Origin of the sequence: Arthrobacter sp. FW306-06-A (genome assembly GCF_021870055.1) — a bacterium.
In the GTDB taxonomy this organism is placed as follows: domain Bacteria; phylum Actinomycetota; class Actinomycetes; order Actinomycetales; family Micrococcaceae; genus Arthrobacter.
This window is the reverse complement of sequence record NZ_CP084552.1, coordinates 674,412-731,090: the sequence shown is the minus strand read 5'-3', so window position 1 is coordinate 731,090 and position 56,679 is coordinate 674,412. Positions and strand designations below refer to the sequence as shown.

The 56,679-nt window shown below is 66.1% G+C and carries 52 protein-coding genes, 1 tRNA gene and 1 other RNA gene (1 of these 54 cut by a window edge); 33 read left to right on the top strand and 21 right to left on the bottom strand.

All coding sequences use genetic code 11. The annotated features are described in order from the left end of the window. Positions 1–38: 38 nt before the first annotated feature. From LFT49_RS03625 to LFT49_RS03610, 4 genes are all read left to right on the top strand, one after another. Positions 39–710: a response regulator transcription factor gene (locus tag LFT49_RS03625; protein WP_237429776.1), complete on the top strand. Its 672-nt coding sequence runs from the start codon at positions 39–41 to the stop codon at positions 708–710. Beyond that, entirely contained in the window at positions 707–2,158 is a 1,452-nt protein-coding gene (locus LFT49_RS03620) for a sensor histidine kinase (protein ID WP_237429775.1), read from the top strand. The genes LFT49_RS03625 and LFT49_RS03620 overlap by 4 nt, the downstream gene beginning before the upstream one ends. A 73-nt stretch (positions 2,159–2,231) precedes the next feature. After that, on the top strand, positions 2,232–3,185 hold the full coding sequence (locus LFT49_RS03615) for a TAXI family TRAP transporter solute-binding subunit (RefSeq protein ID WP_237430464.1): 954 nt from the start codon (positions 2,232–2,234) through the stop codon (positions 3,183–3,185). Positions 3,186–3,661: 476 nt separating this feature from the next. Further along, on the top strand, positions 3,662–5,224 hold the full coding sequence (locus tag LFT49_RS03610) for an alpha/beta hydrolase domain-containing protein (RefSeq protein WP_237429774.1): 1,563 nt from the start codon (positions 3,662–3,664) through the stop codon (positions 5,222–5,224). A 141-nt stretch (positions 5,225–5,365) separates the two neighbouring features. Here LFT49_RS03610 and LFT49_RS03605 read toward each other — a convergent pair whose 3' ends face one another. After that, the gene (locus LFT49_RS03605) at positions 5,366–6,877 is read right to left on the bottom strand and encodes a helix-turn-helix transcriptional regulator (RefSeq protein ID WP_236800970.1); all 1,512 of its coding nucleotides are present in this window, start codon (positions 6,875–6,877) and stop codon (positions 5,366–5,368) included. 149 nt (positions 6,878–7,026) lie between these two features. Between LFT49_RS03605 and aceA the strand changes: the two genes are divergently transcribed. Both aceA and aceB read left to right on the top strand, forming a co-directional pair. Beyond that, a complete protein-coding gene (gene aceA, locus LFT49_RS03600) occupies positions 7,027–8,343 on the top strand; it encodes an isocitrate lyase (protein ID WP_237429773.1) in 1,317 nt (438 codons plus the stop codon). 250 nt (positions 8,344–8,593) lie between these two features. Continuing rightward, complete coding sequence (gene aceB, locus LFT49_RS03595) at positions 8,594–10,246, top strand: malate synthase A (RefSeq protein WP_237429772.1); 1,653 nt, start codon at positions 8,594–8,596, stop codon at positions 10,244–10,246. A 200-nt stretch (positions 10,247–10,446) separates the two neighbouring features. Here aceB and LFT49_RS03590 read toward each other — a convergent pair whose 3' ends face one another. Further along, on the bottom strand, positions 10,447–11,640 hold the full coding sequence (locus tag LFT49_RS03590; protein WP_236800966.1) for an MFS transporter: 1,194 nt from the start codon (positions 11,638–11,640) through the stop codon (positions 10,447–10,449). A 143-nt stretch (positions 11,641–11,783) separates the two neighbouring features. On the opposite strand from LFT49_RS03590, the gene LFT49_RS03585 reads away from it, so the two are divergent. Next, entirely contained in the window at positions 11,784–12,743 is a 960-nt protein-coding gene (locus LFT49_RS03585) for a D-2-hydroxyacid dehydrogenase family protein (protein WP_237429771.1), read from the top strand. Positions 12,744–12,757: 14 nt separating this feature from the next. Next, positions 12,758–13,291 carry a GNAT family N-acetyltransferase gene (locus LFT49_RS03580; protein WP_237429770.1) on the top strand — a complete coding sequence of 178 codons (534 nt, stop codon included), beginning with the start codon at positions 12,758–12,760 and terminating at the stop codon, positions 13,289–13,291. 7 nt (positions 13,292–13,298) lie between these two features. Here LFT49_RS03580 and LFT49_RS03575 read toward each other — a convergent pair whose 3' ends face one another. Both LFT49_RS03575 and LFT49_RS03570 read right to left on the bottom strand, forming a co-directional pair. Next, a complete protein-coding gene (locus tag LFT49_RS03575) occupies positions 13,299–15,479 on the bottom strand; it encodes an amylo-alpha-1,6-glucosidase (RefSeq protein WP_237429769.1) in 2,181 nt (726 codons plus the stop codon). A 58-nt stretch (positions 15,480–15,537) separates the two neighbouring features. Then, on the bottom strand, positions 15,538–16,599 hold the full coding sequence (locus tag LFT49_RS03570) for a glycosyltransferase family 4 protein (RefSeq protein ID WP_237429768.1): 1,062 nt from the start codon (positions 16,597–16,599) through the stop codon (positions 15,538–15,540). 224 nt (positions 16,600–16,823) lie between these two features. Here LFT49_RS03570 and LFT49_RS03565 point away from each other — a divergent pair, with 224 nt between their 5' ends. Together LFT49_RS03565 and LFT49_RS03560 are read left to right on the top strand one after the other, a co-directional pair. Next, positions 16,824–17,522 carry a DsbA family oxidoreductase gene (locus LFT49_RS03565; RefSeq protein ID WP_236800960.1) on the top strand — a complete coding sequence of 233 codons (699 nt, stop codon included), beginning with the start codon at positions 16,824–16,826 and terminating at the stop codon, positions 17,520–17,522. Between the two features lie 35 nt (positions 17,523–17,557). Beyond that, complete coding sequence (locus LFT49_RS03560; RefSeq protein ID WP_237429767.1) at positions 17,558–18,208, top strand: TetR/AcrR family transcriptional regulator; 651 nt, start codon at positions 17,558–17,560, stop codon at positions 18,206–18,208. A 46-nt stretch (positions 18,209–18,254) separates the two neighbouring features. Here the strand turns inward: LFT49_RS03560 and LFT49_RS03555 are convergent, their stop codons facing one another. After that, entirely contained in the window at positions 18,255–18,917 is a 663-nt protein-coding gene (locus LFT49_RS03555) for a LytR C-terminal domain-containing protein (RefSeq protein WP_236800958.1), read from the bottom strand. Beyond that, on the bottom strand, positions 18,910–19,209 hold the full coding sequence (locus LFT49_RS03550; RefSeq protein WP_181422479.1) for a type II toxin-antitoxin system VapB family antitoxin: 300 nt from the start codon (positions 19,207–19,209) through the stop codon (positions 18,910–18,912). The genes LFT49_RS03555 and LFT49_RS03550 overlap by 8 nt, the downstream gene beginning before the upstream one ends. Positions 19,210–19,352: 143 nt before the next feature. On the opposite strand from LFT49_RS03550, the gene LFT49_RS03545 reads away from it, so the two are divergent. Together LFT49_RS03545 and LFT49_RS03540 are read left to right on the top strand one after the other, a co-directional pair. Then, on the top strand, positions 19,353–20,282 hold the full coding sequence (locus LFT49_RS03545; RefSeq protein ID WP_237429766.1) for a hypothetical protein: 930 nt from the start codon (positions 19,353–19,355) through the stop codon (positions 20,280–20,282). A gap of 94 nt (positions 20,283–20,376) precedes the next feature. Next, entirely contained in the window at positions 20,377–22,002 is a 1,626-nt protein-coding gene (locus LFT49_RS03540) for a stealth family protein (protein ID WP_373462145.1), read from the top strand. A gap of 64 nt (positions 22,003–22,066) precedes the next feature. Here the strand turns inward: LFT49_RS03540 and LFT49_RS03535 are convergent, their stop codons facing one another. The 3 genes from LFT49_RS03535 to LFT49_RS03525 all read right to left on the bottom strand — a co-directional run bounded on the left by LFT49_RS03535 (position 22,067) and on the right by LFT49_RS03525 (position 25,406). Further along, positions 22,067–22,996: a phosphodiesterase gene (locus LFT49_RS03535; protein WP_236800956.1), complete on the bottom strand. Its 930-nt coding sequence runs from the start codon at positions 22,994–22,996 to the stop codon at positions 22,067–22,069. Positions 22,997–23,155: 159 nt separating this feature from the next. Next, positions 23,156–23,668 (bottom strand): glutathione peroxidase, encoded by a 513-nt coding sequence (locus tag LFT49_RS03530; RefSeq protein ID WP_237429765.1) that lies wholly within the window; start codon positions 23,666–23,668, stop codon positions 23,156–23,158. Between the two features lie 52 nt (positions 23,669–23,720). Then, complete coding sequence (locus LFT49_RS03525; RefSeq protein ID WP_237429764.1) at positions 23,721–25,406, bottom strand: M23 family metallopeptidase; 1,686 nt, start codon at positions 25,404–25,406, stop codon at positions 23,721–23,723. Between the two features lie 274 nt (positions 25,407–25,680). Between LFT49_RS03525 and LFT49_RS03520 the strand changes: the two genes are divergently transcribed. After that, positions 25,681–26,616 carry an oxygenase MpaB family protein gene (locus tag LFT49_RS03520; protein WP_237429763.1) on the top strand — a complete coding sequence of 312 codons (936 nt, stop codon included), beginning with the start codon at positions 25,681–25,683 and terminating at the stop codon, positions 26,614–26,616. A gap of 114 nt (positions 26,617–26,730) precedes the next feature. On the opposite strand, the gene LFT49_RS03515 is transcribed toward LFT49_RS03520, so the two are convergent. Next, positions 26,731–26,815 (bottom strand) — tRNA-Ser (locus LFT49_RS03515). A gap of 331 nt (positions 26,816–27,146) precedes the next feature. Here LFT49_RS03515 and LFT49_RS03510 point away from each other — a divergent pair. The 5 genes from LFT49_RS03510 (at position 27,147) to LFT49_RS03490 (ending at position 33,410) form a co-directional block, all read left to right on the top strand. After that, positions 27,147–27,470, top strand: a complete 324-nt coding sequence (locus LFT49_RS03510; protein WP_237429762.1) for a hypothetical protein — start codon at positions 27,147–27,149, stop codon at positions 27,468–27,470. 45 nt (positions 27,471–27,515) lie between these two features. Further along, positions 27,516–27,612, top strand: an RNA gene (gene ffs / locus LFT49_RS03505) — signal recognition particle sRNA small type. Between the two features lie 21 nt (positions 27,613–27,633). Next, positions 27,634–31,164, top strand: a complete 3,531-nt coding sequence (locus LFT49_RS03500; RefSeq protein WP_373462152.1) for a DNA polymerase III subunit gamma and tau — start codon at positions 27,634–27,636, stop codon at positions 31,162–31,164. 76 nt (positions 31,165–31,240) lie between these two features. Further along, positions 31,241–31,840 carry a recombination mediator RecR gene (gene recR, locus LFT49_RS03495; protein WP_236800949.1) on the top strand — a complete coding sequence of 200 codons (600 nt, stop codon included), beginning with the start codon at positions 31,241–31,243 and terminating at the stop codon, positions 31,838–31,840. A 211-nt stretch (positions 31,841–32,051) separates the two neighbouring features. Beyond that, complete coding sequence (locus tag LFT49_RS03490) at positions 32,052–33,410, top strand: aspartate kinase (RefSeq protein ID WP_236800948.1); 1,359 nt, start codon at positions 32,052–32,054, stop codon at positions 33,408–33,410. Between the two features lie 111 nt (positions 33,411–33,521). Here LFT49_RS03490 and LFT49_RS03485 read toward each other — a convergent pair whose 3' ends face one another. Beyond that, a complete protein-coding gene (locus LFT49_RS03485; RefSeq protein ID WP_236800947.1) occupies positions 33,522–33,737 on the bottom strand; it encodes a hypothetical protein in 216 nt (71 codons plus the stop codon). 117 nt (positions 33,738–33,854) lie between these two features. After that, positions 33,855–34,097, bottom strand: a complete 243-nt coding sequence (locus LFT49_RS03480; RefSeq protein ID WP_236800946.1) for a hypothetical protein — start codon at positions 34,095–34,097, stop codon at positions 33,855–33,857. Positions 34,098–34,174: 77 nt separating this feature from the next. Here LFT49_RS03480 and LFT49_RS03475 point away from each other — a divergent pair, with 77 nt between their 5' ends. From LFT49_RS03475 to LFT49_RS03460, 4 genes are all read left to right on the top strand, one after another. Then, the gene (locus LFT49_RS03475) at positions 34,175–34,660 is read left to right on the top strand and encodes a MarR family winged helix-turn-helix transcriptional regulator (protein ID WP_236800945.1); all 486 of its coding nucleotides are present in this window, start codon (positions 34,175–34,177) and stop codon (positions 34,658–34,660) included. Positions 34,661–34,747: 87 nt separating this feature from the next. Beyond that, on the top strand, positions 34,748–35,317 hold the full coding sequence (locus tag LFT49_RS03470) for an SSI family serine proteinase inhibitor (RefSeq protein ID WP_237429760.1): 570 nt from the start codon (positions 34,748–34,750) through the stop codon (positions 35,315–35,317). Beyond that, complete coding sequence (locus LFT49_RS03465; RefSeq protein WP_237429759.1) at positions 35,274–36,227, top strand: 3-methyladenine DNA glycosylase; 954 nt, start codon at positions 35,274–35,276, stop codon at positions 36,225–36,227. Before LFT49_RS03470 ends, LFT49_RS03465 begins: the two co-directional genes overlap by 44 nt. Then, complete coding sequence (locus LFT49_RS03460; protein ID WP_237429758.1) at positions 36,224–36,556, top strand: serine protease inhibitor; 333 nt, start codon at positions 36,224–36,226, stop codon at positions 36,554–36,556. Before LFT49_RS03465 ends, LFT49_RS03460 begins: the two co-directional genes overlap by 4 nt. Before the next feature lie 89 nt (positions 36,557–36,645). Here the strand turns inward: LFT49_RS03460 and LFT49_RS03455 are convergent, their stop codons facing one another. Both LFT49_RS03455 and LFT49_RS03450 read right to left on the bottom strand, forming a co-directional pair. After that, a complete protein-coding gene (locus LFT49_RS03455) occupies positions 36,646–39,777 on the bottom strand; it encodes a S8 family serine peptidase (RefSeq protein WP_237429757.1) in 3,132 nt (1,043 codons plus the stop codon). Positions 39,778–40,026: 249 nt separating this feature from the next. Further along, positions 40,027–40,212 carry a hypothetical protein gene (locus tag LFT49_RS03450; protein ID WP_237429756.1) on the bottom strand — a complete coding sequence of 62 codons (186 nt, stop codon included), beginning with the start codon at positions 40,210–40,212 and terminating at the stop codon, positions 40,027–40,029. A gap of 269 nt (positions 40,213–40,481) precedes the next feature. Between LFT49_RS03450 and purS the strand changes: the two genes are divergently transcribed. From purS to purL, 3 genes are read left to right on the top strand one after another with little or no spacing between them, the layout of a single operon-like run. After that, entirely contained in the window at positions 40,482–40,733 is a 252-nt protein-coding gene (purS, locus tag LFT49_RS03445) for a phosphoribosylformylglycinamidine synthase subunit PurS (RefSeq protein ID WP_015935902.1), read from the top strand. Between the two features lies 1 nt (position 40,734). Further along, on the top strand, positions 40,735–41,508 hold the full coding sequence (gene purQ / locus LFT49_RS03440) for a phosphoribosylformylglycinamidine synthase subunit PurQ (protein WP_236821180.1): 774 nt from the start codon (positions 40,735–40,737) through the stop codon (positions 41,506–41,508). After that, complete coding sequence (gene purL / locus LFT49_RS03435; RefSeq protein ID WP_237429755.1) at positions 41,505–43,814, top strand: phosphoribosylformylglycinamidine synthase subunit PurL; 2,310 nt, start codon at positions 41,505–41,507, stop codon at positions 43,812–43,814. The genes purQ and purL overlap by 4 nt, the downstream gene beginning before the upstream one ends. 81 nt (positions 43,815–43,895) lie before the next feature. On the opposite strand, the gene LFT49_RS03430 is transcribed toward purL, so the two are convergent. From LFT49_RS03430 to LFT49_RS03410, 5 genes are all read right to left on the bottom strand, one after another. Further along, positions 43,896–44,837, bottom strand: coding sequence for a hypothetical protein (locus LFT49_RS03430; protein ID WP_237429754.1), 942 nt, complete (start codon positions 44,835–44,837; stop codon positions 43,896–43,898). A 123-nt stretch (positions 44,838–44,960) separates the two neighbouring features. Beyond that, positions 44,961–45,254, bottom strand: a complete 294-nt coding sequence (locus LFT49_RS03425; RefSeq protein ID WP_236800935.1) for a DUF503 domain-containing protein — start codon at positions 45,252–45,254, stop codon at positions 44,961–44,963. A 77-nt stretch (positions 45,255–45,331) separates the two neighbouring features. Then, complete coding sequence (locus tag LFT49_RS03420; protein ID WP_237429753.1) at positions 45,332–45,649, bottom strand: putative quinol monooxygenase; 318 nt, start codon at positions 45,647–45,649, stop codon at positions 45,332–45,334. Beyond that, the gene (locus LFT49_RS03415; protein WP_237429752.1) at positions 45,646–46,200 is read right to left on the bottom strand and encodes a DUF1990 family protein; all 555 of its coding nucleotides are present in this window, start codon (positions 46,198–46,200) and stop codon (positions 45,646–45,648) included. Before LFT49_RS03415 ends, LFT49_RS03420 begins: the two co-directional genes overlap by 4 nt. Continuing rightward, positions 46,193–46,606, bottom strand: a complete 414-nt coding sequence (locus LFT49_RS03410) for an MmcQ/YjbR family DNA-binding protein (protein WP_237429751.1) — start codon at positions 46,604–46,606, stop codon at positions 46,193–46,195. Before LFT49_RS03410 ends, LFT49_RS03415 begins: the two co-directional genes overlap by 8 nt. A 45-nt stretch (positions 46,607–46,651) precedes the next feature. On the opposite strand from LFT49_RS03410, the gene LFT49_RS03405 reads away from it, so the two are divergent. Further along, positions 46,652–47,686, top strand: coding sequence for an isopenicillin N synthase family dioxygenase (locus tag LFT49_RS03405; RefSeq protein ID WP_237429750.1), 1,035 nt, complete (start codon positions 46,652–46,654; stop codon positions 47,684–47,686). Positions 47,687–47,713: 27 nt separating this feature from the next. On the opposite strand, the gene LFT49_RS03400 is transcribed toward LFT49_RS03405, so the two are convergent. Continuing rightward, complete coding sequence (locus LFT49_RS03400; RefSeq protein WP_237429749.1) at positions 47,714–48,139, bottom strand: CoA-binding protein; 426 nt, start codon at positions 48,137–48,139, stop codon at positions 47,714–47,716. Positions 48,140–48,458: 319 nt separating this feature from the next. Here LFT49_RS03400 and LFT49_RS03395 point away from each other — a divergent pair, with 319 nt between their 5' ends. The 7 genes from LFT49_RS03395 to LFT49_RS03365 all read left to right on the top strand — a co-directional run bounded on the left by LFT49_RS03395 (position 48,459) and on the right by LFT49_RS03365 (position 56,406). Next, positions 48,459–49,274, top strand: coding sequence for an ABC transporter ATP-binding protein (locus LFT49_RS03395; protein ID WP_237429748.1), 816 nt, complete (start codon positions 48,459–48,461; stop codon positions 49,272–49,274). A gap of 159 nt (positions 49,275–49,433) precedes the next feature. Next, positions 49,434–50,486, top strand: coding sequence for an aliphatic sulfonate ABC transporter substrate-binding protein (locus LFT49_RS03390; RefSeq protein ID WP_236800924.1), 1,053 nt, complete (start codon positions 49,434–49,436; stop codon positions 50,484–50,486). After that, positions 50,486–51,388 (top strand): ABC transporter permease, encoded by a 903-nt coding sequence (locus LFT49_RS03385; protein ID WP_237429747.1) that lies wholly within the window; start codon positions 50,486–50,488, stop codon positions 51,386–51,388. Before LFT49_RS03390 ends, LFT49_RS03385 begins: the two co-directional genes overlap by 1 nt. Next, the gene (acs, locus tag LFT49_RS03380) at positions 51,379–53,379 is read left to right on the top strand and encodes an acetate--CoA ligase (protein WP_237430463.1); all 2,001 of its coding nucleotides are present in this window, start codon (positions 51,379–51,381) and stop codon (positions 53,377–53,379) included. Before LFT49_RS03385 ends, acs begins: the two co-directional genes overlap by 10 nt. Beyond that, positions 53,376–54,569, top strand: coding sequence for a dimethylsulfone monooxygenase SfnG (sfnG, locus tag LFT49_RS03375; protein ID WP_237429746.1), 1,194 nt, complete (start codon positions 53,376–53,378; stop codon positions 54,567–54,569). Before acs ends, sfnG begins: the two co-directional genes overlap by 4 nt. Beyond that, positions 54,569–55,915, top strand: coding sequence for an O-acetylhomoserine aminocarboxypropyltransferase/cysteine synthase family protein (locus tag LFT49_RS03370; protein WP_237429745.1), 1,347 nt, complete (start codon positions 54,569–54,571; stop codon positions 55,913–55,915). The genes sfnG and LFT49_RS03370 overlap by 1 nt, the downstream gene beginning before the upstream one ends. After that, on the top strand, positions 55,912–56,406 hold the full coding sequence (locus LFT49_RS03365) for a CoA-binding protein (RefSeq protein WP_236800916.1): 495 nt from the start codon (positions 55,912–55,914) through the stop codon (positions 56,404–56,406). The genes LFT49_RS03370 and LFT49_RS03365 overlap by 4 nt, the downstream gene beginning before the upstream one ends. Positions 56,407–56,467: 61 nt before the next feature. Here the strand turns inward: LFT49_RS03365 and LFT49_RS03360 are convergent, their stop codons facing one another. Next, a protein-coding gene (locus LFT49_RS03360; RefSeq protein ID WP_237429744.1) for a hypothetical protein crosses the window boundary here: on the bottom strand, positions 56,468–56,679 show its end. The gene runs 736 nt beyond the window's last position; the window shows 212 of its 948 coding nt (coding positions 737–948); its start codon lies beyond the right edge, outside the window; the stop codon is at positions 56,468–56,470.

Below are 56,679 nucleotides of genomic sequence, written 5' to 3'. Positions count from 1 at the left end.
ATGAACCGGACACTGCACAAACAGCAAGGAAAATGGCTATGGACGTGCTGATCGTCGAGGACGACGACGCCATGGCCGGCGCCCTTACCGCCGCCGTCGAAAGCGCCGGGCACCACCCGCAGCGGCTCGCCCGGGGCGCGGACGCACTGCTGTCGCACCGGAACTTCCAGGTGATTCTCCTGGACCTGGGGCTGCCGGACATGGACGGACTGGAGGTCCTGCGCAAGCTCCGGCAGGTCACCGACGTCCCCATCCTGATCCTGACTGCCCGCGACGACGAACGCAGCGTGGTGCTCGGGCTCCGTTCCGGCGCGGACGACTATCTGGTCAAGCCGGTCAAGCTGGTGGAACTGCTGGCCCGGATCGAGGCGGTGACACGGCGGGCGGGGCGCGCGGGTGGCACCCCGCAGGAAGACATCATCGTGCTGGACGACCTCGCCATCGACTTCAACCGGCGCGCGGCTTCCAAGGGCGGGCTGCCCCTGCCCCTCACCGCCACGGAATTCGAACTCCTGGCCCTGCTGGCACGGCACGCCGGTTCGGTGGTCACCCGCGAACAAATCCTGGACGCACTGTGGGGCGATGCCTTCCTGGCATCATCCCGTTCCCTGGACGTCCACCTCACAGGGCTGCGGGCCAAACTGCAGAAGCCCGGCTTCATCATCAACGTTCGCGGCGTGGGCTACCGGGTAGAGGCGGCCGGCGCATGAGGCTGCGGGTCCTGGGTGTGCTCAGCGTGCTCTGCCTGGTGGTGGTCTTCCTCATTTCGGGCACCATCCTCACGTCGGCATCCCGTGAGTTGACCCAGGAGCTGCAGATCAACCGGGCGGCCTCGCTGAACCGGCTGGCGCAGGTGGCCTTCGATGCGGCGGGCGACGGAGACACTGTGCGGCTGCAGCGGGAAATGGACACGTACTCCGGGCTTTACGGCGAGGGCATTGTGGTCCGGGTGCAGGCGGCGACCCTGGCCTCCGGGGGCCTGTCCGCCGACCGGGCGGACGTGCAGAACGCCTTGTCCCTTGCCCGGCTGAACGTGAGCGGCACGTCCCTGGAACCGCTTGAACCCTTCGCCTCCGGCTCCCGCGTCATCTTCCGGTCCTTCGGCAGTGCCAGCCAAGTCCTGGGCGCCGTGGTCCTGGACGTCCATGCGGACACGGCACAGCAGAAGCTTCGTGAGCGCTGGCTTGGGGTGGGCGTCGCCGCAGTAGCGCTGGCCACCATTCTCCTGGTGGGGGCTGCCCGGGTCACCGGCTGGGTCCTGCGGCCAGTCCTCCGCCTGGATTCGGCAGTGCATGAGCTGGAGCGGACCGGGCGCATGGAACGCCTCCCGGAGGACGGGCCACCGGAGCTGCGGGAATTGAGCCGTTCCTTCACCGCGATGGCCAGGACCGTGAGCGCCAGCATGGCGGCGCAGCGCCAGCTGATCGCGGATACCTCGCACCAGCTCCGGAATCCGGTGGGGGCGCTCCGGCTGCGGCTGGACCTGCTGCAGCTCGAGCTCAAGACGGCCCGCGAACACGATGCTGCCGAGCGTGCCGTGGCGGAGCTGGACCGGGTGGAGGAGATCCTGGACGGGGTCCTGAAGCTTGCGGCCGCGGAGCACCGGGCGTCCGAAGGGTACCTCCGGGCTGCCGGTAGTACGCCGCAGCATCCGCCTGCCCAGCCGGTGGATCCATATCCCGTGCTTCAGGGGGAGATCGAGCGGGCAGCGCCGCTGGCGGAACAGGCAGGCTCCACGTTGGCCCTTTCCGACCCGCCGCAGCCGCCGGTGCTGGTTGCCTGCCATCCGGCGGAGCTGGCCCAGATGGCAGGCGAGCTGCTCAACAACGCCATCAAGTACGCGCCCGGCGCGACGGTTACGGGGGCCGTCCGGCGGGAACAGGACGTGGTGGTTGTGGAAATTTCCGACGACGGTCCGGGGCTTTCCGCCGCAGAGCGCGCCTCTGCTGCCATTCGGTTCTGGCGGTCCCCGCGGCACTCTTCCGTTCCGGGGACGGGGCTGGGCATGACGATCGTGGGCGAGCTTGCCGCAGCCAACGGCGGACGGCTGGTCCTGGCCGAAGGCACTCCGCAGGGGTTGTCAGCGCGGATCGAATTTCCCGTGCTACCGGCTGGGCGGGTGGACCCTTCGTCCGAAGGAAGTGGTACGCGTGCCTGACCCTGGTGCTTCTGGTTCCCCGGGCAAGGCTGGCTCCCCCGGCTTCCCTGGCCCCTTCCCGCCCCGACGGTCCGTGCTGAAGTCAGCCCTCGCCGTCGGACTCGGAGCGTTGCTGCCGCCCTCCCTCGTTGCCTGTACCGGCGGGGACCGGCCCGAGACCCTGGTGGTGGCCGGCGGCGAACCGGGCGGGTTCTACCTGGAGTTCTCAACGTTGCTGGCCGCCGCGCTGGAGCGCCACGGCGTTGCCGCGCACGCGCGGGCGGTGGCCACGGGCGGAAGCCTGGACAATATCGCCGAACTGCAGGCCGGGCGGGCCGCCTTTGCCGTAGCCCTGGCCGACGCCGCCGTCCAGCCGGGCGCTGGAGCGGAGATCGCCGCCATTGGGAAGGTGTACGAAAACTACGTCCACTGCGTGGTGCGGAAGGACAGCGGCATCCGGGACATCTCCGGGTTGGCAGGACGCCGGGTTGCGGTTGGCCAGCCGGGATCGGGCACGTCCCTGACCACTCCCCGGCTGCTCCAGGCAGCAGGCCTGGGCACCTCGGCGGATGCCGCTGCGCCCGCTGCCGGGACTACCGCCGTCGAGAACCTTGGCCTCAATGACGGGATCGCCGCCCTTAAAGCTGGAACGGTTGATGCCCTGTTCTGGTCCGGCGGGGTTCCCACGGCTGCCATCGCGACGGCCCAGCAGGAGGTGGCACTTGGACTGCTGGACTTGTCGGGTCTGCTGCCGGAACTGCGCCGACGATATGGCGGCATGTACGACCGCGTCCTGATCCCGGAAGGCAGCTATCCCGGTGTTCCGGCAGTGTGGACGGTGGGAGCACCCAACTTGCTCCTGTGCCGCCGGGACCTGGACAACGCCACCGTGGAGCGGACGGTGCAGCTGCTGGTGCACAACGCCGGGGAGCTGATTCCGCAGTCAACCCTGGGCGTTCAGTTCCTTAGCGCGGAGAGCCTCATCAACACCGCCGGCGTCCCCCTGCACCCCGCCGCCGCGGACGCGTACCGGACGCTGCACGGCTGACAACGCGCGGCTATACCTCATGGTCCACGTGGTCCCGGACCAGGGCGGTTCTTACCAGCAGGCAGGATGCACGGATGTGCATGAAACGGAACGACCTGCGATCCCAGACAACGGTCGCCGAAGAAAGGCTGCGGGAGAAAACGGGGCGGTGTCGCGCGGAGAAAGACCTGTGACTGGTGTGATTATTGATGATTCCAGAAGGCGCGTCGCTTCCTCTGCCCGGTACAGGTTCACACCCGGCCCACAGCAAAAAACCATGTCCGGTTGGGGACCAAAGCGAGTGGAACTGCACGTCGTTGCAAAATAACTAAGCAGCCTTGCTTGTGCAAAAATGCCCCACCTACGATCAGACGCATTCCCTGACGACGGCGGGTTACACCCGCAATTGACGTTGCGGCAGGAGCGCACGGCACTGCAGCCGTTGCGCCGTGAACCGCGTCGGGCAGAGCTGCCCGATGCCGATAAGGAGCGAACCTATGAGAAGCCGATATCCAGCGTCCGCGCTGCTGACCCTGTCTCTGGTTCTGGCCGGCGTCAGTATGTCAGCCATTCCAGCGACAGGAGCAGCTCCACTCAAGCCGTCACAGGCCGCGGCGGAGGGCACAACACCCATTCCAGCCATAGAAGGTCCCCTGGCTACCACGCCCGGATCACACCCTTTCGGCGCTGCTGATCACCAGGAGGTTCCGCAGGACCTCGGGAAGCTCGGCTATGTGGAGGAGGAATACCTGGCCAGCGGCACCTCTAACGTCTACACCTGGCCCGCGGCAGGCCCGGCCCAGGTTCGGACTCCAGCGGCGCCGTACACCACCCGGGTGCTGGTGCGTAAGCCGGCTTCAGGCCAAAAGTTCAGTGGCAACGTCATTGTTGAGATGCTCAACCCCAGCAACCTTTTTGACCTGAACATTGGCTGGGCCATGGCGCACGAGCAGATCGTGAAGAACGGTGACGCTTGGGTGGGTATTACCGCCAAACCGATCGCTGTCCAGGCACTGAAGAACTTTGATCCGCAACGGTACGCCGCTTTGTCCTTCGCGAACCCGCTTCCGCTGGACGACCCGGCCAACTGCACCGCCGTCGCAGCGGATTCGGCCAGGACCACCGAGAACGGCCTCATCTGGGACATCTACTCACAAGTCGGGGCCTGGCTCAAGAGCGACAGCGCAACAAATCCCCTGAGCTACGGGTCCCCGGCCAGCCGGGTAGAGAAAGCGTACGGCTTCGGCTACTCCCAGACCGGAGGATTCCTGGTCAACTACATCAATGGAATCCACCCACTCGTGGTCCAGTCTGATGGCAAGCCTGTGTACGACGCCTATATCGTCGCAGTCGCCGGCGGCGCCTTCGCCGGTGCCTACCCTATGAACCAGTGTGAGCCGGCGCCTCCAGCCGAGGACGCGCGCCGCCAATTCAAGGACGTTGGCGTCCCCATCATGCGGATCATGTCCCAATCGGACTACCTCCGTGGCATCGGATCACGCCGTGCCGACAGTGATGTACCGGGTGACCAGTACCGGCACTACGAGATGGCCGGGGCCGGCCATGCAACACCGGACGAATTGACCTTCTCGGCGTCTTCCGCCGATATTCTCGCGGCGGGTCGGGCTGTTCCTCCGATGGCCTGCAACGAAGGACCACGCAGCAGGTTCCCCAGCGCCATCTTCTTCAACGCCGCCCTCCGGAACATGGATCTGTGGGTACGGGACGGCATCGCCCCTCCGCGAGCTGAACCCATCCTGGTCCGCGACGGTGCACCGGTGCTGGACGAGTTTGGCAATGTGCAAGGCGGGCTCCGTTCGCCCTTCCTCGACGTCCCGACGAGCACCTGGTACGGCACAGCGACAGGGGCATCTTTCTGCTTCATTGCCGGCTATGAAAAACCGCTGCCCCAGGGAGTAGTCGACGGCCTGTACCCGAACCACGGTGCCTACGTTTCGGCCGTGAAGGACAGCGTGCAGGCACTGAAGCGGCAAGCATTCCTCACGGACTACGACGCCACGGATCTGCTGAAGCAGGCGGCTCAGAGCGACGTCCCCTAAGAACCTTGCAGTAACCACCACCTCGCAAACAATCGACTGAAACGCTGGGCCGTTCTGGAGTTCCTCGACGGCCCAGCGTTTCAGTTTTTTTGGGGAGGACTGACGAGTTCCCAAGAAGTTGGAGCCCGCTGTCCGCGGACCTCAACTCCCCGAGTGGGCCTGCAGGAAGCTGTACACCTCGGTCTCGTCCACGCCGGGAAAGGCTCCGGGAGGCATCGCAGCCAGCAGATGCGAGTGGGCACGTGCCGACGGCCAGGCGTTGCCTGCCCACTGGTTGGTCAGTTCGGCCGGCGGCCGCTTGCAGCAGGTGGGGTCGGGGCAGTTGGAGGTGGCGCGGGCGCTGGTTTCGCGGCCACGGAACCACTTCACGTGCTGGTACGGCACCCCGATGCTGAGCGAGAATTCACCGCTGGGGGAACGCTCAGTGCGCGCGGTGCACCAGTAGGTCCCGGACGGCGTATCGGTGTACTGGCTGTAGGCACTGAACTTGTCCGGCACATCGAAGACTGCCCGTGACGTCCAGGCCTTGCAAGACGGCTGCCCCTCGATGGCGCCGGTGTGGTCCTGGGGGAAGTTCACACCGTCATTCTCGTAGGCCTTGTAGATGATGCCGCTTTGGTGTGTCTTCTGGAAGTGCGTGGTGATGCCCAGGTGCTTCGTGGCCAGGTTGGTGAAGCGGTGCGCCGCGGTCTCGTAGGAAACGGCGAAGGCATCCCGGATGTCTTCCACCGCGATTTCCTTGGCCGCCTTGGCTTTCTGCAGAAATTCGACGGTGGCCTGCTCGGGCAGCAATAGTGCGGCGGCGAAATAGTTGGTGGCCACCCGCTGCGCAAGGAAGTCGCCGTAGTTCTTGGGCGTCTCGTGGCCCAGGACGTAGTGCCCCAGCGCCTGCAGCAACACCGAGCGGGGGTCATGGTCCTGCCGCTGGCTCTGCGTCAGGTAAATTTTGCGGTTCTTCAAATCCGTCACTGAACGGGTGGAATGCGGCAGATCCCCCACGTGGTGCAGGGTGAAACCGAGGTGCGCGGCGATATCCGCAATGACGTGCTGGCTCAGCGGACCGGTGGTGTAGCCCACCTCCTTGAGGACCTTTTGTGCCTCGGCCTCGTACTCAGGAAAGTAGTTGCCCCGTTCCCGCATCATCGCCCGCAGCTCACCATTGGCGCGGCGTGCCTCCTCGGGGGTGGCCACCTGCTCATTCATCTTGCGTTCCAGCTCATGCAGCAGCCCCACTTGGGCCTCCAGGACATCCAGCGGCAGCCGCGAGCTGATGCGGATCTTGGGCAGGTCCAGGGACTCGTACAGCGGCCCCCGCTGGTACCGTTCCAGCTCGATCTCAAGGGCGGCCCGGCGGCTGGGTGGCTCAGCGCCGAGCAGCTGGTCGATGGTGACGTTCAGCGCTGCAGCAAGGTGCTGGAGCAGCGTCAGCTTGGGCTCACGCTTGCCGTTTTCAATCAGGCTTAGCTGGCTGGGCGCGGTGCCGACGGCGGCGCTCAGGTCATCGAGCGTGAGCCCGGCTTGTTTGCGCAGATGGCGGACCCGGCGGCCCAGGGCGATAACGTCCAGTTCCGCTGCGGCGGTGGACGGAGGCTGGGAAACGTCCCTGTTCCAACTTGAAGGCGACATTTCTGAAGAATACGTGAAGAAGTGCATTTCTTTCCACCACTTTCATCTAGAAAGGGGGTTGAAAGTGCTGAAAAGTAGTTGTCACGGAAAGAAACACCGCGCCGGATAAGCCGGTGGGAGCCTCAACGACGCGGCTACCACCTACTCCATCCGGAGCTCAATCAAGGAGATCAACGATGACTGCAGCATTTGAGCCCACCCAGCAGACGCCCGAAGAGCAGGCCGCCGCCCTGGAGCTCGAGTGGGCCGCCAACCCCCGCTGGGAAGGTGTGACCCGGGACTACTCAGCTTCCGACGTCGTCCGCCTCCGCGGCCGCGTCTCCGAAGAGCACACCCTGGCCCGGCGGGGTTCGGAGAAGCTGTGGAAGCAGCTCACCGAAGAGCAGAAGACCGGCGGCTACACCAACGCCCTGGGCGCCCTCACCGGCAACCAGGCCGTGCAGCAGGTCAAGGCCGGCCTCCGCGCCATCTACCTCTCCGGCTGGCAGGTTGCAGCGGACGCCAACAACTCGGGCCACACCTACCCGGACCAGTCCCTCTACCCGGCCAACTCGGTCCCCACCGTGGTCCGTCGCATCAACAACGCTCTGCTCCGTGCCGACCAGATCGAGTTCTCCGAGGGCATCCAGACCGTTGAGGACTGGCTGGTCCCGATCGTTGCAGACGCCGAGGCCGGCTTCGGCGGCCCGCTGAACGCGTACGAGCTCATGAAGTCCATGATCCAGGCCGGCGCCTCAGGTGTTCACTGGGAAGACCAGCTGGCATCCGAAAAGAAGTGCGGCCACTTGGGCGGCAAGGTGCTCATCCCCATCCAGCAACACGTGCGCACCCTGAACGCCGCCCGCCTGGCAGCTGACGTCGCCGGCACCCCCACCGTCGTCATCGCCCGCACCGACGCCGAGGCAGCCACCCTCATCACCTCCGACGTCGACGAGCGGGACCAGGAATTCATCACCGGCGAGCGCACCGCGGAGGGCTTCTACAAGGTCCGCAATGGCATCGAACCCTGCATCGCCCGTGCCAAGGCCTACGCCCCGTACTCCGACCTCATCTGGATGGAAACGGGCACCCCGGACCTGGAACTGGCCCGCAAGTTCGCCGAATCGGTCAAGGCCGAGTTCCCGGACCAGATGCTTTCCTACAACTGCTCGCCGTCCTTCAACTGGCGCAAGCACCTGGACGACGACACCATCGCCAAGTTCCAGCGCGAGCTCGGCGCCATGGGCTTCACGTTCCAGTTCATCACCCTGGCCGGCTTCCACGCCCTGAACTACTCGATGTTCGACCTCGCCCACGGCTACGCCCGGGAAGGCATGAGCGCCTACGTCGAACTCCAGGAAAAGGAATTCGCCTCCGAGTCCCGCGGCTACACCGCAACCAAGCACCAGCGCGAAGTCGGCACCGGCTACTTCGACAGCATCTCCACGGCGCTCAACCCGAACGCCTCCACCCTCGCATTGGTCGGATCGACCGAAGAGGGCCAGTTCCACTAATTTTCGCCCAAGGTGAGCCATTCGCCTCGCTCACCGAAGAGGCACGACGGCGGCACGCGCCTGAGCGTGACGTCGCCTGGCCGGGATGGGGAATCCGGAAGCGTGCGTAAAGGGGCCCTGTCCCCGGCGTCGACCGAGCTTTGCGAGGTCTTACGCCGGGGACAGGGATAGCACGCGGAGGATTTCCGATCCCGGCCCACCCAGGTAAGTCCCGCCGTCGAACTTCCCTTTTGTCTTTAAGGAGACTGAGATGAACAGCTTCACCGATAGCTTCACGATCAATGGCATTACCCTGACCGCGCAGCCGATTTGCCGGCAGGACGAAGTACTTACCCCGGACGCTCTGACGTTCATCGCGAAGCTGCACCGGGCCACTGCCAGCCGCCGGCAGGAGCTGCTGCAGGCACGGCGCACGCGGCGGGCTGACATCGCTGCCGGCGCCGATCCGCGGTTCCTCCGGGAGACCGAGCACATCCGGAATGACCCGTCCTGGCGGGTCGCTCCCCCGGCACCTGGCCTCGAGGACCGCCGGGTGGAAATCACGGGCCCTGTGGACAAGAAGATGACCATCAACGCCCTGAACTCCGGCGCCAAGGTGTGGCTCGCGGACATGGAGGACTCCTCCACCCCGACATGGCGCAACGTCATCAAGGGCCAGCTGAACCTCACCGATGCGCTGGAGCGCCGGATCGACTTCACCAGCGAAGAGGGCAAGGAATACAAGCTCCGCCCGGCGGGCGACCTGCCCACCATCGTGGTCCGGCCCCGCGGCTGGCACCTGCCGGAGAAGCACATGCTGATCGACGGCCAGCCGGTCACCGGCGGCATCGTGGACTTCGGCCTGTTCTTCTTCCACAACGCACGCCGCCTCCTGGCCCAGGGCAAGGGCCCGTACTTCTACCTGCCCAAGATCGAGAACCACCTCGAAGCCCGGCTGTGGAACGACATCTTCATCCTGGCCCAGGACTTGCTCGGCATCCCGCAGGGCACCATCCGGGCAACGGTGCTGATCGAAACCATCACCGCCGCGTTCGAAATGGAGGAGATCCTCTACGAGCTGCGCGACCACGCCGCGGGCCTGAACGCCGGCCGCTGGGACTACATCTTCTCCATCATCAAGAACTTCCGCACCCGCGGCCCCCGCTTCGTGATGCCGGACCGCAGCCAGGTGACCATGACGGCCCCCTTCATGCGCGCCTACACCGAACAGCTGGTCCGGGCCTGCCACAAGCGCGGCGCCATGGCCATCGGCGGTATGGCTGCAGCCGTGCCCAACCGCAAGGACCCCGAAGCCAACGCCAACGCCCTCGAAAAGGTCCGCGCTGACAAGACCCGCGAGGCCAATGATGGCTTCGACGGCTCCTGGGTGGCCCACCCGGACCTGGTGCCCATCTGCCGGGAGGTGTTCGACGGCGTCCTCGGCGACCGCCCCAACCAGCTCGGCAAGCTCCGCGAGGACGTCACCCCTGACGACCGTGCCCTCATCGATATTGCTTCCCTGCACGGCACCATCACCGAACAGGGCATCCGGAACAACATCGAAGTGGGGATCCGCTACATCGAGTCCTGGCTGCGCGGCAACGGCGCGGTGGCCATCCACAACCTCATGGAAGACGCCGCCACCGCCGAGATCTCCCGGTCCCAGCTGTGGCAGTGGATCTATGCCCGGGCCATCACGGACCACGGCGAGATCGTCAGCCACGAGTGGGTGGAGGAACTCCTGGACGAGGAATTCGCCCGGCTGGAACGCTTCGACGGCGACCGGTTCGAGGACGCCCGCGACATCTTCGAGGAGGTCACCCTGGCCACCGAGTTCCCGTCCTTCCTCACGCTTCCCGCCTATGCCCGCTACCTGACCGAGGCCCGCGAGAAGGCAACGGTTGAGGAGCTGGCTGCGGCCTGACACTCAAGAAACTTCCGTTTGCCGGGCCGGCACGCCCTTCGCAACAGGCCCCCCGAAATCCGGGGCGCCGGTCCGGCAACGGAGCACCACAGTCACCTCCGCGAGATGGCGTTTAACGGCAATGTTCCAAGGAAACATTGCGCTCAAATGGCATCTCGCGTGAAGTGTTTAAAGAAGAAGCCCGACGGCGACACCTCGCCTTAGCGGCCCTTAGGCACCTTCCGCACAGAGAGGGTGGTGCTGACGAAGAAGGTCAGCACCGAAACCAGGATGACCAGCAACGCGGGGGTCCACGACTTCGCGCTGTCGTGCACGAAGCCCACCAGCGGCGGGGCCACCGCTCCGAGGCAGTAGCCCAGGCCCTGGACGGTGGCGGACATCCGCCCGGCGGAGGCTTGATCGCGGGCCAGCTTGATGATGGCGATGAAGATCAGCGTGATGCCGCCGCCCTGGGCGATGCCGCCGGACGTTGACCACAGCCACCACAACTGCGGCGCGAGAAGCAGCCCCACCGGAACGGGAAGCCACAAGGCACCCAGGGTGACCGCCACCGCCGTCGTGCTCATATATTTGGCTGCAAATGGCACGCCGAGCCCGCCCACTATGGCGAGGATCTGGAAGATCGAGGAGGCGGCTCCGGCCTCTGCGGCGCTCATGCCCAGCTCGTCGTGCAGGTAGCTGGGCAGCCACGCCGTGACTCCGTAGTAGGAGAACGCCTGGCCACCGAACCCGGCCGTAAGCCCGAACGTGATCCAGCCGGAACCCCCCACCCTCGCGAGTGGCGCGTCCCCGCCATCCTCAGCCTCAGCCAGGAATGCCGTCCGCGGTCCCACCGCCAGGACCCACACCACCACGGCGGCGACGGCCAGGACGGCAACACTGGCCAAGGCAACTCTCCACCCCGTCGCGGCCGCAAGCGGAGCCATGATGACCGAGGTCAGGAAGGACCCGATGTTCAGCGCGGCGGTGTAGATTCCCATGGCCGTCCCCTGCCGCCGCGGAGCGAAATCGCGGCGGATGATCAGCGGCACCGCGATGTTGCCCACCGTGATGGCCACGCCAAGGACCACCGTGCCGGCCACCACCAGCACCGGGCCCCCGGCGGAGCGCACCAGCACGCCGGCCAGGACTCCCAGGATGGTCAGCGTAACGGCGAACTCGGCACCGAATTTCCGGGCCGCAAGGGACGCCAAGGGAGCCGCGAGCGAGAAGCAGAGGACGGGGATGCTGGTCAGCAGCCCCAGCATGACCGGCGAAAAATGCAGTTCCGCCTGCATGAGGTCCACCAGGGGTGCGACGGCGACGAAAGGGCCGCGGAGGTTCAGCGCAAGCAGGCCGATGCAGGCCAGCAGGACCCAGCTTTTCGGAATGCGGGACAGGACGCGGCCGCTCACAGGGACAAAATCGGGAATGGGCGAGGATTCATCACTCCCATTGCTATCATGCCCGGCGTTGCTGGAGTTTTAGGCGCCCTCCCGGCCGGCGCTGCCATACGATGAACGTGACCCAAGGACGCAGCAAACTGGGAAGGACACCCATGACGCACCGCTTGGCCATCCTCGACGACTACCAGGACGTAGCCCACGGCTTCGCCGACTTCGCGGCCTTGGAGGCGGAGGGGGTCACCGTGACCTCCTACCGCGAGCCTTTCGCTTCCCGGGACGCCCTGGTTTCGGCGCTGGCGGACACCACCATGGTGATTGCGATGCGTGAGCGGACGGCGTTCCCGCGCGAGGTGTTTGAGAAGCTTCCAGGGCTTGAGCTGCTGGTCACCACCGGAATGGCGAACGCCGCCATCGACGTGGCAGCCGCGGCCGAGCACGGAGTAACGGTGTGCGGCACGCCCGGTTCGCCCACGGCAGCGCCGGAACTGACCTGGGCCCTGCTGCTGGCCATCGCCCGGCACCTTCCAGCGGAGGAGAACTCCCTCCGGGCCGGAACGTGGCAGTCGACTGTTGGTGTGGAGCTGGCCGGAAAGACGCTGGGGATCGTGGGGCTGGGCAAGATCGGACGGCGGGTGGCCACCTACGGGCAGGCCTTCGGCATGGATGTGGTGGCGTGGAGCCAGAATCTCACTGCGGACGCGGCCAAGGAGGCCGGTGCCCGGCTGGTGTCCAAGGAGGAGCTCTTCACGGTTGCCGACGTGGCCACCCTCCACCTGCGGCTCTCCCCACGCTCGGAGAACACGGTGGGCGAGGCAGAGCTGCGGCTGCTGGGGCCTGACGGCATCCTGGTGAACACCGCCCGCGGGCCGCTCGTGGATCAGGAGTCGCTGATCAAAGCGCTGAATGAGGGGTGGATCCGGGGCGCCGCCTTGGACGTCTTCGACCAGGAACCACTGCAGGTCGGGCACCCGCTCCTGGCTGCGCCCAACACCGTGCTCTCCCCCCACCTGGGCTACGTCACCCAGGAAAGCTACCGGCAGTTTTACGGCGGCGCCCTTGAGGACATCACCGCCTGGCTGGCCGGCTCCCCCATCCGAACCATCACCGCCTGACCCGGAAGAACAGCATGACCCACACCATCCGCAGGGCAACAGCGGACGACGCCGGCGCGTTGGCTGCGCTGGCGGCCGTCACCTTTCCGCTGGCCTGCCCGCCGTCGTCGTCACCTGCCGACATTGCCGCCCACCTGGCCAACACGCTGAGCGAGGAACACTTCAAGGGGTACCTTGCGGACCTGGACACCACCGTCCTGGTCGTCGATGCCGACGGCCAGCTCAATGGCTACAGCCTGCTGGTGGACCGGCCCGCAACGGATCCCGATGTGGCCTCTGTCCTGACCCTGCTGCCGTCCGTGGAAATCAGCAAGTGCTACGTCCACCCGGACTACCACGGCCTGGGCGCGGCCGCCGAACTCATGCACGCCAGCCTCCAGGCCGCTGCAGCATGCGGCGGTTCCGGAGCCTGGTTGGGCGTGAACAGCCAGAACGCCCGAGCCATCCGGTTCTACGAAAAATCCGGTTTCCGCAAGGTGGGCACCAAGTCGTTCCGGCTGGGCAGCACTGTTGAACATGACTTTGTGCTGGAGCGCTCCCTGCCCTGACCTTGGTTCAACTGCCCGGCTGGTTCTGCCCCTGGCGCACGGAACTGCCGGCAAAACCGTTAGGCGGGTAGGCCAGCGGCGGGCGGGGCTCGGTCAGGAGTCTGAGTCCCGGCGGAAGCCCATCGATACTGCCCTTGGTTCCGGCGGCGCTGATGGTCACCCGGCTGGAGTCCAGCATGACGTTTTCGGCCCGGAACGATCCCACGACTTCGGGCAGGATGGGTGCCAGGTGCACCACGTCGCGGGTGAAGACGGGGTCGAACCGGAGCAGGATCCGGGCGAGCTGGACGGGCGCAGCGGCCGCCCAGGCCTGCGGGGAGCATGCTGTGGGATAGGGCACCGGGCTGGGGAATTCCCCGCGGTCGAAGCCGCAGAACAGTTCCGGCAGCCGACCGTCGAAGTGCGCAGCGGCGTCGAAGATCCCCAGGGCTACCCGCTTGGCCTCGTCCACGAACCCGTACCGCATCAGGCCGGTGGCCACCAGCGCCGTATCATGCGGCCAGACCGAGCCGTTGTGGTAGCTGACGGGGTTGTAGGCGCCCATGTCCGAGGCCAGGGTGCGGATCCCCCAGCCGGTGAACATCTGCGGGGACATCAGGTGCTCCATCACGGACTCGGCTTTGTCCTGGTCCACGATGCCGGTCCAGAGGCAGTGTCCGATGTTGGACGTCAGGGCGTCGACCGGCCGCTTGTCCTTGTCCAGCGCCACGGCGAAGTAGCCCTTATCCGGCAGCCAGAACTTCTTGTTGAACTCCTCCTTGAATGCCGCGGCCTTATCGGCCCAGTGCAGTTCCAGGGCCGGGTCACCGCTCCAATGGGCCAGCAGTGACCTGCCCAGGTAGGCCGAGTACACGTATGCCTGGACCTCACACAGGGCGATCGGCGCTTCAGCGATGGTGCCATCGGCGAAGTTGATGCCGTCCCAGGAGTCCTTCCAGCCCTGGTTGACCAGGCCGTGGTCGTTGGCGCGGAGGTATTCGACGAACCCATCGCCGTCCCGGTCGCCGTATTTTTCGATCCAGTCCAGCGCACGGTCGGCATGTGCCAGCAGTGGCTGGATCTTGTCCCGGGAGAGTCCCCAACGGCTCAGCTCGCCGAGGACAGCCACGAAGAGTGGCGTTGCATCTGCCGTCCCGTAATAGGCCGTGCCGCCGAGCGAAAGACCTGCTGTCACGCCGAGCCGGACCTCGTGCGGGATCCGCCCGGGTTCCTCCTCCGAGTCCGGGTCCACCTTCTTTCCCTGGATCCCGGCAAGGGTCTGCAGCGTGCCCAGGGCGAGGTTTGGGTTGACCATGAGGCTCATGTAGGAGGTCAGCAGCGAGTCCCGCCCAAACAGGGCCATGAACCACGGCGCACCGGCAGCAACCGCTGCCCGCTCCGGATGGTGGGCGTCGAAGATGCGCAGGGCACCAAGATCACTCTGGCTCCGGTTGAGCAGGTTTTGGAGGCTGGCGTCCTCGATGCTGATCCTGGGGAGGGCTTCCTCCCAGGCCAGGTGCCGGCGCACACCCTCGCGGTGGTGCGGCAGTTGTCCTTCCTTGAATGGCTCTTCCGGCGCTTCACCGTTCACCAGCGGCACCACAATCACACTGGTGGCCCATTTTCCCCGGGCGGGGACGGTCACCCGGAAGCGCAGGCCCTCGGTGGTAACCTCCGCGTCCCGGGCCCCGATCGCAGAGCCGCGCTGCTGGCCATGGCGCGCCGCCTCGATGACAAGCCTGCCCCCCGAAACGGTCCGGGTGGTGTCATCCGCCCCCGTGGTTCGTCCACCTTTTACGTCGAACAGGTCGGCCTGGTCAGCATCGACAAGGAGCTCGATGTCGCATTCCACGGGCTCGGCGGCATAATTTTCCAGCGTGATGTCGTCCTGCAGACCCGGGCCGATGTGCCGCACCTGCCGGACAACCAGTGGACTGTCGAATTTTCCGCCGGGCCACTTCGCCCGCCCTACGAAGGTGGCCTGGAAGGGGTGGGGCCGTTGGGCTGAAAGCGGTTCGCGCAGCGAGCCGTTGACGCGCAGTATCCAGCGGGACACGATGCGGGTGTCCTGGTAGAACGCTCCGTTCGTGCCGGCGTCGGGGCTGATGTCGCCGCTGGCTGCGGAGATACAGAACGAAGATCCTTCCAGGACCGTAACCGCGCCTGAATCGGACCCGGTCGCCTCTATGTCTTCGTTCCAAGCGGTCATGGAAAGACTCCCTTCTGAAGGGGAAGCTGCCCCGGGGATCGGAAAAGCAGTTCTGCCCCTATCGATTCTGGTGCAAGCGGGTACCGTGTGGAACCCCTGGTGGCATGCGTCCCTCAATCAGGTCACCGAAGAGTTCCAGGTGTTGGGCCACCATCCGTTGGGCACTGAATTTGTCCTCAACGGATTTGCGGCAACCAGCCCGGTCCAGGGCGGCAGCAGCGGGAATGAAGCCTGCCAGTTCCTCTGTCGTTCCGAGGAACCCGGTGCGCCCGTGCTTCACGATTTCCGGGGCGGAGCCGATGTACGTCCCCACCACGGGCGTACCGGTGGCCAGGGCTTCGATCATCACCAGCCCGAAAGGTTCGGCCCACTGGATGGGGTTCAGGAAGGCTGCTGCCTCCCCCATCAGCCGGTATTTGGCGGCGTCGTCCACCTCGCCCACGAAGTCCTCGTTGGGACCCAGCATTGGTTCAATAACTTCCCGGAAGTAGCGGATTTCGTCCGGCTCCCGCATTTTGACCGCGATCTTCAGGTGCATCCCGGCCTGCCGGGCGATGGTGATGGCCTCAACAAGGCCCTTGTCCGGGCACGAGCGGCCCAGGAAGCACAGGTAGCCGCCGCTTCCGGACCCAACCGGTACGGCCGAAAGGTCCATGCCATGATGGATCACGCGGGTCACGGGAACCGTGGGTGCGTGTGATGCCTGGTCCCTTGAAATGGCAATGACAGCGCCCTTCCGGGCAACGGCGCGATAGATGTCTGCCGCCTGCTCGTGGATGGGCCCGTGGATAGTGGTCGCCACCGGCACCCCTGCCGGCCGGTGCAGGTAGAGGGGCCCAATGAAGGTGTGGTCGTGGATGACGTCCACGTCCTGCAGCCCCTCATAGGCCCTGATTACATGGCTCAACTCCGACATGGTGGTACCCAGTCCGCCGTAGTATGCCGGACGCATTCCGGGAACGAGCGGCACGGGACACGCGCTCTCCGTCGGCGCCGCCAGTAACACCTCATGACCTGCGGCCATGAAGCCGCGGGCAAGGGTGTCAACTACTCTTTCAGTGCCCCCGTACATTACGGGGGGAACGGGAATCCAAGGTCCCGAAACCAGTCCAATCCGCATTCCTGGCCTCCCAGGTGATACAGGCCGGGCTCCCCAGCTGGCCGGGCGAAACTTCCACCGGGACAATTTCGTATTCCGCGGTGCTTTCCACTTCGAAAGGGCCCGCTGCTCGACGCCTCTGCTCCGACTATCTACCCAGCAGCGGCTCCAAGACAAGACCCAGTGTGCTGAATGTCATACCGCCGCCCCGGAATGGCGCCCGCGGTACGCGGGTTGTGAGAAACATGAAGATTGAGATCTGGTCGGACGTCGCGTGCCCGTGGTGCTTTATCGGCAAGCGACGGTTCGAAGCTGCCCTGGCTGCATTTCCCCACCGCGACGCCGTTGACGTGGTGTGGCGGAGCTACCAGCTGGATCCCACGCTGCCGGAACACTACGACGGCACCGAACTGGAGTACCTGAGCAGCCGCAAGGGCATGCCGGCCCAGCAGGTCTCCCAAATGTTCGAGCACGTGGCCCAGCAGGCAAAGGGCGAAGGCCTGTACTACCGGTTCGACAAGGTGGTGGTGGCCAACAGCTTCACCGCCCACCGCCTGATCCACCTGGCCGCGGCACACGGCAAGCAGGATGCGGCGAAGGAACGCCTGCTCAGCGATCACTTCGAGCACGGCAAGGACATCGGCAGCCGGGAGTATCTGACCGCCCTCGGCAGGGACCTGGGCTTGCCGGCTCCCGAGGTGGATGAGCTGTTCACCACGGACAAGTACTCGGACGAGGTCCGGTTCGATTTCCAGGAGGCCCGTGGCCTGGGCATCAGCGGGGTCCCGTTCTTCGTAATCGACCGCAAGTTCGGGTTGTCCGGAGCCCAGCCCACGGAGACGTTCACCGCCGCCCTGAACCAGGCATGGCAGGAAGCGAATCCTCTGGTCCTGGTCAATTCCACGGAAGCTGAAGCCTGCGGTCCGGACGGCTGCGCCGTCTAGCGCACTTTACTGACACATAGCGGTAAAGTGTCCGCATGCCCAGGATTTCAGCGGCCAGCAATGCCGAACAACGCGCGGAGACCCAGCGCCGCATCCTCACCGCTTTCGGCGAGCTACTGTTCACCCACGGCCTTCCAGGGCTGACCATGACTGATGTTGCGCGCCATGCAGGCATTGGCAGGACCGCCGTCTACAACTACTTCGCGGACATCGAAGAGCTCCTGATCTCCTACGCCCTCGATGAGACCGAGAAGTTCCTCTCCGACCTGCGCGACGCGCTGGAGCGCCTGGAGAACCCGGTGGAACGGCTGGCCCTGTACGTCCGCGCCCAGGTGGTTGACCTCAGTCGCCGCCACCTCCCGCCGGGACCTGCCATGGGTGCCGTACTGTCGCCGTCGTCCTTTGCCAAGCTTTCCGACCACGTGGGTGAGCTCAGCGTCCTGCTCCAGGGCATCCTGCGGGACGGCATGGAGCAGGGCTACCTGCCGGTGGCCGATGTGGGCCAGCAGTCACAGCTGATCCTGGGCACCCTGTCCTCCAGCGCGGCGAGGGGCAGCGACGAGCCCGCCGAACTGGAGGCCCGGGTGGCCCGGACCGTGCGGTTCATCCAGTTGGGCGCAGGTGCAAGGTTCGACGACGAGGGGCGGCCCATTCGGGTGGCGCAGCTTCCGGCGGTGGCCAGTTAGCAAGCAGCCACCAGGTGCGGGGCCCAAGAAATCAGGGGCAAAATGATCAGGCCGCAGGGGTGACGGGCAGCTTGTCCGGGTCGGCTATGCGCCGGCTTTCCCTGGGGCAGCTGAGCTGGCCCGGCGTCTGGTCCACCAGCTCCGGCGAGACGAGCGCCTTGTAGTCCTGCGCCAGGATCACGTCAACGCTGGCGTCGGTCCTGCCGTCCTGGAAATAGTCCGACCCCTGGAGATTGCGCTGCACCGTGAAAGCCGCGGCTTGTCCGGCCGCACCTGACACCACCGCAGCCACGCCCCGGTAGCCGGCGTTGACGTTCGCTACGTTCCCCACCACGAACTTCCGGGCCAGGAACTCGTCCGCCACGGAGCGGGCGAGCCCGGCCCGGCTGGTGGAGTTCAGGACATTGAGGCTGACTTTGTCGTTGGGCGTGTAATCGAAGGTCGAGGCGGGGCAGGACGATACCGGCGTCGGGGCCGGTTCGGCGGCAGGAATTTTCAGCCGGCCATTGATGATGGCCATGGCAAGGATGATGCCGGCCGCGATCAGGCCGATCAGCAGAACCAGCACCACGCCGTGCAAAACGCGGCGGCGCACCCGGGCGGTCTCATCGGCGTCCTTGGCCGCCTCCAGGGCGGCGCGCAGCTCCGGGCCGGAAACAACATGGTGGCCATGCAGGACGCCGGGGTCCTGCGGCCGCTTCCTAGCCATCGAGCACCAGGACCCTGGCGTGGATTGCAGTGCGCTGGTGCAGTGCGGTCCGGACGGCGCGGTGCAGCCCGTCCTCCAGGTACAACGTGCCCTGGTACTGCACGACGTGAGGGAAAAGGTCACCAAAGAAGGTGGAGTCCTCTGCCAGCAGCGCTTCCAGGTCCAGGGTGCGCTTGGTGGTCACCAATTCGTCCAGCCTGACGGGCCGCGGCGGCAGGGATGCCCACTGTTTCGGAGTGTTGTAACCATGGTCGGGGTAAGGGCGGCCCTCGCCCACAGCTTTGAATATCACCATGCCACAGTAGGCACCGCAGTGCGCCAGCGAAAGTAGCAGGGCTGGCAGGTGCCAGGTTGTAGCCAAACAGTGACAAAACGCCACGTCCGCGCGCTTGGTGCCTGCGCAGGCACCGCCGGCCTTGCTGAGACAATGGAGCCATGACAGCAACCGAGTCCCCCGCCGTACCCGCGCCCGGAATCCGACTGCCGTCCCCACCGCCGCTGGCGCTCCTGCTGGATGTGGACGGACCGGTGGCCAGCCCGGTGACCCGGAACGTCAAGCCGGACATCATCCGTGACCTGGTGGCCCTCGCCGCGGCAGGGATCCCCGTCATCTTCAACACCGGCCGCTCCGACGCCTTCATCCGCGAGCAGGTGATGGAGCCGATGATCGCGGCAGGCATCCCGGCAGGCACCGTCATCCACGCCATCTGCGAAAAGGGGGCGGTCTGGTTCAGCTACACCTCCACCGGGCCGGGTCCCATCCACGTGGACCGGGAGCTGGCCGTGCCGGCAGCGTACGGCGATGACATCCGCCGGCTGGTGGCAGAGGACTATGCGGCTCACATGTTCTTTGATGAGACCAAGCGCGCCATGGTGTCTGTGGAGCAGCACATCGATGTACCCAGCGCCGACTACCTGGCCGAGCAGAAGCTGTTCGACGCCGAGGCCATGGGGCTTATGGCGCGCCACGGGCTGGGCGTTGTCCGCCTGGACCACCACGTCCCCAATTCCGACGACGAGGTGGACTACCGCGTCGATCCCACCATCATCTCCACGGACATCGAGTCCGTGCGCCTGGGGAAGGACCTGGGCGCCAGCCGGGCGGTGGAGCTGCTTGCCGCCGAGGGCATCACGCCGCAGGCGTGGCGGACCGTGGGTGATTCGCGCACTGACTACGCCATGGCCGACTGGCTGCACCACAATGACCACGCCGTGAAGCACGTCGACGTGCGTCCTGCCGACGGTGTACCCAACAAGCCCTACCCGGTACTCACGGCGGAGGACCTGGGGCTGGAAGCCACGGTTATCCATGACGACGCCGGCGGCGCCTTCCTGCGCGCATGGCGCGAGGCGCTGGACGACTGAGCCCCTGCCGGGCTGCCGTCCGACGGTCACTGCGGGGCCCCGACGGCGCCCCGGAACATGCAGTTACTCCGGCAGGACTATCATGCAGGTAAGAATGCCCACTTCCAGAAGCGCGGAGATAACCATTACAGAAGCACCGGTCCAGGACGAGGTCTACTACGGCGGCCAGGCGTCCGTGGAGGAACAATTTCACGCCGAGATCACATCACGGGCGGCGGAGCAGCGGCTCAGCCACCGGACTGACGTCATCCGGCACAAGGGCCGCTACGCCCTGACCAATGACACCAGGACCCCTTATCAGGCCATGGTGGAAGACCTGCTGTTCCTGCGCAATGTCCTGGCGAACGCCGACCTCTCCTACCTCCTGGTCCGCGGCAACAACGACCGCCCTGTGCTGGCCGTGGACTGGAAGGACCGGAAGAAGCTCCGCGCCGCCCTGGTGGAGGCCTGCCGCGATGAGCCCTTCTACTCCATGACGGTGGATGCCAAGAAGAAGACCTCCGTCCTGGTGGCAGACGGTGAACTGTCCCCCAGCCGGCAGGCACGAATTTTTCGCTTGTACCGGCCGCGGGTGGAGCCGGTGGGCGGTTTTGAGTTCGGCGCCTCCGCCGGCGTCCAGATCGAGCTGTGGTCCTTCGAGGGGGAACAGCTGATCCTCCCCATTGAGAACTCCCTGACCCGCCGGACGCTGCTGCGCCAGGATGCAGTTCGCGGGACTGTTGAGCGTTACGGCCACACCTGGCCCACCATCGAGAACATGTTCGCCGACCATGCAAGCGACATCAGCTTCGACATCGACATTGTTTTCTCGTGGGTGGATGGCAGTTCCCCGGAATACATCGCCGCCCGCCGCGCCCAGCAGAAGGGGCACGTGCTGGGCGAAGGTGATGAACACGAGGCACGGTTCCGGCAGATCGACGAACTCAAGTACGCCCTGCGGTCCGTGTACATGTTTGCGCCCTGGATCCGCCGTATTTTCATTGCCACCGACTCCCCCGCACCTGCCTGGCTGGCGGACCATCCGTCCGTCACCATTGTCCGCAGTGAAGAATTCTTCGCCGACCCCTCCGTGCTGCCCACCCACAACTCACAGGCTGTGGAATGCCAGCTGCACCACATCGAGGGGCTGTCCGAGCACTTCCTGTACTCCAATGACGACATGTTCTTTGGCCGCCCAGTGAGCCCCGACATGTTTTTCACTCCCGGCGGGATCACCAAGTTCATCGAGGCGGAAACCCGGATTGGACTGGGCGAGAACGACGCCGAGCGCAGCGGCTTCGAAAATGCCGCCCGGGTGAACCGCAAGCTCCTGTGGAACCGGTTTGGCCGTATCACCACCCGGCACCTCGAGCACACGGCCGCGCCCCTGCGGCGCAGCCTGGTGGAGCAGATGGAGCAGGAGTTCCCGGAGGAGTTCCGCAAGACGGCGGCCAGCCGGTTCCGTGCGGCGGACAACATCTCCGTGACCAACTCGTTCTACCACTACTACGCCCTGCTCACCGGCCGGGCCGTCACCCAGACAGCGGCCAAGGTGCGCTACGTGGACACCACCATGCGCGCGGGACTGAAGTACCTGCCCAAGCTGCTCGCCAAGCGGAACATGGACTTCTTCTGCCTGAACGATGGCAGTTTCCCTGAAGTCAGTGCCGATGAGCGCGCCGAAGTGGTGACGAACTTCCTGGAGCGTTATTTCCCCATCAAGGCACCCTGGGAAAAGTAGCCGGGCGGTCAGGGCGCAGGTGCCGGCCCGCACACGTGGGGCCGGCACCCAGGCATCGGCGGCCCTAGCGCCGAATAGGGCTTCCAAGCCTGGCGCTGCCGCGCTGCTTGGTGGTTTCCGGGATCCGGATGCCGGCCGCTTCCAGCCGCCGGGCGGTCTCTTCCGGTGACACGTACTCGCCGACAGTGGGCGAGCTGCCCAGCGGGACCACAGAATGCACGATGGTGTGCTCGTAGACATGGACCAGGTTGAAGGCCTGGCCGCCATCCCGCCCGCGGGTGGCTCCCGCCGGAACGTTGAGGTCCTGCGTATAGCAGGAGGCGGACGCGACCGAGACGGGAACGCCGGCAAAGCCCGCCGTGGTGGAGTAGTGAAGGTGCCCGGCCAGGATGGTGCGGACATCAGAGTTGCGCACCACTGCGGCCAACGACGCCTGGTCCCGCAGTTCCACCAGCACCGAAAGATCCAGCACGGATGGGACCGGGGGGTGGTGGAGGGCCAGGATGGTGCCGTCCGGTGCGGGGGTTTCCAACTGCCGGGCCAGCCACTCCAGTTGGGCGGCACTCAATTCGCCGTGGTGGAAGCCCGGGACGGTGGTGTCCAGCGTGATGACGCGCAGCCCATTAATGAAGTAGCTGTGGTCCACCGGCTCATCCGTGCCGGGTTGGTCCAGCAGGCCTTGGCGGAAATTGGCCCGATCATCGTGGTTGCCCATAGCCCAAATAACCTGGGCGCCAAGCTCCCTGCAGGCGGGCTCGACGATGGCGCGCAGCTTCACGTAGGCCTGGGGATCGCCCTTGTCGGCGAGGTCGCCCGTAAAGATCACGGCTTCGGGCCTGGCGCCGGACGCTTTGACTTCGTCGAAGAGCTGGATGAGCCTGGCTTCGCTGTCGACGGTTCCGTAGAGGGGTTCTGGACCTCCCAACAGGTGGGGATCGCTCAGGTGGAGTAGGAAGTGGCGCGGCCGGGGATGTTCGGCCTCGATGTGCTCCATTGCTACCTCTATGGTCGGTGGGAAGCCGTTCTTCCCTTGTACCCTTCAGTAATATTTATCCAATCAGACATTTGGCAAACATGGGGTAAATTGCCGTCGTTGATGTGGAAAAAGTTACAAGAACTGCGCTTTTGCGTGGGCAAATCGCCGGGCCACCTTTTATCCGAGCGCATGCTCGATGGCCTCGATGATCTCTGCGGAGTCCGGCTCGATCGTGGGGGCGAACCGGGCCACTACATCCCCCTCGCGGCTGACCAGGAACTTCTCGAAATTCCACTTCACCAGCCCCGGCAGCAGGCCGGTCCGGAACTTGGTGAGCTCGCCGTAGAGCAAGTGCTGCTTCCTGCCGCGGACATCAGTCTTGGCCGTCAGGGGGAACGTAACGCCGAAATTCCGTTCGCAAAAGTCAGCGATTTCGTCGTCTGTACCGGGCTCCTGCCCCGCGAACTGGTTGCACGGGACGCCCAGGACCTCGAAACCCCGGTCCCGGAACTTGCCGTAGAGAGCTTCGAGGCCGGCGTATTGGCGGGTGAAGCCACAGTTGGAGGCGACATTGACCACCAGAACTACTTTTCCCTTGAACTGCCCGAAACTCGTCCTGGTGCCGTCGTTGAGGATCAACGGAATCGGATACAGGGGGCGCGGGCTGCGCATCAGTGAAGGATTGTTCATATGGGGAGTTCGGTGCCGTGGCCCCAATGTACGGGTCAGGAAGGTAATTTCCTTAGGCGGGCGGCGTTGTTGGTGCAGGTCCAGTCAACGAGGGCGTGGGGCTTGGCGCAGGCGCCACCGTCGTCGGCGCCGGCTCAGGTGCGGGCGCCGTTGGCAGGGGTTCGCTTGGCTGCGGTGCCGGTGCCGGTTCCGGCGGCGGCGGAACAGGTTCGATGGGCGCGGGTTCGATGGGCGCCGGTTCGATGGGTGCAGGTTCGATGGGCGCGGGCTCGATAGGCGCGGGCTCGATAGGCGCGGGCTCGATAGGTGCAGGTTCGATGGGTGCAGGTTCGATGGGCGCGGGCTCGATAGGCGCGGGCTCGATGGGGGCAGGTTCGGTGGGCAATGGAACAGGATCCGTGGGTGCCGGCTCGGACGGGGCCGGCTCACTAGGTACCGGTTCGATGGGCGCAGGCTCAGTCGGCGCAGGCTCGATCGGGTCCGGTTCATCCCGCGCGGGAACAGGTTCGGACGGGGCCGGCTCACTAGGCGCAGGCTCACTCGGTACCGGCTCAGTCGGGGCAGGCTCACTCGGTACCGGCTCAGTCGGGGCAGGGTCACTCGGCACCGGCCCCGTGGGTGCAGGCTCAGTAGGCGTAGGAGTCGGGTTGGCTGGCTCTGCGGGCGACGGCGACGGACTCGGCGAAGTGGGCGACGGCGCCGGGGCTGGCTCAGCAGCCGGCGGTCCGCTGGGTGCCGGGCCGGACGAAGGCGGCACGGCACCTCCGGAAGGTTCGGGCGGTGGTGGGGCCGACGTCGTCCTTTGCGCGCTGGGAGGCGGGAGAACAATACCCGTAGGTTCGGACGGCAGCGGGTTCGGAACACGTGGCAGGAGCGGCGGGAATGGCGACGGGAGCAGCCCGGCCGCGGGCGATCCATCGCCCGGGTCCACTTGGAGGGGAATGGTCCAGCTGATCGTGCCGGTGGAGGTCCCCTGCCCCGGCGCGAACGACACCATGTCGGCCGGAACCTGGCCCAGCGCGCGGAGCTGGAGGAAGCTCCACCGCAGGGGGTTGGTGTAGCGGCCGTTGAGGATGGCCTCAAAATGCAGGTGGCAGCCCGTGGACCATCCCGTGGTGCCCACGCGTGCAACAACCTGGCCCACCTTCACCGTGTCGCCGGTACGCACGCCGATGGACTCAAGGTGGTTGTAGGTGGTGATGAGGCCGTCCCCGTGGTCGATCTCTATCCGGTTGCCGCCGCCCCAAGGATGCCAGCCCGCGGCCCGCACAACACCTGAATCGGCGGCGTAGACGGGCGTGCCGCAGGCCGCTGCGTAGTCCTGGCCCAAATGGAAGTCCCCCGCTGTCCCGCTGAGCGGGCTGACCCGGAGACCGTAAGGCGAACTGGCGTCAAGGGACTGGAGCGGTGACATCAGGAAGCCGGCCAACGGCCTGCCCGCACCGGCGGGTCCCAAGGTCAGGGCCCCCGGTCCCACCTGGTCGGCACCTCCAATCGAGGTGTGCGGGAACGCCAGGGTGACCTGCGGATTGGACAGGATGGCAGGCGGAAGTGCGCCCGCAACAACCTGGTCCGATGCCGGCGGAGCTGATTGCCGTTGCACCTTTTGGCCCGTGCCGGCGTCCGGGGTTCCGAAGGGAGCGGCAACACCCGGATTGACTCCGGCAGGCGCCACGGACCCTGCCAGCTGTCCCGGTTCTGCGGCGGAAAGGTTGACGGCGTAAACAGACGCGGCCATCACACCTGCAGCGGCGGCGGCGCGGGCAACGGGGGGAAACGTTCGCTGCTCCGGCTTCCTGCTGCCGGACACGGATTTCTTCGCCAATTGACTGACTCCACGACGTGGCCTGCCGCACGTTGTCTCGACGGTATGTCCCATGGGACCACAGGACCTCAAAGGTGGAAACCCCGGGCCGGGGCATTACGGGTTTTTTATCGGGCCTTAGGGGATGCGGATCTGCGCTTGAAGCCATGAGCACTGCTGTCCGGGCCGGAATGGGCAACAATGGTTCATGCGCAATGTCCTTCGTACATGGCGGGACGAAGTCAAAAAGACCTTTTCAGGCAAGGCCGACGCCCCGCCGGAGTGGTCGGTGCGCCTGGCCGAAGGCGACGACGCCGGCTACCACCTGCCCGGTTCAGCGGTCTGGGCTGTACACGGCTCCATGACGCCCATCGTGGGAGGCATCCGCACGCTGCTCATGCAGTCGCTGCATCCGGGCGCCTTGGCGGGCGTTCACGAGCACTCCAACTTCCGTGATGACCCCCTGCGCCGGCTGGCCAACACCATCCGCTGGATCTTCACGGTGACGTACGGATCCACTGCCGCGGCGGAGGAGGCAACACGGCGTGTCCGCCACCTCCACGAGCCGGTCCAGGGCAGCTACCAGGACAACAACGGCGGCCAGCGCACCTACAGTGCCAACGATCCGGCACTCGCCGGCTGGATCCACATCGCCTTCACGGACGGCTTCCTCGCAGCCCACAAGATCTGGGGCGGCCCCATTCCCGGCGGCGCCGACGCCTACGTCCGGGAGTGGGCACAAGCGGGCCGGATGATGGGGGTGGAAAACCCGCCGACGACTGAAGCGGAGATGCGCAGCCAACTGGATCGGTGGTACGCGCAGGGCCAGCTGAGGGCAGACGGACGGGTGGAGGAAACCGTGCAGTTCCTCCGCAAAGCTCCGCTCCATCCCCTGCTGAGGCCCGGCTACCGCATCCTGTTTACCGGCGCCGTATACAGCTTGGAACCCCGGTACCGCGAGATGCTGGGGCTTTCTGTACCACGGCTGGGCCCCTTTCCCCTTCCGGTGAGGCTGGCCACGAAGGTGGTGCTCGGCGTCGTACACCTCGCCCTGGGCGGCATTGGCCGGCGCATGGGTCCGAGTGAAATCGCCGCGAGGCAGCGCCTGACACGGCTCGGGGAGCCGTCGGCGAACCTGGCGTAAGCGAGCCTTCGCCGACAAGGCCGGCGACATGAAAAAGGCCGGGTAAAGAGTGCCGACGACGGCGAAAAGCAAGAACCCGGCCCCAACGTTTGCTGGGACCGGGTTCTTGACCGGCGGAGAATGGGGGATTTGAACCCCCGAGGGCGTTAACCCAACACGCGTTCCAGGCGTGCGCCATAGGCCGCTAGGCGAATTCTCCATCTGCTTCTGAATCAAAAGCAGGTACCAGATTACCTGAACTTTTCCGCATCGCCCAATTGGCCCGTCCGGAGCAGCTTTGGGGCGTCGGCGTCCGCACACCGCGGAGACTTCTGTCGGTGTCTTTAATCTGAAAATGGACGCCCCCAATGCGCCCATTCCCTGGTGCACCGTTGAGCTGCCGGGTCCGTCCCGTCCAACCAGGCCACGCAGCTCACAACCTTGAGATTGCCCCAATCGGTGTACGTTCCAATGATCGCGGCTGCGGCGGGGATAAGCAATGGAATGCGCGAAGTGTTCGGCCCCTTGCGGCATCGGGCAGGATAGGGGCCATGGCAGAGCTGCATGCACTGGTGGTTTACGTCCCCACGTCCCACACCCGGGAGGTTCTGGATGCCATCGGCGACGCTGGAGCTGGCCGCTTGGGCAATTACTCCCACTGCTCTTTCGTCACGCCGGGGACCGGGAGGTTCACACCGCAAGAAGGCGCCCGACCCTTCCTTGGACGGCCAGGCACCCCTGAAGTAGTTACCGAGGAACGCATCGAGTGCGTGGTCGATGAGCAGGTGCTGGCCGCCGTCGTGGCTGCTTTGCGTGCCGCGCACCCGTACGAGGAGCCCGCCTTCATGACCTGGCGCGTGGAAGGCTGGCGGTGACGGGAACCCGATTCGAGTCGGGCCACATGTTCGGGTAAAGTATCTGACGGCCCCTCATGTGGCGTCATCCTGTTGAACTCCCCCAGGACCGGAAGGTAGCAAGGGTAGACGGGCTCTGGCGGGTGCATGGGGGGTCTTTACTATTCCCCCACAGGGCGGCATGATGTCAGCCCGGATTGGTAGGGTTTTCTCTGTGACAGTTACTACCGCCCTGTACCGCAGATACCGTCCCGACTCGTTCGCTGACGTTATCGGGCAGGAGCACGTCACCGAGCCGCTCATGACGGCTTTGCGGAAGAACCGGGTCAACCACGCCTACCTTTTTTCCGGCCCCAGGGGCTGCGGAAAGACCACGTCCGCCCGCATCCTTGCCCGCTGCCTCAACTGCGCTCAGGGTCCCACCGACACCCCCTGCGGAACCTGCCCCAGCTGCATCGAGCTGGCACGGGGCGGCTCCGGCTCCCTCGACGTCATCGAGATCGACGCCGCGAGCCATGGTGGAGTCGACGACGCACGGGACCTCCGCGAGCGGGCCACCTTCGCCCCCGTACGCGACCGCTACAAGATCTTCATCATCGACGAAGCCCACATGGTCACCTCTGCCGGGTTCAACGCCCTGCTGAAGATCGTGGAAGAGCCGCCGGAACACATCAAGTTCATCTTCGCCACCACGGAGCCGGACAAGGTCATCGGCACCATCCGGTCCCGGACCCATCACTACCCGTTCCGGTTGGTGCCGCCTGAGCCGCTGATGGCGTACCTCGAGCTCCTGTGCCGCCAGGAAAGCGTCCCCGTTGCCCCGGGCGTGCTGTCACTCGTCATCCGGGCTGGCGGCGGCTCCGTCCGTGACTCGCTCTCGGTCCTGGATCAGCTCATGGCAGGCGCAGGGCCCAACGGCCTCGACTACGAACTTGCCGTCGCGCTGCTGGGATACACCCACGCCTCACTGCTGGACGACGTCGTGGAGGCCATCGCCGCCTCCGATTCCGCCACCGTCTTCCGTGCCGTGGACCGGGTCATCCAGACCGGCCACGATCCTCGCCGGTTCGTGGAGGACCTGCTGGAGCGCTTCCGCGACCTGATCATTGTCCAGGCAATGCCCGAAAGCGCCCACGCCATCCTTCGCGGGATGCCGGCCGACCAGATCGCACGGCTGCAGAACCAGGCCCACAACCTCGGCGCCGCGGAACTTTCCCGCGCCGCAGATGTCACCAATACCGCTTTGACGGAGATGACCGGCGCCACGTCGCCGCGGCTGCACCTGGAACTGCTGTGTGCCCGGATCCTGCTGCCCAGCTCTGAGCAGAACGAACGCGGCATGGCTGCACGGATCGACCGTGTGGAGCGGCGGCTGAACTACGCAGGGAACGACGGCGGAGCTCCCGCCGACGCAGCCCCGGCAGTACCAGCAGCCGCTTCAGTTCAGGCAGGCCCGGCAGAGGCAGCAACGGCGGCAGCCCCTGCTGGAACTCCTGCCGCGGCTTCCGGCACGTCATCAGCCGGTCCCCGCCCTGCCCCGGAGCAAGCCAGCCCTGAAGCGGGCCGCGAGCAGGCGCCGACCAGCCCTGCCGCGCAACCGGCCGAAGAGCCGACCACTCCGTCCAGGCCCGCTGCGTCTGCCGCACACGCGGCCGGCAGCCAGAGCCCCCCCGCCGCCGAAGCACCGCGGAGCCCGCTTACACCGCCAAGGGTCAGCACCAGCGACTGGCCTGTGGAGGAACCCGCCCCGGCCCGGACGCAGCAGGGCTCCGGGACTGCAGCTTCCAACCACGCAGTGCCGGACGCGAACGCTTCGCCGCATGCAGGCCCAGCGTCCGAGCCACAGGATCACTGGGCGGCACCCGGGCAGGCTTCCAATGCGCCCGCCACGCCCCAGGCCCCGGGCAGCCAGGCACCCGCGCCGCAGCAGGCTGCACCGGGCAGGACAGCACCCGCCGGCCCCCCGGCCATGGGTGATGTGGAGGTCCTCCGCAGGGCGTGGCCGGACGTCCTGCAGGCACTGTCCAAGATCAAGCGCAGCACCTGGGCGCTTGTTGAGCCCAATGCGCAGGTAAGCGCGTTCGACGGCAGCGTCCTCACCTTGGCTTTCACCACGTCCGGACTTGCAGGCGCCTTCGGCCGGGCAGACCACTCCGACAACCTTCGCCAGGCCATCCACAGGACCGTTGGCCTTGACTGCCAGATCCACGCCGTTGCCGGTGGCGCCAGCCAGGCGAGCTCTGAGCCAAACCCAAAAGTGCCCGCCAGCCCGGTGGTTCCGGCCACTTCAGCTGACATTGCCTGGGGTCTGGCTCCTGCGCCGGCCCAATCGGCCTCACCGGCACAGGCCCCTGCCTCGCCCGTCCAACCGGCGTCACCGGCACAGGCCCCTGCCTCGCCCGTCCAACCGGCCTCACCGGCACAGGCCCCTGCCTCAACGTTCCAGCAGGCGCCGGCCCCTTCGACCACGTCCAGGACCGCCCCCGGAACTCCGGACGGCCCGGCAGCCCAACCAAGTGAACGTTCCGGTGGTTCCCCCACTGCCGGTACCTCCGCCATTAGCGGAAGTTCCGGGAGCTCTGCCGTTGCCGCCAGCCCGGCAACGGCCGCACCGAAGGGCACGCCCGCTGCGGGCGACATCGCTGAAACAGATCCGCCACAGGGTGTGAACGGCCGCGGCCAGCAGGCCCCTGAACCCGTCCAGGCGGCGGCCGGGAGGCCGGAAACCCCACGTGGCGCCTCCGGCCCTTACCCCGGCCAGTCCCCGCACTCGTCAACCGGCGGTGACTACTCCTACTCCGATGATGACTGGGGACCGCCCCGGGACGAGGACGCTCCCCCGCTGGACGAGGAACCTCCCATGGACTGGGAGCCCTCCGGGGGTCCTGCCAACCGCAGCGCCCCGTCCTCCCCTGCACCCGGCGGCCGCCCGCCTGCCGACGGCCAGGGGGCTGGTACGCGGGCCCACGGAAGTTCGGCCGTCGCTCCGCGCGCGGACAGTGCCGCCCCCCAGTCCGCGAACCCCTCCGCTGAGCCGGCCGGCGTGCCGCACGATCCATGGACGCGGGCCGTGGAGCAGGCTCCCGGCGTCTGGGTTGTGGGAGACAAGAGCAACGTGGGTGCCAAACCCGTAGCCGCCTCCGGCAGCGACAACATCGGAGCACAGGCCACCGTTCCGCACTACGCGCCGGCAACGGCCCAGGTGCCGCCCTCGATTCCCGTGGCCCCGCTGCCTGCTGCCACGCCAGGGCACGGCTGGGATCCGGGGTCAGTTTCCGGCAACGGCCACCCGGCCTCCGCCACGGAAAGCTACCAGGCGTCGTCACCGGAGCCCGCCCCGGTACCCGAATACGCCATGGCCTCCGCTGCGCCCGCCACGGTTTCGCCAGCCACTGTTGCACCCGCCACTGTTACACCCGCTGCACCGGCGCGCCCACAAGCGCCTGCAACTGCCCCGGCCGCCGGAAGAACCGAAACACGGCAAAGCCTGTACCAGCGGCTTTCAAGCAGTCCGGAAGCTGAGGCCGGTCGTGCCAAGGCGCCCGCCAGGGCAACCGCCGCTCCCAGTGCCTATGTCCAGGACATCCCAAGCGCCGATGACGAAACCATTGAGGAGTCGGGTGTGTTCGGCCGGGCGGCTGTGGAGCGCATCCTGGGTGGCAAGCTGATTGAAGAGCGGTCCCTGGACGGCAGCCCTGTTCCGCCACGCTATTGACCCTGGGCAAGGCTGCCCCGGCAGCCACAACCCGTGACCGATCCACCCGCATCCATACCAATCTGAAGAGGGAAACGTGTACGAAGGTGCTGTCCAGGAGCTGATCGATGAGCTCGGACGCCTTCCGGGGGTGGGACCCAAGTCCGCGCAGCGGCTGGCGTTCCACATCCTTGAAGCTGATCCCCAGGACATGAAGCGATTGGTGGAGGCCATCACCACCGTCAAGGAACGGGTCAAGTTCTGCACGGTCTGCGGCAACGTCACGGAGCAGGAGCTGTGCAACATCTGCCGCGACCCGCGCCGTGATCCCGCTGTAATCTGCGTGGTGGAGGAGTCCAAGGACGTGCTGGCAGTGGAGCGCACCCGGTCGTTCCGCGGCCGGTACCACGTGCTGGGCGGCGCCATCAATCCCATTGCCGGTGTGGGACCGGACCAACTGCGGATCCGCGAACTGCTCACCCGTTTGAACGACGGCGAGATCCAGGAAGTCATCATCGCCACCGACCCCAACCTCGAGGGTGAGGCAACAGCCACGTACCTGGCCCGCATGCTGAAGACCATCGGCATTGCCGTCACCCGCCTTGCCTCCGGCCTACCCGTGGGCGGCGACCTGGAATACGCCGACGAGGTCACTTTGGGCCGGGCGTTCGAAGGCCGCCGCAACGCCCTGGGCTGACGCACCGGGCCGCCATCCGCCGTCGTACATCATCCAACCTGGAGCCGCCGCCTTCCCGAGCCGACGCCACCATGTTCCGTGGCCGGTATGTGGTCACAATTAAACGTCCCTCCGGGCACGGCGATAAACTGTCCCAAGGAATGCCGCGCCCACCCGGCGCCCGGGCCGCCTGGCCTCCCAGAACTCCAATTGACCCAACGAAGGTACGCGCATGAGTACGCCCACCACCGAAGTGCACAACGCAACACAGCCGCAGGCAGCTCCCGCCGCCGGCGCGGTGACCAAGCAGCTCATTGTGCAGAAATTCGGCGGCTCCTCCGTTGCGGACGCTGCAGGGATTAAGCGCGTCGCCGCCCGGGTGGTGGCTGCCCAGCAGGCCGGCAACGAGGTAGTGGTGGTTGTCTCGGCAATGGGCGACACCACGGACGAACTCCTTGACCTCGCCGCCGAGGTCACCGACTCCGCGCCCGCCCGCGAAATGGACATGCTCCTTTCGGCCGGCGAACGCATCTCCATGGCGCTGCTGGCCATGGCCATCAACAAGCTCGGCGCCTCCGCCCAGTCCTTTACCGGGTCCCAGGCGGGCATGATCACCGACGGAATCCACGGCAAGGCCCGGATTATCGACGTCGACCCGCACCGCATCCGTACCGCCCTGGACAAGGGCAACATCGCCATCGTGGCCGGCTTCCAGGGGATGAGCCGCACCACCCACGAGATCACCACTCTGGGCCGCGGCGGCTCCGACACCACAGCAGTGGCGCTGGCCGCAGCCCTTGAAGCTGATGTTTGCGAGATCTACACCGACGTGGACGGCATCTTCACCGCCGACCCGCGTGTTGTCCCGTCGGCACAGAAGATCGACACCATCTCCAGCGAAGAGATGCTGGAACTCGCTGCCTCGGGCGCCAAGATCCTCCACCTGCGGTGCGTTGAGTACGCGCGCCGGTTCGGTGTGCCGCTGCACGTCCGTTCCTCATTCAGCCAGCATGAAGGCACCTGGGTCATCCCCAGCGCCGACGACAAGATCACCACTCAAGAGGGAGTTGCCTTGGAGCAGCCAATCATCTCCGGCGTTGCGCACGACCGTTCCGAAGCGAAGGTCACCGTAGTCGGCGTCCCCGATATCCCCGGCAAGGCCGCCGCGATCTTCCAGGTCATCGCCGACGCGCACTCGAACATCGACATGATCGTGCAGAACGTCTCCACCCACGGCACCGGCAAGACCGACATCTCCTTCACGCTTCCCATCATTGAAGGCGCCGACGCCCTGGCTGCCCTTCACGCCGCGCAGGACCAGATCGGTTTCGAGGCCATCGAATACAACGAGAAGATCGGCAAGCTGTCCCTGATCGGCGCCGGCATGCGGTCCCACCCGGGCGTTTCCGCCACCTTCTTCAAGGCGCTGTCCGATGCCGGCATCAACATCAACATGATCTCCACGTCCGAAATCCGGATCTCCGTGGTGACCCACGCCGACCTGCTCGACGAGGCCGTGCGCGTCATCCACAAAGCGTTCGGACTCGATACCGAAAGCGAAGCCACGGTCTACGGCGGCACCGGCCGCTAGAGCCGCGCCGGCAAAAAGCCGGGCTGCCTTCCCTGGGTTTGCCAAGGGGAAGGCAGCCCGGCTTTTTGGTGCTCTGGGCTTCCAGGTATCAGCGGAGCGTGCCGGGAAGAATCAGCTCCCGCGTTCCAGGTCTTCGCGGCGCACGGCGTAATGGTGTCCGTTGGAGTCGGTTTCGACCACGAAGTGCGTAAGTTCCTCTTCGGAGGCCTGTTCGAATTCATCGTGCTTGTGCACCACCGGCGCATCGGTATCCAGTCGGGTGGCGGGACCGAAGACGAAGCGGAGCCTCTCAGTCAGGCTCATGAAGCCGCTGAGGACATGTGCCACTGTATCCACCCCCTTCCCGAGCCTCGGGCGAAAGTGCAGCCGGCTCCGGCGGGAGCCAGTGCCCTTATTTTAAGCCCGGGCAGTGAAAAAGGCGCCGCAGTCGACGGCGCGGAACTTCTAGCGCAGGGAGCGGTCTTCAGGGTTCTTTGGGACGACGTAGGTGCTGCCGTCCGCCCTGGTGATGGTTTCCCATTGCTGGGTCTCCGCCTGGCGCTGGGCAAGCAGCCTGCGGTTCTCTTCAGTCATGTCGTGCCCCAGGGCGGTGCGGCTGGCGGGTCCGAAGACTGCCCGCAGCTTTCCTGTGACGCGCATGAAGCGCTGGGAGGCGTTGCCCTTGTCCGCGGACTTGTTCCTACCCATGAAGAAGTTCCTTCCACTCACCCTCTACCTCCATTAAATGTACACTAATGATTAGTGCACTAACAGTTGGAGGGGCCATGACCGCCACAACGGCGACGGAAGCAATAGCGACAGACGCGGCAGCGGCAGGGGTCCAAGAGGAAGACCTGCTGCTGGAACACCAGCTCTGCTTTGCCCTCACGGTGGCTGCCCGGAGCGTGGTGGGGGCCTATAAACCGGTACTGGAAAAGCTCAACCTCACCCATCCGCAGTACCTGGTGATGCTCTGCCTGTGGGAAGACAGCCCACGGACAGTGCGGAACATCAGTGAGGCGCTCGCGCAGGAACCGGCCACCATTTCTCCACTGCTCCGCCGGCTGGAAGCAGCGGATCTGATCACACGGCGGCGGGCCGAGGGGAACGAGCGTGCACTCGCCGTCGAACTGACTCCCAAGGGGGCGGCCCTGCGGGAACAGGCACTGCAGGTCCCGGGAACCATGATGGAACGGCTGGGGCTCACCCGCGAACAGGTCACTGAACTGCATGCCTCGATGATGGGGCTCATCGCTGCCACCTCGCAGTGACCCCAGTCGAACCGAGCGAGGTCCTGCCGGGGACTGCCGACACCCGGTCAAGCGACTAGAATTACGGGACGAACGAGAGGTGGACTGATGCGCAATATTCGGACACTCGCAGTCTTCCTGGCCGTGACCGCTGGGCTGGTCTCCGGTTGCAGTGGTACCCCTGACAGCGGCACGTCCGCGTCCACAGCACCTTCGACCAATCCGGGCAGCTCCTCCAGCTCTGCCGCTGGCTCTGCCACCCCCTCCCCTGACACTGAAACCTCGGTAGCGGCCCCTGCCCCCGCCACATCGCGGCCAAGCGCCGGACCTGGGCAAGGGAACGCCGAACTGGCAATCACCGTGGTGCCGGCCCAGGGCGCAGCGGAGGTCGACTACACCCTGGTCTGCAGCTCGGGGACGCCGGCCGCGGAAAGCAGCCATCCCAATGCCGCTGCCGCCTGCGCGGCAATCAAGGCAAATCCGGATATCCTGGCTCCGTCGAAACCGTCCGGCTCCCAGGCCTGTACGCAGCAGTACGGCGGGCCGCAGAAGGCGACCATTACGGGCGTGGTGGACGGAGTCGCCGTCGATTCATCCTTCGCCCGGACCAATGGATGTGAAATCAGTGCCTGGGATGCCGCCAAGGACGTTTTGGGCGCGGCCGGTGGAGCCTCTTAAGCTCCTGGCTGCGGACTGTGCGCGGGACCGGGAGGAGGCCCACGTGCAGCGTGTCAGCCGCTATGCCGATCCCTACCTGGCCCGCCGGTCCGCCGGGCAAAAACATCCCGTGGAGGATTTCCTCTTCACCTACTACACCCAAAAACCGGGCCAGCTGAAGCGCTGGCACCCAGGTGCCGGTACGGTCCTCACCGGCAGCCAGGCCACCACACGGGTTGGCTGGAAGCATTACCGGAAGCTCGACGACGGCGAGCTCGCCTCCCTGGGGCTGGCTGCAGGCAGCACCGCGGTCACCTTCGACCGGAGCGCCTTCCTCGACGACCGCCGGGAAGCAGTGGCCTTTGCCGGCATCATCCTTCGCGGCACTGCCGCCAGGCCCGCCCAGTTTGGCTGCTTCGGCCTGCACGAGTGGGCCATGGTCTACCGCCAGGATAAGTTCGACCTCCGGCATGAGTACCTGCAGCTCCGTCTCGGAGCGGCCGGCACCGACAAGGTGGTGGAGGACAACAGGATCCGCTGCACCCACTTCGACGCGTTCCGCTTCTACACTCCGGACGCCATCCCGCTCAATGAACATTCCCCCAGCCGGGAAACCCAGCGGCACCTGGAGCAACCGGGCTGCCTCCACGCCAATATGGACCTTTACAAGTGGGCTTACAAACTACTGCCTGCACTGTCCAGCGAGCTGGTCATGGACTGCTTTGAACTGTCATGGCGGATCAGGGCCATGGACATGCAGGCGTCCCCCTACGATTTGGCCGACTGGGGGTACCCTGCCATTGCCATCGAGACGCCCCAGGGCAAAGCCGCCTACGTCGAGCACCAGCGGGCATTTGCAGCGGAAGCGGGGACCCTGCGGAACAGGCTCGCGGCGGAGCTTGGGGCCACGGCAGAAGGGGTATCCCGGTGATCGATTTGACCATCAGCATCCGGGAGGACCCGGAAGCTCCCGAACACGTATTCCGCCTGCTGGCCAACGATGGCCACCCCGATCCAGGGACCACCCTGCCGGATCCAGGGGCGGCCCTGGCAGCCGTGGAGCGCTTCGGCGAGGACATCTTCTTCCCCAAGCCCGGACCGCCCAAGCTGTGCACCCAGCAGTACGGCGGCCCGCAGGTAGCCGTGGTCACCGGGACATTCCGGGGGCGCAGCGTGCACTCCACCTTCACCCGCACAGATGGGTGCGAAATCGCACGTTGGAAAGCCATGGCCCCTTTGCTGGGCGGCACGGCCACCTAGCTACCCCGGCAACGGAAGAAGCCGCGGGAACGGAAAAAGGTCCCGGGCGGCCTGACGACCACCCGGGACCTCCCCCCATGTCTACCCCGTCAGGTGGCGGGTACCGCCTGGGCCAGGCCAAGCTGGGGAGCCCCGGCGGGGGCCGGGGCAGAGCCGGATCCCACCTGGACGTTCACCCAGGTCTTGATGCCGTTGCTGCCAAGGCTCAGCCGTGAGAGGTAGGAGCCTTCCGCGAGTCCAGTCCAGTTCAGCGTGGCCGAGGTGGCGGTTCCGTTCGGTGCCACGATGGGGTTCGGGTTCACCGTAAGGTTCCCCGCGTCACCGGCGAAGCTCACCGCCTGCACCGAAGCAGTGGCCGGCCCGTTGTCCGGTGTGGCGTACAGGTTGGCCACCACGTAGTAGGTTCCGGCGCGCGGTGATTCGATGTCCAGGAATTCACTGGCAGATGCCGTGGCCACCTGGGTGGCGGTCAGCCCGCCGGAACCGTTGGGTGCGTAGACCACCATGTCCCAGTCGACGTCGTTCGACTGCGCCTGGATGCCCAGCCGGGCAAACGAGGCGCCGGCGGGCACCTTCACCTGGAGCAGGGCGTTGTGCGCGTCATTGGTCGGCGCGTACTCGCCCGGCGTCTTGGTGATGGCGGTCTGGCTCAGCGGTGCAAGACCCTCCACACCCACGGCGATGGGGCTGTCCGACCCGGACACCAGTTCCATGGTGCCGCTGCCGGTGCCAGTGGGGGAGCTGAACGAGAACGAAGGGGCAATCTGGGCATCAACCGGGCGGACTGCGATCGGTGAGCTCACCGTCCGCGGACCCTTCCAGGTGAGGCTTCCGGTGCTGAACTTGCCCACGGGTGCACTGACGTTGCGGATGGTCACGGTCACTTCGCGGGTCTGGCCCGCTTTGGCGAAGTTCAGGGCCTTGGGTTCCACATTGACGTTGAAGCCAGGCATGTTCACCTCGGGCCGGTACATGCCCGGCACCAGCGCAGTCAGCTTGCGCTTCACCTGGACCTCCCCCACCAGACTGCCCAGGGCAATGGAGGGAACGTTGAGGTCGCGGGCAGCGATGGATCCTGCCTGCGGAGCGCCGGTGTCCACGCCCTGGCCGTTGAGGAAGCCGAGCCAGTCCTGGATGCCGGAGTCGTACACCAGGCCGGGGTCGAGGACCCGGGTGGAATCGATGTGCCCGGCACCGCCTTGGAACGGGTCGGTGTTGGGCGAGCCATCGGCATTGACCAGCGGGTAGGCCGTGGTCATCATGGCGGACTTGACCATGGCGGGGGTCCACTTGGGCTGCTTGCCCAGGACCAGGGCGCCGAAACCGGCGATGTGCGGTGCGGCCATCGAAGTGCCGGACATGAATCCGAACTGGTCACCGTGGTTGCCGATGGTGGAGACCCCGGCCAGGACGTTGACGCCCGGGGCGGAGATGTCCGGCTTCAGCAGGTCACCGCCTGAGGCGAGGGTGGGTCCGCGTGACGAGAAGCCTGCGATCTGGGGCGCCGGAGCAGGGGGCAGACCCGTCAGGTCGCCCTTGACCAGGCTGACGGTCAGCGCCGGGTTGGCTTCCAGCTTGGACTTCAGTTCCAGGCTCTTGGGGGCGTTGACGTGGACCGTGGGGATGACGTGGTTGTCCGCGTCCTCGGAGCTGCTGGTGAGGTTCACCAGGATCATGCCCACGCCGCCCTTGTCCATAACCTCCTTGCTCTTGGCAGTCCGGTCCACCACGCCGCGGTCGCAGACCACGACCTTTCCGGCCACCTTTGCGGCGTCAAGGGTTCCCGGACCGCACAGGTTGGGATTCGCGGCGCCGGGAGCGGCGGCTGCAGCGGCGACAACAACTGGCTTGTCAGCCACCTCGGACTTCATGATGGAGGCGCCGCGGTACAGCGAGCCGTCGGATACCTCGACTGTGCCCTGCAGGTCGCTGGGGAAGGTGGAAGCAGCCACCGTGGTCAGCCACGGCGACGCGTGGTTCACGGTGGAGGCCGTGGGGCCGGAGTTTCCAGCGGAAGCCGAGACGAAAATTCCTGCGGCTGCGGCGTTCAGGAAGGCCAGCGCGACAGGATCGGTGGTGCTGTTGTTGTTTCCCGAAATGGAGTAGTTCAGGACGTCGACGCCGTCCTTGATGGCTGCTTCCACAGCCTCAACCGAAGCCGAGGAGTAGCAGCCGCCGGTGTCCGGATTGGTGTCCTCCCAGCAGACCTTGTACACGGAGACCTTGGCGGCCGGGGCAACACCTGAACTCTTGCCGAAGCTGGCCCCGTCAATGACCTGCTCGATGTTGGCGTTGCCGGCTGCCGTGGTGGCGGTGTGGGTGCCGTGGCTGCCGACGTCCACGGGGGAGATCTGCTCTTCCGGGGCCCGGTTCCCCGGTGCAACGTACTGAAGGAAGGAATCGGCGAAGTAGCGGGCACCGATGACCTTGGAGTTGCAGAGCGATCCGTCGAAGCCTGCCCCGGTCCCCTCACCCTTTTGGCATTCACCCTCGAAGGTGGTGCCGTCTGCCTTGAGCATGGCGATCTTGCCGTCAGCGGTGCGATAGGGGACACCGACCTGCGGGCTGCCCTGCAGCGGCTTCAGCGCTTCGCCCTGCAGGAAGGGGTTGTCGGGTGCGTAGCCGGAGTCGATGACGCCCACCACCACGCCCTTGCCGGCGTTGGCTTGTCCACCGAACTGCGTGGCCCAGGAACCATCGGGACCGGTGAGCTTGAGGAAGTCGGTGGTGGTGTAGTCCGGCTTGTTTTCAACATCCGGTGCGACCACCAGGACGCGACTGTCCTTGGACAACGCCGAAGCCTGCGCCGCGGTCAGCTCCGCACTGAACCCGTTCAGGGCTGCGGTGTACTGCTTGGCCGGAGTGACTCCCTGGGCGGCCGCAACATCACGCTGCTGCTTACGCAGGTGGGCGTCGTAGGCCTTGTAGTTGGGGCTGCCGGCGTCGAGCTTCCTGCCTTGCTGGGGCTTGGTTGCACCCAGCCCGGCAGTTCCCCCTTCATACGCGGCAGCAGCGGGTCCGGCCAGCACCACGATGTACCGGCCGTCCTTGAACTGACTGTCCTTTGCGCTGGAGGAAGCATTCCCCCCATCCTGGCCGCCAGGGGCCGCCGAAGCGGGCCCCACAGCCAGCGAGCTGAGGATAAGGGGCAACCCGACGGCCAGCGCGGCCGCCTTCCGGAGTCCCCCAGCCCGCAAGGGGCTCTTTCCAGTTGATTTCACGTGCAACCCTTTCACGATGTGCCGCCCAGACTTGGTGGGCGGCCCCGAACGACTGGCACTGCAGAGGGAATTACAGGTTTTGTAATTTGCTGAGACCAGACTGTTCACAGAGTACAGACTGAGAGCGGGATATGACATAGAGCACATTTGAAAAATTTTCGCTTGTCACACGCGTTGTACTGCCAGTCCCTGCGCATGAAAATGGGCGCCCCGAAGGACGCCCTGACGAGTTAGGAGCCGGGAGGCGGACTAGTGGCGCGGAGTCCGCACCACCTCGCTGATCCACTGCCTGGTCTTTTCATCCACCGGGCCGGCCATCCGCGTCTCGCGGGCCAATCTGTCCGCCTTGATCTTCTGGAAGACCATCCTGCCCAGGCCGGCGAACACCGCCGCGGCAACCATGGGCAACAACACGGACTTTGAATTCTCAGCCATCCAGCAATCCTAATGAAGGCCTTCGGGCAACTCCAGACCACCCTTGGCCGCGGAGCGGGATCCGGCGCCCCACGCGGCGTTCCTGCCCCCCAATCCGCCGAATGCAAAGGGACGCGCCCGGGCCGGTAGAATGATAGGGCAAGCTCGCGGAGCGCCCGACCTCATGGTGAACCAATGCAGGTGACCCCTTGTCCCCAACACCCCGGTACGGCGTGAGACGGCACCACTCCGCTGCGCCCTTACCCAAGCTCACGCACAGGAGTTACCGGATGCCCCGGATCGTTGTTGACGTCATGCCCAAGCCCGAGATTCTGGACCCGCAGGGGAAGGCAATCGTTGGCGCTCTCCCCCGGCTGGGCTTCACCAGCTTCAGCTCTGTCCGCCAGGGCAAGCGCTTCGAACTGACGGTCGACGGCGAGGTGACCGAGGAAATCCTGGCCCAGGCCCGCGATGCCGCAGAAACCCTCCTGTCCAATCCCGTGATCGAAGACGTCGTCAACGTCGAGGTCGTCGAGGCCTGAGATGAGTGAACTTCCCCTGATCGGCGAGGCTGTCGCCGTCGCGGCGGAGCCGCGCCTCGCTGGCGCCCGGATCGGCGTCGTTACCTTCCCCGGCACCCTGGACGACCGGGATGCTGCCCGCGCCGTCCGCCTGGCCGGTGCCACCGCCGTCGAACTTTGGCATGGCGACGCCGAACTTGGCGACGTGGACGCCGTCATCATCCCCGGTGGATTCTCCTATGGCGACTACCTCCGGGCCGGCGCCATTGCCCGCTTCGCACCGCTGATGTCAAAGATCATCGACGCCGCAAACTCTGACGCCAAGCTGCCCGTCCTCGGCATCTGCAACGGATTCCAGATCCTCACCGAGTCGCACCTGCTGCCCGGTTCGATGATCAAGAACGACCACCTGAAATTCCTCTGCCGCGACCAGGTACTCCGCGTGGAGAACAGCAACACGGCCTGGACCCTGGATTACCAGGCGGGGCAGGAAATCACCATCCCGCTGAAGAACCAGGACGGCCAGTACATCGCGGATGAGAAGACGCTGGACGCCCTTGAGGCCGAGGGCCGCGTGGTGTTCCGCTACGTCGGCTTCAACCCGAACGGGTCCCGCCGCGACATCGCCGGCATCTCCAACGCGGCCGGCAACGTGGTGGGCCTCATGCCGCACCCCGAACACGCCGTGGAGCCGGGCTTCGGACCCGAGTCGCTCGATGGCATCGGTGGTTCCGACACCGATGGCCTGGGCTTCTTCACCTCAGTACTGAACAAGATTGTGGGAGGCGACAAGTGACCACCGAAACCACCAAGAAGTTCAATATCGACACCGTCGAGAACGCTGCCAAGACCCCGGACACCGAGCTGCCCTGGGCCGAGCTGGGCCTGAAGCAGAACGAGTTCGACGAAATCGTCAAGGTCCTGGGCCGCCGCCCCACCGGCGCCGAGCTGGCCATGTACTCCGTCATGTGGAGCGAGCACTGCTCCTACAAGTCCTCCAAGAACCACCTGCGCCAGTTCGGCCAGAAGGTCACCGAGGAAATGAAGAAGGACATGCTGGTGGGCATCGGCGAAAACGCCGGCGTGACCAACCTGGGGGACGGCTGGGCCGTGACCTTCAAGATCGAATCGCACAACTCGCCGTCGTTCGTTGAGCCTTACCAGGGTGCCGCGACCGGCATCGGCGGAATCGTCCGCGACATCATCTCCATGGGTGCCCGCCCCGTGGCCGTCATGGATCCGCTGCGCTTCGGCGCCATCGACCACCCGGATACCGCCCGCGTCATGCATGGAGCCGTGGCCGGCATCGGCGGCTACGGCAACTCCCTGGGCCTGCCCAACATCGGCGGCGAGATGGTGTTCGACTCCGTTTACCAGGGCAACCCGCTGGTCAACGCCCTGGCCGTGGGCGTCATGCGCCATGAGGACATCCGCCTGGCCAACGCGTCAGGCAAGGGCAACAAGGTGGTCCTGTTCGGTGCCCGCACGGGTGGCGACGGGATTGGCGGCGCGTCCGTTCTGGCCTCCGAGTCCTTCGACGACACCAAGCCGTCCAAGCGCCCCGCCGTCCAGGTGGGCGACCCGTTCGCCGAGAAGGTCCTCATTGAGTGCTGCCTGGAGCTCTTCAAGGGCTCCTTGGTGGAGGGTATCCAGGACCTGGGCGCGGCAGGCATCTCCTGCGCCACGTCAGAACTCGCATCCAATGGCGACGGCGGCATGCAGGTGGAACTGACCTCCGTCCTGCTGCGCGACCCCACGCTGACCCCGGGCGAGATCCTGATGTCCGAGTCGCAGGAACGCATGATGGCCGTGGTTACCCCGGAGAACGTGGAAGCGTTCGAGGCCGTCATGGACAAGTGGGCCGTGGAGTACTCCTGGCTGGGCGAGGTCACTGACACCGGCCGCCTCATCATCACCTGGGAAGGCGACGTGATTGTCGACGTCGATCCCCGCACCGTGGCGCACGACGGCCCGGTCTACGACCGCCCATACGCCCGCCCCGAGTGGCAGGACGCCGTCCAGGCCGACACCTTCACCGGTTCAGTGCAGGACGCCGGCCGCCCGGCGGCTCCGGCCGAACTCGCCAAGGCCGTCACGGAGCTCGTGGCATCGCCGAACATGTGCTCCAAGTCCTGGATCACCAACCAGTACGACCGGTATGTGGGCGGCAACACCTCCATGGCGTTCCCGGATGACGCCGGCGTGGTCCGCGTCGATGAGGAAACCGGGCTGGGTGTGGCCCTGGCCACCGACGCCAACGGCCGATACACCTACCTGGATCCGTACCACGGCGCACAGCTGGCGCTGGCCGAGGCGTACCGGAACGTTGCCACCGCGGGCGCCATCCCCATGGCCGTCAGCGACTGCCTGAACTTTGGCTCCCCCGAGGACCCTGACGTCATGTGGCAGCTGGCCGAGGCCATCCGCGGCCTGTCCGACGCCTGCATGGTGCTGGGCATCCCGGTCACCGGCGGCAACGTCTCGCTGTACAACCAGACAGGCACCACGCCCATCCACCCCTCCCCCGTGGTGGCAGTCCTGGGCAAGCTCGACGACGTCGCGCGCCGCACGCCGTCAGGCTGGCGCGAGGACGGCCAGGCCATCTACCTGCTGGGCACCACGGGTGCCGAGCTGGATGGTTCCGAATGGGCCAACATGCGCGGCCACCTGGGCGGCCAGCCGCCGAAGGTCGACCTCGAGGCCGAGCGCGCACTGGGTGAGATCCTGATCAATGCATCCCGCGACGGCATGATCGACGCCGCGCACGACCTGTCCGAAGGCGGCCTCGCGGCCGCCCTCGTGGAGTCCTCGCTGCGCTACGGCGTCGGTGCCCGGATCGCCCTGCAGGACATCATGGACCGGGACGGCGTGGACCTGTTCACGGCGCTCTTCTCCGAGTCCCAGGGCCGTGCCGTTGTAGGGGTTCCCCGCTCCGAGGAAGTCCGCTTCACGGACATGTGCACCGCCCGCGGCTTCGCCCACACCCGCATCGGCGTGGTGGACGCCGCCAGCGGCAAACTGGAGATCAACGGTGTGGAGGGCCTGTCCCTGGACGCCCTCCGCGAAGCCCACGAGGGGACCCTGCCGAAGTACTTCGGCTGACCTCCCCCGCCTCCCCACCCATCGATTGCTGCGTACTTGTCGTTTTGAACCGTCAGAACGACAAGTACGCAGCAATCGTTTTTAAGAACCCCTTCGCCAGCCTGCCTGGGCCAGGGCGACCAGGACTTTGGCTGCGGCCGGTTTCGCATCGTTGACCATGTGCCGCTTGGAGATTCTGACCTCCGTCCACCCCAACGCGGCGTACCGTTCGGAGCGCGTTATGTCCCTGGCGATCTGGCTTTCCTCGCCGTGGTGGTCGCCCTCGTACTCGATTCCGATCCTGTATTTGCGGTAGGAAAGGTCAGGCTCGTGATGCCTGCTGCCGTCCTCGGCAATGATCGGGACATTCAACTCGGGTTCGGGTAGGCCCGCGCGGACAATCGCGAGCCGGAGCAAGCTTTCCTGCGGTGAGTCCGATCCGACCCGAACGAGCGCCAGAGCTTCTTTCGCCTTCCGGATTCCCCGCTTTCCCCGGTGCCTGTCGATCGTCCGTTGCAGGTCCCTTATGCTGCACAGGGGCATGTCCCGGTCCTCAAACTCCGGCCTGGGCACGCGGACGCAGCTGTCCCCCATCGCCACGAGCTCGTCAACGGACAGCAGCTCGGCCATGTCGAGCCAGGTACGCGCCGGCGTCGTGACCGGAATGCCGTCACTTCTGATGATTTCGTCCTCATACAGCTTCATGCGGTGCACGATGACGTGGGGCCTGTCCAGGTGGGCTGCGCCCTCTGGACGGATGAGGTGGTAGACGTCAGAGGTGTGGTCCTGGCGCCGCTGCGGCAGCGAATGGAGCTCTGCGGCCGTAACATGCGAGGCAGCACAAAGCTGGTTGACCTCAATGAATGGCCGGACCCGCGCGCCCAACGAAAGTCCCGCCGTCGTACCTTCCATCCGGATTCCCCGGCCGAAGCGCTCCAACGAATCGTGCCGCCAACGCCGCGGTGACAGGCCCGCATAAGCAGCGTCTGCAAAGGTGAAGGGGCGGCCGCGGAGTTCCTCCGGTAATGAGCGTGGCGTCTTCATTGGTCCATGACACCAGAACCAGGATTAGTGCCGCAGAAGTTATCCACACCCTTCATCGATTGCTGAGCAGGTGTCGTTTTGGCGCGTGAAAACGACAAATACTCAGCAATCGATGGGGTGGGATCAGTCCTCGCTGTGCAGTTCCCGCTGGCGGACGCTGAGCAGCTCAATCTCCGGGCGGCCCGCCACGAAGCGTTCGACGGCGGACAGCACCTCCACGAGGTGCGCGCGGTCGGCTGCCACGAGCCCCGCACCAAGCTGCGTGCGCCGGTACTGGCTGTGGTCCCCCACCTCGGCCACTGAAATTTCGAAACGCCGCTTGAGTTCGGCCACGAGCGGCCGGACCACGGAACGTTTCTCCTTCAGGCTGTGCACGTCGCCAAGGAGGATGTCGAATTCGATCCAGCCGATCCACATGGCTTCATGCTATCGATTGCTCCGTATTTGTCGTTTGGGTGGCCCAAAACGACAAATACGGAGCAATCGATGGGGGTTTAGATGGTGAGTTCGCCCATCAGGTCCCAGCCTTCGCCGTCGAGCTGGCGGCTGATGATCCTGGGCGTCTCGGCGAGGGCCTGGGGCATGTCAGCCATGGCCTTCTTGAAGTGGTCGCTGTTCACATGGTCACCGGCGGCGTCGTCCTTGAAGGCTTCCACGAGGACGTATTCATTGGGATCGTCCAGGCTTCGGGACCAGTCGAACCAGAGGTTGCCGGGCTCCTGCCGCGTTGCCTTGGTGAAATCAGCTACGAGATCGGGCCAGCGCTCCGCCCACTCGGGCTTGACCTTGAATTTTACGACGATAAAGATCACTGGGATTTTCCTTCCGCGGCGAGACTGCGTGCTCCTTCAATGTACCGGGAAGTAACGTAGCGCTGCGTCGCCCGGGTGACCGGGCCGCCGGCGGCATAGAACCAGTTGGAGGGCTTGCTGAAGGCCCGGATCCTCAACCACACCTCGCCTTGGTTGTTGATCTCCACCTCAAACGATTCCTCCCCGCGGGCCGGGTGTCCTGGCAGCGTCCCGTATCCGAAGCCGGCGGACTGGGGAACACCGTCGGGGGCCGGCTCGTGGACCCACACCACCTGGCAGGGTGCGGGCAGACGGAAGGGTCCGACGCCGAATCCGCTCACCACGCGTGCCCCGGCCACGGCCCGCGGCGAATCTGCGCGGACCCGAAGCCCTGCCCGCCGCTGCAGTTCCCAGCCCAGGATGCCGTCCGCCACGCGCCGGTAAATGTCCAGCCCGCTGCCCAGCCGTGCTTCCTCAAAGACGCGGTCATAACCTTCGGGCGCCCTGCCCTGCTCGGTGCCACCCATCCCCGGGTACCCGAGCTCGCCCGGCACCCGTCCCTCTTCAGTCATTGCCGCCTGCCCTCCCGAGGCGTGCCCACCCCAGTTGCTCCTGTTGCTTCCGGCTCAAGCCTGCCACCACCAGGTCATACGAGTCCTCCACCATGTCCCGGACCATGCCGTCCGGCAGCGAGCCGTCAAGGCGGACGCCGTTCCAGTGGGTCTTGTTCATGTGCCACGCGCCGGTGATCGCGGGGTGCACTGCGCGCAGCTGGACGGCCAGGGCCGGTTCGCACTTCAGGTTCACATAGAAGTCGGCCTGGTCCATGGATGACAGGGCAAACAATTTGGCCTCGTGGCGGGCCCCGCCGGCGATGTGCGCACGCACCTTGAACACCGCGGTCTCCGGACCAAACGGATAATCCTCAAAGGCGCCTGGAAAGCTCAGGCAGATTTCCCGCAGGGCAGTTGGGTCCATAAAGGAAGCCTATAAAGCAGGCCTGCACGGTGCTAGTGTGCGAGGATGTCACGTGACCAGGGAGCAATACCTGTTCTGGATTTGAGTTCCGCACGGCAGCCTTACGGGGCTTTCCGCCCTGAGTTTATTGAGCAGTTGCGGCATGCCACCCACGATGTTGGGTTTTTCCAAATCACCGGATACGGCGGCCGGCCCGGCCAAGCCGAAGAACTCCTGGACCTGATCCGGCGCTTCTTCGACCTGCCGCTTGAGGAACGGATGAAGCTGGACAACCGCCTCTCCCCGCACTTCCGCGGTTACACCCGCATGGGCACGGAGGTGACCCAGGGCCGGGCAGACGCCCGTGAGCAAATTGACTATTCACCGGAGCGGGAGCCGGTCAGGGATTATCCGGACGACCAGCCCTACTGGCTGCTGCAGGGACCCAACCTGTGGCCGGATGAAACCCTGCCAGAGCTGAAGACTGCCGCCATGGAGTGGGCGGACCTGATGTCCGGGGTGGGGATGGAGCTGCTGCGGGCCATTGCTGTTTCCCTGCAGCTGCCCGAGGACTACTTCGACGAGCCCTTCCGGGATTCACCGGCATGGATGGGCAAGCTGGTGCACTACGTGGGCGGTGTGGTGGAGGCCGCTGGAGACCAAGGCGTGGGCTCGCATGCGGACTACGGCTTCGTGACCCTCCTGCTGCAGGATGAGGTGGGCGGCCTTGAAGTGCTGCCGCCCGGAACCACCGAGTGGCTGCCGGTGGAACCCCTCGCCGGAGCCCTGGTGGTGAACCTTGGCGAGATGCTCGAAGTCGCCACCGAGGGGTACCTGGCAGCGACCATCCACCGCGTGCAGGCGCCCCCGCCGGGCGTCGACCGCTACTCGGTGCCGTTCTTCTGGTCGCCGGGACTGGACGCGGTGATCGACCCCGTGCCGCTGGCTCCGGAATTGAAAGCAGCCGCCCGGGGGATCACCGACGATCCCGCCAACCCGCTTCTGGCGTCCTTCGGCATGAACATGCTCAAGGGCAGGATGCGGGCGCACCCGGACGTCACCGAGCAGCACTATCCGGAGTTGCTGCGGCGCCAGGGTTGATGGCCACCTACGCTGGGACTCCGGACGTTAGAGGTTGTATTTCCACGCGAGCTGTGCGGGGCAGGCATTCATGACAACGTCCAGCCCCGCGGCCTTGGCGCGCTCCGCCGCTGCCTCGTCGATAACCCCCAGCTGGAGCCAAACAGCTTTCGCCCCCGCGGCAATAGCCTGGTCCACCACGCTGCCCACCTTCTGTGAGTTCACGAAGCAATCCACGACGTCGATAGGCCGCTTTTCCGCCGGAATGTCACCGAGGGTGCGGTACCCGGCTTCGCCGTGGACAGCGTCGCCGGGCAGGTTCACCGGGATGATTTCCATGCCCAGCCTGTCGCGGATGAACAGCGACACATCATAGGCGGCACGCCACTCATTGGTACTCAGGCCAACGATGGCCCAACGCCCCTTGGTTCGCATGAGACGTTCAATGACTGCAGGATCGTTCGTGTGGCCCATGGGATTAGCCTACGCTCTGCCCGGAGTGGCAGCCTGGATCGAATAAAAGAATGATCCTTCTCCGAACATGCGGCTGTGAACGAATATTACGCACCTAAACGCGAGAGTTTGCTCTCGACGATTCAGTGCGCTGTAGTGGTTCTTGACCATCCCGAGCGGCCGAGAGACCTGGATCGATGACGCCGCAGCAACCCTGGTCGCCGGACGCTCCCCAACAGCCCCGGCGATAGCAAGGATTGCAGCCGTGGGTACCGGAACTGACCACTCCGGCGAGGCTGCCTCCGTAGGGTGCTACTGCCAGGACCGATGGAGTGATCCTATGACCGCAGTTTTGTCGTCCCGGCCTGCCGGGACGAACCCCGCCCACGCGCCTGCCCTCCCCGTATCGTTCAGGAACCTGCGCCGCACTTTCGGGGCCGGCACCGCAGCCCATACCGTCCTCCGGGACGTGACCTTCGATGTGGCACCCGGAGAAGTGCTGGCCATCCTGGGACCCTCGGGTTGCGGAAAATCCACGCTCCTGCGCGCCACGGCAGGCCTGGACTTCCCGAGCGCCGGTTCCGTCGTCATTGAGGACACCCCGGTGCACGGCATCGATCCCCGGTGCGCCTTCGCCTTCCAGGAACCCCGGCTGCTGCCCTGGCACACCCTGCAGGCCAACGTGGCCATCGGCCTGCCCACCGGATGCAGTGCCAAGGAAGGCAAGGCAAAGGTAGCCCGCCTGCTGGAACTGGTGGGGCTGGAGAAATTCGCCAAGCACCGCCCCCGCGAGGTGTCCGGCGGCATGGCGCAGCGCGCCTCCCTGGCAAGGGCACTGGCCCGGAATCCCGGCGTCCTGCTGCTTGATGAACCCTTCGGGGCCCTGGATGCCCTCACCCGGATCAAGATGCAGGACTTGCTCCTGGACATCCACCGGGCAGAGCCCACCACCGTCCTGCTGGTCACCCACGACGTGGATGAAGCCCTGCAGCTCGCAGACCGAATCATCGTCCTCGGCCCCGACTCCGCCGGGCAAGGTGCAACCATCGTCAGGACCGTCCAGGTGCCCGGCAGCCGGCCGCGTGAACGCGCCTCAGCCGAACTCGCCCTCATGCGCAGCTCACTCCTGGAAACGCTGGGCGTCGACGGGCACTGAAGGCTCCTGACGAGGAGCCGCTGGCACCCCTAAAGCCTTCACCGGCCCCCGGTGGCCCACGCCGCCGTCGGACCTTACCGCCTGGCGGGCGCAGCCTGGCCTCCCCCGTTCCACACCGCACAATTCCGCACCGTTCCATCCCGCTTTCGAAGGAAACCAATGCCGCACGCATCGCCCATCTCCCGCCGTTCAGTCCTTGGCGCAGCAGCCCTGGCCGTCTCCACGGTCCTGGCACTCACCGGATGCGTAGCAGGGGAAGGTTCCTCCGGCAGCGCGGCCGCAGCCGGCAGCAGCAAGGGCGGCGGCACCCTGAACATCGACTTCGCCACCTACAACCCGCTGAGCCTGGTCATCAAGAAGCAGGGGTGGCTCGAGGCCAGCCTCAAGGACCAGGGCGTCACCGTGAACTGGGTACAGTCCGCCGGGTCCAACAAAGCGAACGAGGCGCTGCGTTCCGGCGCGATCGACGTCGGTTCCACCGCCGGCTCCGCCGCCCTCCTGGCCCGGGCCAACGGCTCCGAAATCAAGACCATCGACATCTTCTCGCAGCCCGAGTGGGCGGCCCTGGTGGCACCGGCCGGCTCAGACATCAAGTCCGTGGCCGACCTCAAGGGCAAGTCCATCGCCGCCACCAAGGGCACCGACCCCTACTTCTTCCTCCTGCAGTCACTGGAGCAGGCCGGACTGAAGCCCGGCGACGTGACGGTCCAGAACCTGCAGCACGCCGACGGCCGCACCGCCTTGGAGAACGGCTCGGTCCAGGCCTGGTCCGGGCTGGACCCGATCATGGCGGGAGCGGAGCAGAAGGGTGCCAAGCTCTTCTACCGCAACCTGGACTTCAACACCTACGGCTTCCTCAACGCCACCGAATCCTTCCTGAAGAACAAGCCGGAACTGGCACAGGCCGTGGTAAACGCCTACGAAAAGGCCCGCGCCTGGGCCGCACAGAACCCGGACCAGACCGCCCAGATCCTGGCCGACGTGGCCGGCCTGGACCTCCCCGTGGCCAAGACCGTGGTCCTGGAGCGCAGCAACCTGGACGTCAACCCGGCACCGGGTGACGCCCAGCGCAAAGTACTGGAGAAGATCGGCCCCACCTTCGTGGAGACCGGCGACGTCAAGACGCAGAAGCAGATTGACGACGCCGTGGCCTCCCTTCTCGACGACTCGCTGGTGAAGAAGGCTGACCCGTCAGCCATCAAGGCCTCCTGATGAGCTACCCAGGAGAGCCATACACCACCGGCGCAAGTGTTGCGGATGGACGTGCTGCAGCCGCCACCGCAACCTCGGCAGACGCCGCCCAGCCGGGCGCCGCCACGGCACCCGCTCCGGCACCGGGATGGTCTCCCGCCGGAGTCCTTTCCAGGAACTGGGCGCGTCTGCCCCTTGGCCTGATCATTCCGGCGGCCCTGCTGGCAGCGTGGCAACTTGCCTCCACCAGCGGGATGTTCACCGTGGTCCAGCTCCCCCCGCCGGCCATGGTGCTGTCCGCTGCGGGCGAGCTCGTGGACCGCGGTGAGCTGTGGACCCACATCGCTATCTCCACCCAACGGGTCCTGATCGGATTCCTGGTGGGCGCAGCCCTGGGCCTGGTCCTCGGCGCAACCGTGGGACTTTCCAAAATCGCCGACGCCCTGCTGGCACCCACCATCGGCGCACTCCGGGCAGTACCCTCGCTGGCCTGGGTGCCGCTGCTGATCCTGTGGATGAAGATCGGCGAGGACTCCAAGGTCACGCTCATCATCATCGGCGCCTTCTTCCCGGTGTTCACCACCGTCTCCCTGGCGCTGCGCCACGTGGACCGCAACCTGGTGGAGGCCGCCCGCGCCTTCGGGCTCAAGGGGATCCGGCTGCTGACCACCGTGCAGCTGCCCGCCGTCGTCCCCGCCGTGTTCTCCGGCCTGCGCCTGGCCCTTGCCCAGGCATGGCTGTTCCTGGTGGCGGCTGAGCTGATCGCGTCCTCCATGGGACTGGGCTTCCTCTTGATCGACTCGCAGAACAACGGCCGCACAGACCGTCTGCTCCTGGCCATCGTGATGCTGGCCGTGATTGGAAAGATTACCGACGCCCTGCTGGGCCTGGCCGAAAAATGGGCGGTGAAACGATGGGCGTGAGCACCACCGAAACGTTGGACCAGAGCACTGGGGTGCACCCGGACAACGTTGCTTTCTGGGAGCAGCAGGCGCTGCGCCTGGACTGGGACACCCGCTGGCACACCGCTCACCGCTGGGTCCCGGCAGACCCGGAGGCGGGCCGCGGCCCGGAGATCACGTGGTTCGAGGGCGGCAAGCTCAACGTGGCCGCCAACTGCGTAGACCGCCACGTGGCGGCAGGCCGGGGCAACAAGGTGGCACTCCACTTCGAAGGGGAGCCGGGCGACCGCCGGTCCATCACCTACGCCGAACTCCAGCGCGAGGTGTCCAAGGCAGCCAACGCGCTCCTGGCCCTCGGCATCACCAAGGGCGACCGCGTAGTCATCTACCTCCCCGTCATCCCCGAAACCATCATCATCACCCTGGCCGTGGCCCGCATCGGCGCCATCCACTCCCTGGTCTTCGGCGGCTTCTCCGCGGAGGCACTGAAGTTCCGGGTGGAGGACACCCGCGCCAAGCTGTTGGTGACCACCGACGGCCAGTTCCGGCGCGGCACAGCCGTTCCCGTCAAGGACAACGCCGACGCCGCGGTAGCCGGCGAGAACGCGATCGAACACGTCCTGGTGGTCAACCGCACCACCCAGGCCGCCGACCTGGCAACCGTCCCCATGACCGAGGGCCGCGACCTTTGGTGGCACGACGTCGTCGACACCGCCGCGGACGTCCACGAGCCGGAGGCGTTCGACGCCGAGACGCCGCTGTTCATCATGTACACCTCCGGCACCACCGGCAAACCCAAGGGCCTGGTGCATACCTCCGGCGGTTACCTCACGCAGGCGTGCTGGAGCTTCGAGCACCTGTTCAGCAACCCGGATCCGGCCCTTCGGGATGAGGACGTGCACTGGTGCACCGCCGACCTCGCCTGGGTCACCGCCCACACGTATGAGATCTACGGCCCGCTGTCCAACGGCGTCACCCAGGTGATCTTCGAGGGCACGCCCAACACTCCCCATCCGGGCCGGCACTTCGAGATCATCGAGCGCTACGGCGTGACGCAGTACTACACCGCGCCCACGCTGGTCCGTTCTCTGATGGGCTGGTTCCCGGACGGCGTGCCGGACACTTACGACCTCTCCTCGATCCGCCTGCTGGGCACCGTGGGCGAGGCTGTCAATCCCGAGGCCTGGCGTTGGCTGCGGGAGAACGTGGGCGCGGGCACAGCGCCGGTGGTGGACACCTGGTGGCAGTCCGAGACCGGCGCCACCATTCTCTCCCCCGCCCCCACGGACACCAGCTTCAAGCCGGGTTGCGCGGCCCGTCCGCTGCCCGGCGTCAGCACCAGGATCGTGGACGACGGCGGCGCCACCGTTGCGCCGGGCGTCCAGGGATACATCGTGGTTGACTCCCCCGGGCCCGCCATCGCGCGGACCGTCTGGGGGAACGCGCGCCGCTACTTCGATTCCTACTGGAGCAAGTACGCGGACCAGGGCTGGTTCCTGGCCGGCGACGGCGCCAAGTACGATTCCGACGGCGACATCTGGATCCTGGGCCGGGTGGATGACACCCTCAACGTCTCAGGCCACCTGCTCTCCACTATCGAGATCGAGTCCGCCCTGGTCTCGCACCCGGACGTGGTGGAGGCAGGCGTCTGCCCGGTGGCGGACCCGAAGACCGGCCATGCCGTGGTCGCCTTCGTCGTCCCCACCCGCCCCCTCCCCTCGCAAGCTCGGGCAGGGAACCCTGCGGGCGTGGGCCCATCCAGCGTCGCCGCCTTCGCTGAGGACCTCCGCAACCACGTGGCCAAGGAGATCGGCCCCATCGCCAAGCCGCGTGACGTCGTCGTGGTCCCTGACGTCCCCAAGACGCGCAGCGGCAAGATCATGCGCCGGCTGCTCACCCAGCTGTTCGAAGGAACACCGCTGGGCGACACCACCTCACTCCAGAACGAGCCGGCCATCGCCGGCATCCAGGAAGTCCTGCAGCAGCGGGCCCTACCGAAGGAAGAATCATGACAGACATCAGCAACGTCGCACGTCTCTCCGAACCGCTCAAGTTCGCCTACTGGGTGCCCAACGTCTCCGGCGGCCTGGTGGTATCCACCATCGAACAGCGCACCGGCTGGGACTTCGACTACAACAAGAAGCTGGCGCGCATCGCCGAGGAGTCCGGGTTCGAGTACGCCCTGACCCAGACCCGCTACGCCGCCTCCTACGGAGCGGACAAGCAGCACGAGGCCACCTCGTTCAGCCTGGCCCTGCTCGCCGCCACGGAGCGCCTCAAGGTGATCGCCGCCGTCCACCCGGGCATGTGGCACCCCGGTGTCCTGGCGAAGTACATCATCACCGCGGACCACATCTCCAACGGCCGCGCTGCTGTCAACATCGTTTCCGGCTGGCTGAAGAGCGAGTTCACCAACTTCGGCCTGGAGTGGCTGGAACACGACGAGCGCTACGTCCGCACCGAGGAATTCATCAACGTCCTGCGCGGCCTGTGGACCGAGCAGGAGTACAGCCAGTCCGGCAAGTACTACAACATCACCGACTTCACCCTGAACCCCGCCCCGGTCAACGTTCCCGGCCGCGCCCACCCCGAGATCTTCTTCGGCGGCAATTCGACGGCGGCCCAGGCCACCGCGGGCCGGGTGGCGGACTGGTACTTCTCCAACGGCAAGGACCTGGAGGGTTTCAAGGAGAACATCGCCGGTGTTGTCGCCTCGGCCGGCGAGGCCCGGCGCGGCACCGAAGGGCAGCTCGCCGCTCCGAGGTTCGGCCTGAACGGTTTCGTCATCGCCCGCGACTCCGAGAAGGAGGCCCGGGACACCCTGCGCGAGATCGTCGAGAAGGCACACAAGCCCGCCGTCCAGGGGTTCCGCGACGCGGTGCAGGAGGCCGGGGCGTCCACCAAGGACGGCAAGGGCATGTGGGCCGACTCCACGTTCGAGGACCTGATCCAGTACAACGACGGGTTCAAGACCCAGCTGATCGGTACCCCGGAGCAGATCGCCGAGCGGATCGTCGAGTACAAGAAGATCGGCGTGAACCTCTTCCTCACCTGCTACCTGCACTTCCAGGAGGAGGTGGCGGCGTTCGGCCGGGACATCCTGCCGATCGTCCGCGAACTGGAAGCGGACCTGGCCCGCAAGAACGGCACCGAGCTCGACCTGTCCATCACCCCGGTTGCCGCCGAGGCGGTGACTGTCTGATGGCTGAGCGTACTTTCGGTTTCCGCACCCGCGCCCTGCACGCCGGCGGCACCCCCGACGCCGAGCACGGCGCCCGCGCGGTCCCCATTTACCAGACCACGTCCTTCGTCTTCAAGGACACCAACGACGCCGCCAACCTGTTCGCCCTGCAGAAGTACGGCAACATCTACTCCCGCATCGGCAACCCCACGGTGGCGGCGTTCGAGGAGCGCATCGCGTCCCTCGAAGGCGGCATCGGAGCGGTAGCGACGTCGTCAGGCATGGCCGCGGAGTTCATCACCTTCGCCGCGCTCACCCAGGCGGGCGACCACATCGTGGCCGCCTCCCAGCTGTACGGCGGCACGGTGACCCAGCTGGACGTGACCCTGCGCCGGTTCGGCGTGGACACCACGTTCGTCCCCGGCACGGACCCGGCGGACTATGCCGCGGCTGTCCAGGACAACACCAAGGCGATCTTCGTCGAGGTGGTGGCCAACCCGTCGTCGGAAGTCCAGGACCTTGCCGCCCTGGCCAAGGTGGCGCACGACGCCGGCATCCCCTTGGTGGTCGACGCCACCTTGAGCACGCCGTACCTCGTGCGGCCCATCGAGCACGGCGCCGACATCGTGATCCACTCCGCCACGAAGTTCCTGGGCGGCCACGGCACCACGCTCGGCGGCGTGGTGGTGGAAAGCGGCCGCTTCAACTGGGGCAACGGCAAGTTCCCCACCATGACCGAGCCCGTGGCTTCCTACGGAAACGTCTCCTGGTGGGGCAACTTCGGCGAGTACGGCTTCCTCACCAAGCTCCGCTCGGAGCAGCTGCGCGACATCGGCCCTGCCCTGTCGCCGCAGTCGGCGTTCCAGCTGCTCCAGGGCGTCGAAACCCTGCCGCAGCGGCTCGACGAGCACTTGAAGAACGCCCAGGCCGTGGCCGAGTGGCTGGAAAACGATGACCGGGTGGCCTATGTCAACTACTCCGGGCTGCCGTCGCACCCACACTTCGAACGGGCGCGGAAGTACCTGCCGCAGGGCCCCGGCTCGGTCTTCTCCTTTGGAGTCAAGGGCGGGCGCGCTGCCGGCCAGAAGTTCATCGAGTCGCTGCAGCTGGCCTCGCACCTTGCCAACGTGGGTGACTCCCGGACCTTGGTGATCCACCCCGGCTCCACCACCCACCAGCAGCTCAGCGCGGCACAGCTGGAATCCGCCGGCGTGCCGGAGGACCTGGTCCGCATCTCCGTGGGCCTGGAGGACATCGAGGACATCCTGTGGGACCTGGACCAGGCACTCACCGAGGCGTCCAAAGCGGTGCCCGGAGCCGTCGCTGAAGAACCCGCAGAAGCCTGCACGATCGGAGCAAACGCATGAGCACCGCCGAACGTACCTGGACGGGCCCGTCCGCACCGGAGCGGCTCTCCCTGCTCCGGCAGGCGAAGTCCATCGCGATTGTTGGCGCGTCGGACAAGCCGTCACGGGCCAGCTACTTCGTGGCCACCTACCTGCTGTCATCCACGCGCTACAAGGTGTACTTCGTCAACCCCGTGGTCAAGGAGATCCTGGGACAGCCCACCTACGCGTCGCTGGCGGACCTGCCGGAAAGCCCGGACATCGTTGACGTGTTCCGCAAGCACGACGACCTTCCCGGCGTCCTCGATGAGGCAGTGGCCGCGGGCGCCAAGACGCTCTGGCTGCAGCTGGGGTCCTGGCATGAAGGCGTGGCGGCCGACGCAGAAGCCGCCGGGCTCAATGTGGTCATGGACCGTTGCGTGAAGATTGAGCACGCGCGCTTCCATGGCGGGCTCCACCTGGCCGGTTTCGATACTGGCGTGGTTTCCTCCAAGCGCCAGGTCCTGGCGTGATGCTTCCGCTCGAATGAGAACAGCGGGCCCGTTTCAACGGGCCCGCTGTTCTTTTTAACGGCTATTTGGCCGGGGAGGCGCCCTTCTGGGCGTTGCCCGGGCTTCCGCCCTGTGACTGGCCCTGTGCTGGCTGCCCGGCATTACCAGTGGAGCCTGCCGACTTCTGGGCCCCGGCACCGGCGGTCCCCGGGACCCCGGCCGAGCTGTTGCCTGCCGGCGGTTCAGCTTTCCCCGCTCCTGGCGGGCTTGGCGCTACTGCCGTTCCTTCGGCCC

Coding starts and splice junctions, on each gene's coding strand:
- LFT49_RS03625 (WP_237429776.1), top strand. CDS start 39: ATGGACGTGCTGATCGTCGAGGACGACGACGCCATGGCCGGCGCCCTT.
- LFT49_RS03620 (WP_237429775.1), top strand. CDS start 707: ATGAGGCTGCGGGTCCTGGGTGTGCTCAGCGTGCTCTGCCTGGTGGTG.
- LFT49_RS03610 (WP_237429774.1), top strand. CDS start 3,662: ATGAGAAGCCGATATCCAGCGTCCGCGCTGCTGACCCTGTCTCTGGTT.
- LFT49_RS03605 (WP_236800970.1), bottom strand. CDS start 6,877: ATGCACTTCTTCACGTATTCTTCAGAAATGTCGCCTTCAAGTTGGAAC.
- aceA (WP_237429773.1), top strand. CDS start 7,027: ATGACTGCAGCATTTGAGCCCACCCAGCAGACGCCCGAAGAGCAGGCC.
- aceB (WP_237429772.1), top strand. CDS start 8,594: ATGAACAGCTTCACCGATAGCTTCACGATCAATGGCATTACCCTGACC.
- LFT49_RS03585 (WP_237429771.1), top strand. CDS start 11,784: ATGACGCACCGCTTGGCCATCCTCGACGACTACCAGGACGTAGCCCAC.
- LFT49_RS03580 (WP_237429770.1), top strand. CDS start 12,758: ATGACCCACACCATCCGCAGGGCAACAGCGGACGACGCCGGCGCGTTG.
- LFT49_RS03575 (WP_237429769.1), bottom strand. CDS start 15,479: ATGACCGCTTGGAACGAAGACATAGAGGCGACCGGGTCCGATTCAGGC.
- LFT49_RS03570 (WP_237429768.1), bottom strand. CDS start 16,599: ATGCGGATTGGACTGGTTTCGGGACCTTGGATTCCCGTTCCCCCCGTA.
- LFT49_RS03565 (WP_236800960.1), top strand. CDS start 16,824: ATGAAGATTGAGATCTGGTCGGACGTCGCGTGCCCGTGGTGCTTTATC.
- LFT49_RS03560 (WP_237429767.1), top strand. CDS start 17,558: ATGCCCAGGATTTCAGCGGCCAGCAATGCCGAACAACGCGCGGAGACC.
- LFT49_RS03555 (WP_236800958.1), bottom strand. CDS start 18,917: ATGGCTAGGAAGCGGCCGCAGGACCCCGGCGTCCTGCATGGCCACCAT.
- LFT49_RS03545 (WP_237429766.1), top strand. CDS start 19,353: ATGACAGCAACCGAGTCCCCCGCCGTACCCGCGCCCGGAATCCGACTG.
- LFT49_RS03540 (WP_373462145.1), top strand. CDS start 20,377: ATGCCCACTTCCAGAAGCGCGGAGATAACCATTACAGAAGCACCGGTC.
- LFT49_RS03535 (WP_236800956.1), bottom strand. CDS start 22,996: ATGGAGCACATCGAGGCCGAACATCCCCGGCCGCGCCACTTCCTACTC.
- LFT49_RS03530 (WP_237429765.1), bottom strand. CDS start 23,668: ATGAACAATCCTTCACTGATGCGCAGCCCGCGCCCCCTGTATCCGATT.
- LFT49_RS03525 (WP_237429764.1), bottom strand. CDS start 25,406: ATGGCCGCGTCTGTTTACGCCGTCAACCTTTCCGCCGCAGAACCGGGA.
- LFT49_RS03520 (WP_237429763.1), top strand. CDS start 25,681: ATGCGCAATGTCCTTCGTACATGGCGGGACGAAGTCAAAAAGACCTTT.
- LFT49_RS03510 (WP_237429762.1), top strand. CDS start 27,147: ATGGCAGAGCTGCATGCACTGGTGGTTTACGTCCCCACGTCCCACACC.
- LFT49_RS03500 (WP_373462152.1), top strand. CDS start 27,634: ATGTCAGCCCGGATTGGTAGGGTTTTCTCTGTGACAGTTACTACCGCC.
- LFT49_RS03490 (WP_236800948.1), top strand. CDS start 32,052: ATGAGTACGCCCACCACCGAAGTGCACAACGCAACACAGCCGCAGGCA.
- LFT49_RS03480 (WP_236800946.1), bottom strand. CDS start 34,097: ATGGGTAGGAACAAGTCCGCGGACAAGGGCAACGCCTCCCAGCGCTTC.
- LFT49_RS03475 (WP_236800945.1), top strand. CDS start 34,175: ATGACCGCCACAACGGCGACGGAAGCAATAGCGACAGACGCGGCAGCG.
- LFT49_RS03470 (WP_237429760.1), top strand. CDS start 34,748: ATGCGCAATATTCGGACACTCGCAGTCTTCCTGGCCGTGACCGCTGGG.
- LFT49_RS03465 (WP_237429759.1), top strand. CDS start 35,274: ATGCCGCCAAGGACGTTTTGGGCGCGGCCGGTGGAGCCTCTTAAGCTC.
- LFT49_RS03450 (WP_237429756.1), bottom strand. CDS start 40,212: ATGGCTGAGAATTCAAAGTCCGTGTTGTTGCCCATGGTTGCCGCGGCG.
- purS (WP_015935902.1), top strand. CDS start 40,482: ATGCCCCGGATCGTTGTTGACGTCATGCCCAAGCCCGAGATTCTGGAC.
- purQ (WP_236821180.1), top strand. CDS start 40,735: ATGAGTGAACTTCCCCTGATCGGCGAGGCTGTCGCCGTCGCGGCGGAG.
- LFT49_RS03430 (WP_237429754.1), bottom strand. CDS start 44,837: ATGAAGACGCCACGCTCATTACCGGAGGAACTCCGCGGCCGCCCCTTC.
- LFT49_RS03425 (WP_236800935.1), bottom strand. CDS start 45,254: ATGTGGATCGGCTGGATCGAATTCGACATCCTCCTTGGCGACGTGCAC.
- LFT49_RS03415 (WP_237429752.1), bottom strand. CDS start 46,200: ATGACTGAAGAGGGACGGGTGCCGGGCGAGCTCGGGTACCCGGGGATG.
- LFT49_RS03410 (WP_237429751.1), bottom strand. CDS start 46,606: ATGGACCCAACTGCCCTGCGGGAAATCTGCCTGAGCTTTCCAGGCGCC.
- LFT49_RS03405 (WP_237429750.1), top strand. CDS start 46,652: ATGTCACGTGACCAGGGAGCAATACCTGTTCTGGATTTGAGTTCCGCA.
- LFT49_RS03400 (WP_237429749.1), bottom strand. CDS start 48,139: ATGGGCCACACGAACGATCCTGCAGTCATTGAACGTCTCATGCGAACC.
- LFT49_RS03395 (WP_237429748.1), top strand. CDS start 48,459: ATGACCGCAGTTTTGTCGTCCCGGCCTGCCGGGACGAACCCCGCCCAC.
- LFT49_RS03390 (WP_236800924.1), top strand. CDS start 49,434: ATGCCGCACGCATCGCCCATCTCCCGCCGTTCAGTCCTTGGCGCAGCA.
- LFT49_RS03385 (WP_237429747.1), top strand. CDS start 50,486: ATGAGCTACCCAGGAGAGCCATACACCACCGGCGCAAGTGTTGCGGAT.
- acs (WP_237430463.1), top strand. CDS start 51,379: ATGGGCGTGAGCACCACCGAAACGTTGGACCAGAGCACTGGGGTGCAC.
- sfnG (WP_237429746.1), top strand. CDS start 53,376: ATGACAGACATCAGCAACGTCGCACGTCTCTCCGAACCGCTCAAGTTC.
- LFT49_RS03370 (WP_237429745.1), top strand. CDS start 54,569: ATGGCTGAGCGTACTTTCGGTTTCCGCACCCGCGCCCTGCACGCCGGC.
- LFT49_RS03365 (WP_236800916.1), top strand. CDS start 55,912: ATGAGCACCGCCGAACGTACCTGGACGGGCCCGTCCGCACCGGAGCGG.